The sequence below is a fragment of the Solibacillus sp. GQ1 genome (genome assembly GCF_059758555.1).
Genome location: NZ_JCAXEX010000003.1, coordinates 172867 through 230537 on the forward strand (window position 1 = coordinate 172867; position 57671 = coordinate 230537).

The 57671-nt window shown below is 39.7% G+C and carries 57 protein-coding genes (2 of these 57 only partly in view); 42 read left to right on the top strand and 15 right to left on the bottom strand.

Features of this window, described 5'->3' with window-relative positions; translation table 11 throughout:
- From AC6CH1_RS15090 to AC6CH1_RS15100, 3 genes are all read left to right on the top strand, one after another.
- A protein-coding gene (locus AC6CH1_RS15090; RefSeq protein WP_498318283.1) for a beta-propeller domain-containing protein crosses the window boundary here: on the top strand, window positions 1–911 show its final stretch. The gene continues 1222 nt to the left of window position 1, outside the view; the window shows 911 of its 2133 coding nt (coding positions 1223–2133); its start codon lies beyond the left edge, outside the window; it ends in the stop codon at window positions 909–911.
- A gap of 169 nt (window positions 912–1080) precedes the next feature.
- A complete protein-coding gene (locus AC6CH1_RS15095) occupies window positions 1081–1779 on the top strand; it encodes an ABC transporter ATP-binding protein (protein WP_251690608.1) in 699 nt (232 codons plus the stop codon).
- The gene (locus AC6CH1_RS15100) at window positions 1769–3097 is read left to right on the top strand and encodes an ABC transporter permease (RefSeq protein ID WP_498318285.1); all 1329 of its coding nucleotides are present in this window, start codon (window positions 1769–1771) and stop codon (window positions 3095–3097) included. Before AC6CH1_RS15095 ends, AC6CH1_RS15100 begins: the two co-directional genes overlap by 11 nt.
- 608 nt (window positions 3098–3705) lie before the next feature.
- Here the strand turns inward: AC6CH1_RS15100 and AC6CH1_RS15105 are convergent.
- Window positions 3706–4908 (bottom strand): ROK family transcriptional regulator, encoded by a 1203-nt coding sequence (locus tag AC6CH1_RS15105; RefSeq protein WP_498318287.1) that lies wholly within the window; start codon window positions 4906–4908, stop codon window positions 3706–3708.
- A 323-nt stretch (window positions 4909–5231) separates the two neighbouring features.
- On the opposite strand from AC6CH1_RS15105, the gene AC6CH1_RS15110 reads away from it, so the two are divergent.
- From AC6CH1_RS15110 to AC6CH1_RS15135, 6 genes are all read left to right on the top strand, one after another.
- Window positions 5232–6083, top strand: coding sequence for an AraC family transcriptional regulator (locus tag AC6CH1_RS15110; RefSeq protein WP_498318288.1), 852 nt, complete (start codon window positions 5232–5234; stop codon window positions 6081–6083).
- Window positions 6084–6105: 22 nt separating this feature from the next.
- Entirely contained in the window at window positions 6106–7266 is a 1161-nt protein-coding gene (locus tag AC6CH1_RS15115; protein ID WP_498318290.1) for a Gfo/Idh/MocA family protein, read from the top strand.
- 63 nt (window positions 7267–7329) lie between these two features.
- Complete coding sequence (locus AC6CH1_RS15120) at window positions 7330–8340, top strand: Gfo/Idh/MocA family protein (RefSeq protein WP_498318292.1); 1011 nt, start codon at window positions 7330–7332, stop codon at window positions 8338–8340.
- Window positions 8337–9212: a sugar phosphate isomerase/epimerase family protein gene (locus tag AC6CH1_RS15125; RefSeq protein ID WP_498318293.1), complete on the top strand. Its 876-nt coding sequence runs from the start codon at window positions 8337–8339 to the stop codon at window positions 9210–9212. The genes AC6CH1_RS15120 and AC6CH1_RS15125 overlap by 4 nt, the downstream gene beginning before the upstream one ends.
- A gap of 16 nt (window positions 9213–9228) precedes the next feature.
- Entirely contained in the window at window positions 9229–10302 is a 1074-nt protein-coding gene (locus AC6CH1_RS15130) for a Gfo/Idh/MocA family protein (protein WP_498318295.1), read from the top strand.
- Between the two features lie 264 nt (window positions 10303–10566).
- Window positions 10567–12099 carry an MFS transporter gene (locus AC6CH1_RS15135; RefSeq protein WP_498318297.1) on the top strand — a complete coding sequence of 511 codons (1533 nt, stop codon included), beginning with the start codon at window positions 10567–10569 and terminating at the stop codon, window positions 12097–12099.
- 190 nt (window positions 12100–12289) lie between these two features.
- Here AC6CH1_RS15135 and AC6CH1_RS15140 read toward each other — a convergent pair whose 3' ends face one another.
- The 3 genes from AC6CH1_RS15140 to pxpB form a co-directional block, all read right to left on the bottom strand.
- Window positions 12290–12544 (bottom strand): GlsB/YeaQ/YmgE family stress response membrane protein, encoded by a 255-nt coding sequence (locus AC6CH1_RS15140; protein ID WP_251690617.1) that lies wholly within the window; start codon window positions 12542–12544, stop codon window positions 12290–12292.
- Window positions 12545–12690: 146 nt separating this feature from the next.
- Window positions 12691–13620 carry a 5-oxoprolinase subunit C family protein gene (locus AC6CH1_RS15145; protein ID WP_498318298.1) on the bottom strand — a complete coding sequence of 310 codons (930 nt, stop codon included), beginning with the start codon at window positions 13618–13620 and terminating at the stop codon, window positions 12691–12693.
- Window positions 13614–14315: a 5-oxoprolinase subunit PxpB gene (pxpB, locus tag AC6CH1_RS15150; protein ID WP_498318299.1), complete on the bottom strand. Its 702-nt coding sequence runs from the start codon at window positions 14313–14315 to the stop codon at window positions 13614–13616. The genes AC6CH1_RS15145 and pxpB overlap by 7 nt, the downstream gene beginning before the upstream one ends.
- Window positions 14316–14404: 89 nt before the next feature.
- Between pxpB and pxpA the strand changes: the two genes are divergently transcribed.
- Window positions 14405–15172: a 5-oxoprolinase subunit PxpA gene (gene pxpA / locus AC6CH1_RS15155; RefSeq protein ID WP_498318301.1), complete on the top strand. Its 768-nt coding sequence runs from the start codon at window positions 14405–14407 to the stop codon at window positions 15170–15172.
- A gap of 178 nt (window positions 15173–15350) precedes the next feature.
- On the opposite strand, the gene AC6CH1_RS15160 is transcribed toward pxpA, so the two are convergent.
- The gene (locus tag AC6CH1_RS15160; protein ID WP_498318303.1) at window positions 15351–16742 is read right to left on the bottom strand and encodes a polysaccharide deacetylase family protein; all 1392 of its coding nucleotides are present in this window, start codon (window positions 16740–16742) and stop codon (window positions 15351–15353) included.
- 175 nt (window positions 16743–16917) lie between these two features.
- On the opposite strand from AC6CH1_RS15160, the gene AC6CH1_RS15165 reads away from it, so the two are divergent.
- The gene (locus tag AC6CH1_RS15165) at window positions 16918–17664 is read left to right on the top strand and encodes a threonine/serine exporter family protein (protein ID WP_251690622.1); all 747 of its coding nucleotides are present in this window, start codon (window positions 16918–16920) and stop codon (window positions 17662–17664) included.
- Window positions 17665–17729: 65 nt separating this feature from the next.
- Window positions 17730–18215 (top strand): threonine/serine exporter family protein, encoded by a 486-nt coding sequence (locus AC6CH1_RS15170; protein ID WP_079523805.1) that lies wholly within the window; start codon window positions 17730–17732, stop codon window positions 18213–18215.
- Window positions 18216–18249: 34 nt separating this feature from the next.
- Here AC6CH1_RS15170 and AC6CH1_RS15175 read toward each other — a convergent pair whose 3' ends face one another.
- Window positions 18250–20253 carry a sensor domain-containing protein gene (locus AC6CH1_RS15175; protein WP_498318305.1) on the bottom strand — a complete coding sequence of 668 codons (2004 nt, stop codon included), beginning with the start codon at window positions 20251–20253 and terminating at the stop codon, window positions 18250–18252.
- A 310-nt stretch (window positions 20254–20563) separates the two neighbouring features.
- On the opposite strand from AC6CH1_RS15175, the gene AC6CH1_RS15180 reads away from it, so the two are divergent.
- The 7 genes from AC6CH1_RS15180 to AC6CH1_RS15210 all read left to right on the top strand — a co-directional run bounded on the left by AC6CH1_RS15180 (window position 20564) and on the right by AC6CH1_RS15210 (window position 26562).
- Window positions 20564–21439, top strand: a complete 876-nt coding sequence (locus tag AC6CH1_RS15180) for a GNAT family N-acetyltransferase (protein WP_498318307.1) — start codon at window positions 20564–20566, stop codon at window positions 21437–21439.
- Between the two features lie 171 nt (window positions 21440–21610).
- Entirely contained in the window at window positions 21611–22195 is a 585-nt protein-coding gene (locus AC6CH1_RS15185; RefSeq protein WP_498318308.1) for a glycosidase, read from the top strand.
- Window positions 22196–22313: 118 nt separating this feature from the next.
- On the top strand, window positions 22314–23213 hold the full coding sequence (locus AC6CH1_RS15190) for an ABC transporter ATP-binding protein (protein ID WP_427711959.1): 900 nt from the start codon (window positions 22314–22316) through the stop codon (window positions 23211–23213).
- Window positions 23206–24408, top strand: a complete 1203-nt coding sequence (locus AC6CH1_RS15195) for an ABC transporter permease (protein WP_498318310.1) — start codon at window positions 23206–23208, stop codon at window positions 24406–24408. Before AC6CH1_RS15190 ends, AC6CH1_RS15195 begins: the two co-directional genes overlap by 8 nt.
- A 130-nt stretch (window positions 24409–24538) precedes the next feature.
- Window positions 24539–25081: a hypothetical protein gene (locus tag AC6CH1_RS15200; protein WP_498318312.1), complete on the top strand. Its 543-nt coding sequence runs from the start codon at window positions 24539–24541 to the stop codon at window positions 25079–25081.
- Between the two features lie 12 nt (window positions 25082–25093).
- A complete protein-coding gene (locus AC6CH1_RS15205) occupies window positions 25094–25837 on the top strand; it encodes a sensor histidine kinase (protein WP_498318313.1) in 744 nt (247 codons plus the stop codon).
- A 5-nt stretch (window positions 25838–25842) separates the two neighbouring features.
- Window positions 25843–26562 carry a LytR/AlgR family response regulator transcription factor gene (locus AC6CH1_RS15210; protein WP_498318315.1) on the top strand — a complete coding sequence of 240 codons (720 nt, stop codon included), beginning with the start codon at window positions 25843–25845 and terminating at the stop codon, window positions 26560–26562.
- An 83-nt stretch (window positions 26563–26645) separates the two neighbouring features.
- Here AC6CH1_RS15210 and helD read toward each other — a convergent pair whose 3' ends face one another.
- Both helD and AC6CH1_RS15220 read right to left on the bottom strand, forming a co-directional pair.
- The gene (gene helD / locus AC6CH1_RS15215; protein ID WP_498318316.1) at window positions 26646–28868 is read right to left on the bottom strand and encodes an RNA polymerase recycling motor HelD; all 2223 of its coding nucleotides are present in this window, start codon (window positions 28866–28868) and stop codon (window positions 26646–26648) included.
- A gap of 20 nt (window positions 28869–28888) precedes the next feature.
- Window positions 28889–29911, bottom strand: coding sequence for a DUF2804 domain-containing protein (locus AC6CH1_RS15220; RefSeq protein ID WP_251690626.1), 1023 nt, complete (start codon window positions 29909–29911; stop codon window positions 28889–28891).
- A gap of 140 nt (window positions 29912–30051) precedes the next feature.
- On the opposite strand from AC6CH1_RS15220, the gene AC6CH1_RS15225 reads away from it, so the two are divergent.
- The 9 genes from AC6CH1_RS15225 (at window position 30052) to AC6CH1_RS15265 (ending at window position 37243) form a co-directional block, all read left to right on the top strand.
- A complete protein-coding gene (locus tag AC6CH1_RS15225; protein ID WP_427711967.1) occupies window positions 30052–30549 on the top strand; it encodes an amidase domain-containing protein in 498 nt (165 codons plus the stop codon).
- 186 nt (window positions 30550–30735) lie between these two features.
- The gene (locus tag AC6CH1_RS15230) at window positions 30736–31299 is read left to right on the top strand and encodes a nitroreductase family protein (protein ID WP_498318317.1); all 564 of its coding nucleotides are present in this window, start codon (window positions 30736–30738) and stop codon (window positions 31297–31299) included.
- Between the two features lie 174 nt (window positions 31300–31473).
- The gene (locus AC6CH1_RS15235; RefSeq protein ID WP_498318318.1) at window positions 31474–32001 is read left to right on the top strand and encodes a hypothetical protein; all 528 of its coding nucleotides are present in this window, start codon (window positions 31474–31476) and stop codon (window positions 31999–32001) included.
- Window positions 32002–32128: 127 nt separating this feature from the next.
- Window positions 32129–32308, top strand: a complete 180-nt coding sequence (locus AC6CH1_RS15240) for a hypothetical protein (RefSeq protein WP_498318320.1) — start codon at window positions 32129–32131, stop codon at window positions 32306–32308.
- A gap of 18 nt (window positions 32309–32326) precedes the next feature.
- A complete protein-coding gene (locus tag AC6CH1_RS15245) occupies window positions 32327–32953 on the top strand; it encodes a YflT domain-containing protein (RefSeq protein ID WP_498318322.1) in 627 nt (208 codons plus the stop codon).
- A 297-nt stretch (window positions 32954–33250) separates the two neighbouring features.
- Window positions 33251–33949, top strand: coding sequence for a CoA transferase subunit A (locus AC6CH1_RS15250; RefSeq protein WP_498318323.1), 699 nt, complete (start codon window positions 33251–33253; stop codon window positions 33947–33949).
- Window positions 33949–34581, top strand: coding sequence for a 3-oxoacid CoA-transferase subunit B (locus tag AC6CH1_RS15255; RefSeq protein ID WP_435368084.1), 633 nt, complete (start codon window positions 33949–33951; stop codon window positions 34579–34581). Before AC6CH1_RS15250 ends, AC6CH1_RS15255 begins: the two co-directional genes overlap by 1 nt.
- 273 nt (window positions 34582–34854) lie before the next feature.
- The gene (locus tag AC6CH1_RS15260) at window positions 34855–35880 is read left to right on the top strand and encodes a M14 family zinc carboxypeptidase (protein WP_251690633.1); all 1026 of its coding nucleotides are present in this window, start codon (window positions 34855–34857) and stop codon (window positions 35878–35880) included.
- 52 nt (window positions 35881–35932) lie between these two features.
- Window positions 35933–37243, top strand: coding sequence for a M14 family zinc carboxypeptidase (locus tag AC6CH1_RS15265; protein ID WP_498318324.1), 1311 nt, complete (start codon window positions 35933–35935; stop codon window positions 37241–37243).
- Between the two features lie 127 nt (window positions 37244–37370).
- Here AC6CH1_RS15265 and AC6CH1_RS15270 read toward each other — a convergent pair whose 3' ends face one another.
- On the bottom strand, window positions 37371–37772 hold the full coding sequence (locus AC6CH1_RS15270; RefSeq protein ID WP_498318326.1) for a DoxX family protein: 402 nt from the start codon (window positions 37770–37772) through the stop codon (window positions 37371–37373).
- A 457-nt stretch (window positions 37773–38229) separates the two neighbouring features.
- Between AC6CH1_RS15270 and AC6CH1_RS15275 the strand changes: the two genes are divergently transcribed.
- The 4 genes from AC6CH1_RS15275 (at window position 38230) to AC6CH1_RS15290 (ending at window position 40890) form a co-directional block, all read left to right on the top strand.
- The gene (locus tag AC6CH1_RS15275; protein ID WP_498318327.1) at window positions 38230–38793 is read left to right on the top strand and encodes a sigma-70 family RNA polymerase sigma factor; all 564 of its coding nucleotides are present in this window, start codon (window positions 38230–38232) and stop codon (window positions 38791–38793) included.
- On the top strand, window positions 38790–39809 hold the full coding sequence (locus AC6CH1_RS15280) for a DUF4179 domain-containing protein (protein WP_498318328.1): 1020 nt from the start codon (window positions 38790–38792) through the stop codon (window positions 39807–39809). The genes AC6CH1_RS15275 and AC6CH1_RS15280 overlap by 4 nt, the downstream gene beginning before the upstream one ends.
- Window positions 39810–40047: 238 nt before the next feature.
- The gene (locus AC6CH1_RS15285) at window positions 40048–40200 is read left to right on the top strand and encodes a hypothetical protein (RefSeq protein WP_498318330.1); all 153 of its coding nucleotides are present in this window, start codon (window positions 40048–40050) and stop codon (window positions 40198–40200) included.
- A 114-nt stretch (window positions 40201–40314) separates the two neighbouring features.
- Window positions 40315–40890, top strand: a complete 576-nt coding sequence (locus tag AC6CH1_RS15290) for an SF0329 family protein (protein ID WP_498318353.1) — start codon at window positions 40315–40317, stop codon at window positions 40888–40890.
- A 26-nt stretch (window positions 40891–40916) separates the two neighbouring features.
- Here the strand turns inward: AC6CH1_RS15290 and AC6CH1_RS15295 are convergent, their stop codons facing one another.
- The 3 genes from AC6CH1_RS15295 to AC6CH1_RS15305 all read right to left on the bottom strand — a co-directional run bounded on the left by AC6CH1_RS15295 (window position 40917) and on the right by AC6CH1_RS15305 (window position 43879).
- Window positions 40917–41114 carry a YwbE family protein gene (locus AC6CH1_RS15295; protein ID WP_251690640.1) on the bottom strand — a complete coding sequence of 66 codons (198 nt, stop codon included), beginning with the start codon at window positions 41112–41114 and terminating at the stop codon, window positions 40917–40919.
- A 70-nt stretch (window positions 41115–41184) separates the two neighbouring features.
- Window positions 41185–42102 carry a dipeptidase gene (locus AC6CH1_RS15300; protein ID WP_498318332.1) on the bottom strand — a complete coding sequence of 306 codons (918 nt, stop codon included), beginning with the start codon at window positions 42100–42102 and terminating at the stop codon, window positions 41185–41187.
- A 73-nt stretch (window positions 42103–42175) separates the two neighbouring features.
- A complete protein-coding gene (locus AC6CH1_RS15305; RefSeq protein ID WP_427711984.1) occupies window positions 42176–43879 on the bottom strand; it encodes an ABC transporter ATP-binding protein in 1704 nt (567 codons plus the stop codon).
- Between the two features lie 264 nt (window positions 43880–44143).
- Between AC6CH1_RS15305 and AC6CH1_RS15310 the strand changes: the two genes are divergently transcribed.
- Complete coding sequence (locus AC6CH1_RS15310) at window positions 44144–45055, top strand: HNH endonuclease (protein WP_498318335.1); 912 nt, start codon at window positions 44144–44146, stop codon at window positions 45053–45055.
- A 52-nt stretch (window positions 45056–45107) separates the two neighbouring features.
- Here the strand turns inward: AC6CH1_RS15310 and AC6CH1_RS15315 are convergent, their stop codons facing one another.
- From AC6CH1_RS15315 to AC6CH1_RS15325, 3 genes are all read right to left on the bottom strand, one after another.
- Window positions 45108–47978: a DEAD/DEAH box helicase gene (locus tag AC6CH1_RS15315; protein ID WP_498318337.1), complete on the bottom strand. Its 2871-nt coding sequence runs from the start codon at window positions 47976–47978 to the stop codon at window positions 45108–45110.
- Window positions 47979–47999: 21 nt separating this feature from the next.
- Window positions 48000–48389, bottom strand: a complete 390-nt coding sequence (locus AC6CH1_RS15320) for a (deoxy)nucleoside triphosphate pyrophosphohydrolase (RefSeq protein WP_498318338.1) — start codon at window positions 48387–48389, stop codon at window positions 48000–48002.
- A gap of 90 nt (window positions 48390–48479) precedes the next feature.
- Entirely contained in the window at window positions 48480–49250 is a 771-nt protein-coding gene (locus AC6CH1_RS15325) for an IclR family transcriptional regulator (protein WP_498318339.1), read from the bottom strand.
- 181 nt (window positions 49251–49431) lie between these two features.
- Between AC6CH1_RS15325 and AC6CH1_RS15330 the strand changes: the two genes are divergently transcribed.
- From AC6CH1_RS15330 to AC6CH1_RS15370, 9 genes are all read left to right on the top strand, one after another.
- Entirely contained in the window at window positions 49432–50412 is a 981-nt protein-coding gene (locus AC6CH1_RS15330; RefSeq protein WP_498318340.1) for a catechol 2,3-dioxygenase, read from the top strand.
- A 12-nt stretch (window positions 50413–50424) separates the two neighbouring features.
- The gene (locus tag AC6CH1_RS15335; protein ID WP_498318342.1) at window positions 50425–51333 is read left to right on the top strand and encodes an acetaldehyde dehydrogenase (acetylating); all 909 of its coding nucleotides are present in this window, start codon (window positions 50425–50427) and stop codon (window positions 51331–51333) included.
- Complete coding sequence (gene dmpG, locus AC6CH1_RS15340; RefSeq protein ID WP_251690653.1) at window positions 51330–52340, top strand: 4-hydroxy-2-oxovalerate aldolase; 1011 nt, start codon at window positions 51330–51332, stop codon at window positions 52338–52340. The genes AC6CH1_RS15335 and dmpG overlap by 4 nt, the downstream gene beginning before the upstream one ends.
- Window positions 52341–52344: 4 nt before the next feature.
- Window positions 52345–53121 (top strand): 2-keto-4-pentenoate hydratase, encoded by a 777-nt coding sequence (locus AC6CH1_RS15345; protein WP_498318344.1) that lies wholly within the window; start codon window positions 52345–52347, stop codon window positions 53119–53121.
- Window positions 53122–53131: 10 nt separating this feature from the next.
- Window positions 53132–53944 (top strand): 2-keto-4-pentenoate hydratase, encoded by an 813-nt coding sequence (locus tag AC6CH1_RS15350; protein ID WP_498318346.1) that lies wholly within the window; start codon window positions 53132–53134, stop codon window positions 53942–53944.
- Window positions 53926–54132, top strand: a complete 207-nt coding sequence (locus AC6CH1_RS15355; RefSeq protein WP_251690656.1) for a tautomerase family protein — start codon at window positions 53926–53928, stop codon at window positions 54130–54132. The genes AC6CH1_RS15350 and AC6CH1_RS15355 overlap by 19 nt, the downstream gene beginning before the upstream one ends.
- Window positions 54119–55591, top strand: coding sequence for an aldehyde dehydrogenase (locus AC6CH1_RS15360; RefSeq protein ID WP_251690657.1), 1473 nt, complete (start codon window positions 54119–54121; stop codon window positions 55589–55591). The genes AC6CH1_RS15355 and AC6CH1_RS15360 overlap by 14 nt, the downstream gene beginning before the upstream one ends.
- A 173-nt stretch (window positions 55592–55764) precedes the next feature.
- On the top strand, window positions 55765–57054 hold the full coding sequence (locus AC6CH1_RS15365; protein WP_498318347.1) for a PucR family transcriptional regulator: 1290 nt from the start codon (window positions 55765–55767) through the stop codon (window positions 57052–57054).
- 171 nt (window positions 57055–57225) lie between these two features.
- Window positions 57226–57671 carry the 5' portion of a 4-hydroxyphenylacetate 3-hydroxylase family protein gene (locus tag AC6CH1_RS15370; protein ID WP_427712015.1) on the top strand. The gene runs 1057 nt beyond the window's last position, so 446 of the gene's 1503 nt are visible here — the first part of the coding sequence; the start codon lies at window positions 57226–57228; its stop codon lies beyond the right edge, outside the window.

A 57671-nucleotide genomic window follows, 5' to 3' on the forward strand; every position in this document is an offset into this window, starting at 1 on the left:
CGGTGAGCCAAAACGATGAAACGAATATTTATAAAATTTCTATTGATAAAACAGCGGTGAAAATGACAGCACAAGGTAAAGTTCCTGGTTCTGTATTAAATCAATTCTCAATGGATGAGCATGATGGGCATGTCCGTATCGCTACTACAGAAGGCAGTGCATGGGGAACAACAGCCAATTCGAAAAATAATCTCTTCATTTTGGATGGAAACTTAAAACAAGTAGGTGCGGTCAAGGGTTTGGCGAAGGGGGAACGCATTTACTCTGCTCGCTTTATGGGAGACAAAGCGTATTTAGTGACATTTAAGGAAACAGACCCGCTCTTTGTTATTGATACGAAAAATCCGACAGCGCCGAAAGTGTTAGGGGAGCTGAAAATTCCAGGCTTCAGTAATTACTTGCATCCAATTGGCGAAAATCACTTGTTAGGTATTGGTTACGATACGGAAGTGAAGATGGAGGAAGGTTCAAAAGAGCCGGTTGTCTATACGAAAGGAATGAAACTGAGCCTGTTTGATGTGACGGATTTCAATAACCCGAAAGAACAGCAGGCGGTTGTAATAGGAGGTCGCGGTACTTATTCACCTGTACAGTATGACCATAAAGCACTGTTCAGAGATTCGCGTCAAAACTATTACGGCTTCCCGGTTACGATTTACTCGCCAACAGATGAGGAAGACCAGCTGAAATATGAAGGAACAGGTGCTCATATTTACAAAGTAACACCTAAAGGAATTGAGCTTGCAGCGGATATGATCGAAAAGGCACGTCCTGGTGAACAATATGAAGATTCGTATAATGTTGTACAGCGTCTTCTTTATATTGATGATGAGCTATTTACAGTATCTCGTTCAAAAGTGACGAGCTTCAACGGTAAAACATTAGAAAAGCAAAAAATGGTAGGTTTCTAATAAAGATTCAACCACAAGCACAGGTGGAACAGTGCTTGTGGTTTTTTCATGTCCTGAAAAAACTTAAAGGGGGTATTCAGGATTTCTTAAGAATTTCTTAATATTTAGCCTTTCTAAATATTAAGATTTGCCCTTTACACTGAAGTTAAGTGAAAAGGAGTGAACGATGATGATTAAAGTAACGAACTTACAACATACATTTTCCATCGGTAAACGCGGAAAGGAAAGACAGGTTCCGGTACTGAGAGATGTATCATTTGATGTTAAGAAGGGGGAAATCGTGGCAGTCGTCGGGAAAAGCGGATCGGGTAAATCGACACTGCTTCAGATTTTGGCAGGCTTTATGAAGCCGGAACACGGTTCGATTGTAGTAAACGCACAGGAAATTGCGGCATTTAATGAAATTCAGAGTGCAAAATTCCGTTTAGAAAACTTCGGCTTTATTTTTCAAAACTTTCAGCTCATGCCAAGTCTGACGGCATTTGAAAATATTGAATTGCCTTTAAAACTGCAAGGGATGAACGTATCTGAGCGCAGAAAAAGGGTTGAAGTGATCATGAAAAAAGTCGGGTTAACTGAGGTGACGGACCATTATCCGAATGAACTATCAGGCGGGCAACAACAGCGGGTTAGTATTGCGCGTGCCCTTGTGACCAATGCACCGATTTTATTGGCCGATGAGCCGACAGGAAGCCTCGATTCAGAGACAGAGCAGGATATTTTAATGCTTATTCAGCAGCTGAACCGCGAATTGGATTTAACATTTATTATTATTACGCATGATGAGGAAGTAGCGATGATTGCGGACAAGCGCTTCCGCATGCATGACGGTCAATTAGTGAAAGAAGGGGAACACAATGCTATTTAAAGATCAGGTAAATTTTGTGATGCAGCATATTAAGAAAAATAAGCTGAGAGTATTTATGACAGTACTTGCCGCAACAATGGGCTGTGCGTTTTTAATTGTGCTTGCCTCAATCGGCTTTGGATTACAGGATTCAATTGAAGATGAGATTCTATCGAGTGAAACGGTGACCCAAATAGAAGTGCTTGGCAGCCAAGCACTGTTTACAGAAGAGGAAGTAGCAGATATTGAAGCGGTAGAAAATGTACAAACGGTGTTAAAAACAACAAGTGTGGATGCTAATGTAGCAGGCTATATGGGGGACCGTGATACGTTTACATCAATACGTTTAGTGGACTTTACTGATTATGCATCGGTAGCGAAACCGTTATCGGAAGGAAAATATCCTGAAAACGAAAGAGAAATTATTGTTGGTTATCATTTCGGCCAATCATTATTGAATGAAGCGGACCGCAAATTAATTGAGGAAAAATCAAAGGCAGCAGAAGCGGAAGGCACTTATTACGACGGTGCTGAAGAAGGGTACAAGGAGTCGCTTATCGGCAAGGAAGTGGAGATTGCTCTAAGTACACATGAACAGCCGGATGTACTGTCAGAGCGTATGACGTATACGATTGTCGGTGTTATGCCAAAGCCGTCATACGAATGGGCAACTGAAAACAGAATTTATATGATGGATGAGCAACGTGAAGTAATTGAAGATATGTATAGCCAAGTAATTGCTGATGTAGAGGTAGCTAGCGATTTTCAGCTGTTTTCTGAACGCTTCGATATTTATGCAAAAAGCTTGGAATATGTAAAGCCGATTTTAGAAGAGCTACGCGGAAAAGGCTACGGTGTGTATTCCGTTACTGAACAGCTGGATGAGTTAAATGTCTTTTTCCTAGTATTGAAAGCAGGACTTGTTTTTGTTGGAACAATCGCAGTACTGATCGCATCCATCGGAATTTTCAATACGATGACAATGGCGGTGACAGAACGTACGCGTGAGATTGGTGTATTAAAAGCAATTGGAGCCAGCCCAAAACTGATTCAACGACTGTTTTTAATGGAAAGTGCGTTTATCGGAGTTATTGGGACAGTTCTTGCAATTGCAATTTCATATATTGTAAGCTTTGCATCGAATGCGCTATTGCCGCTTATTTTAAAGGCAGCAACAGGAGAAGATGGATTCAACAATGTACAATTCTCAGCGATCCCATGGCAGCTCGTAGTGATTGCTGCTGCGATCAGTATCGGCGTGGCGATGATTTCAGGTTTGCGACCGGCACGTAAAGCAACGAAAATTGAAGTAATGCAGGCGTTAAGACAGGAATTATAAAAAAACTATATGCCGTTGTAAAATAAGTACATTAAGATTAATAAAATAAATAAATTTAATGGCCAAACATATTTTAGTTGATGAATATGTTTGGTCTTTTTAAATTCTCAGGAGATATGTTGTGGATAGGAAGCAGATTGATGAACAGTAGAAAGTGTTAGAGTAAACCCGTATAATACTTATTCAATGCAGGTCGGTTGCAACTCATTTGCAGGTGATGGCCAATGCACTAGCATCAAGAACACCTCTTTTTAAATGCTTACCCGAATATCTGCTATTACAACGCTCAGCAGTTCTTCCGTATAAAAGAGCAAGTTACGGTTTCATATAATGAAAAAAAGTTTCATAACCAACGAGAATAGGCTGGGACATAAAAGAAGTACTGTTGAATAAGAGGAAAAACCTTATTAAGAAACGGATATTTTATAAAATTGATTGGAATGAAGGGCGACTCCTAGGGAAACAGCACGACGCCTGAGACTACAGGCTCAGGCCGTGCTCGTGGAAAGCGTCCCGGAATGGAAATCAATTTTTAACGAACAGCAAAAAAATGCTATTTTTCTCAAAGAGAAAAATAGCATTTTTGGGCTATGTCCCAGCCGCTTCTTTTAGATGATCGTTCCCGCACAATCATCTGCAGGTAGATGATTTTTTGATAAATCTAAGCGCAGCTCGGGAACTTTCAGAAAGCTCTTGATGGCAAGGGCACATGCTCCCATCGCACATGCATCTTTGCCAAGATCCGAAAGCTTCAATTCACGGTACTGGCTGACCGAAGACTTCAACAGGCTTTTAATGCAATCGATGGCGCCGGGATACATTTTCAGCACCTGGCTATTGAGTACAATTGTTTCGGGGTTATAAAGATTGATAATATTATTCAATCCAATTGCCAGAAATTCAAAGAATTCATCAATTTTTCGGATTATAACCGGATCTTTAGCTGCAAGCCAGCTTTCCACATCTTTGTAACTGAGATTGCTCTTGTTTTTGAGAGTGGCGAGATCCTGCAGGAACCTTGCTTCTGAAGCATACATTTCCCAGCAGCCTTTATTGCCGCAAGTGCAGAGCTTACCGTCTGGAACAACAATCATATGGCCCATTTCGCCAGCAAATCCGTTATAGCCTTTCAAAAGTTCGCCTTCCATGATGATACCAAGTCCCATGCCAGAATACATAGAAATAGACAACAGGTTTTCGCTGTCCTGGGATTTAAAGACTTTTTCAGCAAAAGCCGATGCATTGGCATTGTTCTCGATTAGCACGGATACACCGGTTTCTTTTTCGAGATCGACTTTCAGGTCCTTGTCACGCCATTGGTGCTGAGGGACAAAAAAAGCTTTCTCGTTTTTTCCCACAGTGCCATGAACGCCGATGACTGCGCCGATTAAACCGTAGCGGCTGTCCGAACATTGAGCCTGAAATTTAATGATTTGCGTAGCCAATAGTTCCACAACGGTTTCGTAATTTGAAGTCTCTAACGGAATAATTTCAGTATGTACAGGATAGCCGAGTAAGTCGGAAAGAATATATGTGATATTCTTATGATCCAGATCGATGCCTAGTGCAAAACCATTTTGACGGTTTAATGACAGCATGACGGGACGTCTCCCTACATTATGGTGCTCCTGATGCATTTCATAAATCAGCTCTTCATCTAGCAGATCTGCTACCTGCACGGATATTGTGGCTTTGTTCAAGCCAACCTTTTTTGACAGGTCGGCTCTGGAAATCATGCCATGTTCGATGATTTGCTGCAGAATCAAACCTCTGTTTATCTGTTTTATATAAGATCCGTCTACCGTAACCATATCATTTTCCTCCATTGCTTAATCATTTTGCCCAAACCTTTTTGGCCGTGACTGCAGTCGAAGTTATCTATAACTAAAGGATACCACAAAGGCTTGCTAAGGTTAGGGCATCACCTATAAAAATTACATTTTCGAGCGAAATAATGGAGTTTCGAGTGCCGATCCGGTTTTTTAAAAGGAAGCACTGTACAAAATAGGGAAGCTTTGAAATAATTATCTGAATAATCTTTTAATAAAGCACTCTCAGATAATTTAATGAACAATGTAAGCACTTTCAGCTAATGAAATTATCTGAGAATCATATAAAATGGGGGTAGATTCATATGAAAGGTAAATTAGTAATTGAACAGCCGCTTATGGTGCATTACAAGATGGAAACATACTGGGATTATATCGATTACCATTCCCATCAAGAATATGAGATTTATTTTTTCCATGCCGGATCCTGCCGTTATTTGATTCATGACCAGATTTATGATCTTGAGCCAGGAGATATTCTGTTAATGGATGGCATGGCTCTACACAAACCGAATATATCGCCGGACAGCGAGTATGTCCGCAGCACAATCCATTTTTCACCGCAATGGATGGAAAAGGCTTTAGAGGCAGTGGACGGTTTGCATTTGCTGGACGTCTTCGAAAAATTGCATTACTGCCTGATCCGTACACAAGAGAACGAAGAATCAAAAGAGTTGGAAAAACTGGTACAGCGCCTTGAAGAAGTGCAACGGAATAATGACTTTACAGGTGTCGGAAAAGAAGCAAACACGAAAATCCTGCTTCTGCAGATTCTGGTTGCCGTCAATCAGCTTGGCCAAGTCCATTCCTTGAAAATTCCAAGCAAAAAAGCTGAAAAAGAAATGCATGCTGAGAATATCGCTTCTTTCATACAAGGAAATTTCCAGATGAAATTGTCGATTGAGTCGATTGCGAATGCATTGAACTTAAGCAAATCATATACTTCACATGTCTTCAAAGAGATGACCGGCTTCACAATCATGGAATATGTGATGGGTTGCCGTTTGAACCGAGTCAAACAATTGTTGGAAAACGAACCTGAGAAGACCTTAAAAAATATTGCGCATGAAAGCGGTTTCGAAAGCATTTCTCATTTTAGCCGTTATTTCCGTGAAAAAGTCGGGATGACAGCAAAAGCTTACCGAAATCGAAAATAAAATACGTGGGAGGAGAATGAATATGAAAAAAGTGAGATTAGGAATTATCGGTTTGGGAGCTCAAGGAGGCGCTTATGCAGGCTTTATCGCTGAGGGCAGAGTACCGAATATGGAAATCGGGGCAATCTGCGATATCGATTCGGCGAAAAAAGAACTGGCGGCTGAAAAATATCCGTCTGTGCCGTTCTATGAAGACTACATTGACATGATGGAGAGCGGCAATGTCGATGCTATCATCACTTGTGTCCCGCACTACCTGCATCCTGAAATGGGGATCCAGGCGCTGAAGAGAGACATTCATTCTTTATTGGAAAAACCAGCTGGCGTCTACACGAAACAAGTGAAGGAACTAAATGATTTTGCAGCAACTAAACCAGAGCTGACATTCGGCATCATGTTCAATCAGCGCGCCAATGAACTGTATCAGAAAGTCAAAGAAATCATAGATAACGATGAGATTGGAAGCATCCGCCGCACAAATTGGATTATCACGACTTGGTGGCGTCCTCAGGGCTATTATGATCAAAGCGCTTGGAGAGCAACTTGGGAAGGTGAAGGCGGCGGTGTACTTGTAAATCAGGCTCCGCATCAGCTAGATCTGATGCAATGGATCGCCGGTATGCCGAAAAAAGTCTATTCCAATGTCAAATACGGCTATCAACGAAACATCGCGGTGGAAGACGAAGTGACGGCAATGTTCGATTACGGCAATGGCGCAACAGGCGTCTTCATCACAGCAACTCACGACATCATGGGAACGGACCGTTTTGAAATCCACGGCGACAAAGGAAAAATCATTGTTGACGACAGCAAAAAAGTGACCATCAAACGTTTGAAACGTCCGGAAGCTGAAATGAGTGCGAGCATGGACATGCAGGATGTTATGAAAATTTTTATGGGGGGTGGCGCAGACGACATCTATGATGAAGAAGTGCTGGAATTCAAAGACGAATGGGGTGTACAGCACACAAGCGTACTCAAAAATTTTGCAGACAATGTCCTGGATGGTACACCACTTCTCGCACCAGGAAGCGACGGAATCTATGGAGTGGCATTAGCCAACGCAATTCATCTATCAAGCTGGCTCGGCAAAGAAGTTGAATTACCGGTAGATGAAAATATGTACTTCGCTGAATTATTGAAAAAAATAGAAGAAGAAAAGAGCTTGTTAATCCAAAAATAATAATAAAAACAACTCATCACCATTGCCGGTGTTGATTTGTTTTTTAAAGAGGGGGGAATCCATATGCTGAAAATAGGAGTCATCGGCTTGGGAGATATTTCAAAAATACATATTCCAGCCATTCAAAGCAACCCCTATGTCGAGCTTGCCGCAGTTTGTGATATCGACCCGGAGATGGAAGGCACAGTCGAAGGGCCAGTGTTTTACACCGACTACCATAAGATGTTAGAAAAAGAAACTCTAGACTGCGTCCATATTTGCCTGCCACATCATCTTCATTACACGGCAACAAAAGCATGTGTTGAAAAAGGTATCCATGTCTTTCAGGAAAAGCCGTTGGCGCTGGATGCGAATGAAGGCAAATTGTTGGTTGAATTGGAAGCGTTGAATCCAAATATCAAAATCGGGATTTCACTACAAAACCGGAGGAATGAGACAGTTATAAAGCTGCTGGAGATTTCAGCAAGCGGGGAATATGGAAAGATTCTAGGTATAAAAGGACTTGTCGCCTGGTTCCGTCCGAAAGAGTATTACGACATCAAGCCTTGGCGTGGCCAAATGAAGTATGCGGGTGGCGGGGTGATGATCAATCAGGCGCTTCACACGATAGATCTGATGCAATTGTTCGGTGGAGAAATTAAGACAATCAAAGGTTCCATCGATGAATTGCTGGATTATGGATTGGATGTAGAAGATACGGCAACGGCCAGCATCGAATTTATAAATGGAGCGAAGGGTCTATTATTTGCGACGAATGCCAATGCGGAGAATTCATCAGTGGAACTCGAATTGCTATTTGAAAAAGGTAAATTCACGATTAAAGATAGCATTTTGACCGAGACACTAGTGGACGGAACGAAACTGAAGTTAGAAGAAGATCGGAAATTGCCGGGCATGAAATTTTATTACGGCGCAAGCCATGTGAAATTGATCAATGAGTTCTATGAATGCATCCGGCACAATACCGATGGTTATATTAAAGCAAAAGATGCGCAAGTATCAATGGAAATGATTGATGCCATCCGTCAGTCAAGCATTAGCAGAAAACAGATTGCAATGGGGGTATATCAATGAAAAAAGGGAAAATCGGCGTACAAATGATGATGCTGAAAGATAAAGTCGAGGAAATCGGCGTTTACGAAACGATGAGAAAAATTAATGAACTGGGATATCGCGCAGTGGAAGTCTCGCAAATCCCAATGACTGAAAATAATGTCTCTGAGCTGAAAAGAGCCAGCCAGGATTTCAATATCGAAATAGCAGCTTTATCAGCTTCGCTGGACCCGATAATGCCAGGAATGCCAGGCGAAACATTGACAGATGACTTTAATAAAATTGTTCAGGATTGCAAAACACTGGACTGTAATTTCCTCCGCATCGGCATGCTGCCGCTGACGATTATGGGCGACAAAGAAAAAATCATGCAGTTTATCTCAAAAGCGGAAGACATGGCGCATAGCCTGGCAGAACAGGGAATCGAACTATACTATCACACGCATCATGTCGAGTTCCAAAAATTTGATGGTGAGTACCTTCTTGATTTGATTAAAAACAATACGTCCAAGCTTGGTTTCGAGTTGGATATTCATTGGATTCAGCGCGCTGGTGAAAATCCGGTTGATATTATCACTCAGTATAAAGACCGGATTTCTTTATTACATCTAAAGGACTACCGCATTGGCCAATTAGACTTGAATGAGGAAGATTTCAAGGATATGCCAAAGTTCTTCAATAAATTTACAAATTTAATTGAATTTGCGGAAGTCGGTGAAGGGAATATGAATATCCCGGCAGTCATTGATGCAGGGCTTGCAAGCGGCGCAAAGTATTTCCTAGTGGAACAGGATGATACGTACGGTCGCGACCCGTTCGAATGTCTGGAAATTTCAGCGCAGAATTTACGTAAACTCGGATATGCCGACTGGTTCGAGGCAACGGTTAAATGACAGGAGGTCGAAATAAATGAGTAAAGACGGAATGACATATGCGCCGAAAGGAAAACCGAATCCTGTAGTGAAGGAAGGTGAATTTTCGATTGCGGCTGCCGCTCTTGATCATGGCCATATCTATGGAATGGTCAACGGCTTACTGGAGGCAGGCGCGACATTGAAATGGGTTTATGATCCGGACTCAAAAAAAGTGGAAGAATTCGTCGAGAAATTCCCACAAGTGGCAATAGCAGAATCGCTCGATCAGATACTGGACGATCATGAAGTGAAACTGGTCGCCGCAGCTGCCATTCCTTCACAGCGCAGTGCACTTGGAAACCGGGTAATGGAATCCGGGAAAGATTATTTTACGGATAAAACACCATTCACCACGATGGCCCAATTGGAGGAGACGAAGCGTGTCGTTAAAAAGACCGGGAAGAAGTACATGGTTTATTTCAGCGAACGTCTTCATGTTGAAGGTGCGGTTTTTGCAGGACAGCTTATTAAGGACGGTGCAATCGGCCGAGTTATTCAAGTGACCGGTTTCGGACCACACCGTTTGAATGCAGAAAACCGTCCGGACTGGTTTTTTGATAAAGAGCAGTACGGCGGAATCCTTTGTGATATCGGCAGCCATCAGATTGAACAATTTTTATATTATGCTGGCTGTAAAGATGCGGAGGTTCTGCACAGTAAAGTCGGCAATTACAATAATCCGGACTATCCTGGGCTCGAGGATTACGGAGATGCCACGCTGCTTGGAGATAATGGTGCCACTCAAATTTTCAAAGTCGATTGGTTTACGCCGGACGGATTGCGGACATGGGGTGATGGCCGCACTTTCATCACCGGAACAGAAGGTACCATCGAAATTCGAAAATATCTGGATGTGGCGCGTGAAGAAACGGGTGATCACTTATATCTTGTTAACAAGGATGGCGAAAAGCATTACAGTCTTTCAGGGACTGTCGGCTATCCGTTTTTCGGGGAATTCATCAAAGACTGTATCAATCGCACTGAGAATGCTATGACGCAAGAGCATGCATTCAAGGCAGCTGAGCTTTGCCTAATCGCACAGGAACAGGCTGTCGTCGTCTCGCGGTAAGTAACAAAGCAATAAGGAAGCCGTTCCGCTAGCTGTTTTATGTACTGGAAAGTGAAACGGCTTTTAAATAAAGTTTTCTGAGTATTGAAAAATCTGATTGATTTTGTGCTTACTTTTAGTTTGTTGACTAAACAAATAGTGTTTTCCATATCAAACTTATAGTAAGCACAAAAATTTCAAGAAAATATTGAAAGCGCCTTCATCAAATGTTTGAATCGAAAAAGAAGCAACAAAAAATTCTTATGGTAGAAAAGAGGAGATTCAATGAAAGCTGCAGCACTCAACGAAGACCATACGTACCATAAAGCGAAAATTTGGCAGATTGGATTTTTCACACTGAATAACACGGCAACCAATTTGTATATGTTCATTTTAGCGTTTGTCACTTATTACGCTACAGGCATTGTTGGATTGACAGTTGTGGCTGTCAGCACCATTTTGACATTGATGCGCGTATTTGATGGGATAACAGATCCGATTATCGGCTTTATCATCGATAAGACAGAATCAAAATTCGGTAAATTCCGTCCGATGATGGTTATAGGGAATATCATTTTAGCGGGATCCATTTTGATTATGTACAATGTCACACATCTTTTGCCGGAGTCACTCCAATTGGTATTTTTTATCTTAGTCTATGCAATTTATGTCGTCGGGTATACGATGCAGACAGCTTGTACAAAAGCGGCTCAGACGGTGCTGACGAACGATCCGAAACAACGTCCGCTCTTTGCAGTATTTGACGGTGTCAACAACACGATATTGTTCACCGGTGGACAAGTATTTATAGCCTCCTACTTAGTAATCAAGCACGATGGATTTACAATGGCTTTATTCCATGAGTTGAATACTTATGCCATACTCGCCGGTTTTATATTTACAGTGCTGGCTGTCATAGGCATCGCGAGCAAAGATCAGAAAGAATTTTATGGCCTCGCAGATTTAACAGTACAAACGAAGTTTCGAGATTATTGGCCGATTTTAAAAGGAAATCGACCGTTGCAAATGCTTATCATTGCAGCTTCCAGTGATAAATTAACGTTAAGCGTCTTGCGCCATGCAGTTGTTGTAGTTATGTTATTTGGAATATTACTGGGGGATTACAGTTTAAGCGGAACGATCTCAATGATTATCATTGTACCGACGCTGCTCATCACTTTTGCGGGAGTATGGTATGCACGCAAAACGGATTTGAAAAAAGCTTTTGTCATATCAACTTGGATCGGTCTCTTAGCGTTTGGGATGCTGGTGGCTTTCCTCTTCACGATTGATCCAACAACAATTTCACTTAGCGATATGGGTCTTGCCACAATCGGTTTTATTGTCTTGTACACATTGGGAATGGGCTTCGGAGCGTTGCCATCTGCCTTAGTTAATCCGATGATTGCCGATATATCCGACTATGAAACATTTAAATCTGGCCGCTATGTGCCGGGGATGATCGGAACACTGTTCTCCTTCGTCGATAAATTGATTTCGTCGCTGGCTCCGGCTCTTGTTGGTTTTGCGGTAGCATTGATCGGATATAAAGAAACTTTCCCTGAAATTGGGGATACGTTAACAACTTCCCTATATGGAATGACTATCTTCCTGGCATTTGGAATTCCGGTTCTTGGGTGGATTGCTTCTTTAATCGCAATGAAGTTCTATCATTTGGATAGCAAGAAAATGGCTGAAATCCAGACTTCAATTGCTGAAGCTAAGGAAAAAGCTGAAGAAAAAAGAATGAGTGAACCATCTGCGGAACTAGTAGGTGAAAGTGAAGATATGCTGAACACTATTCTAAATCCGAAGTGAAAACTACTCAGTCCTATCTAGAATGGGAATATTGTTTTCAGAAAATTAAATTAATTAACTGTAAAAAATGGATATAAAGTAAGGACAAAGTAAAAGCGGTTCTCCCCAAATCAAATTGTGGAGGACCGCTTTTAGTTGCTTACATAGAGTTCACTTTACCGTTAAAATATAAACTAAACGATTATTTAGCTTACGAAGCTCTACGCATTGATTTCATAATAAAGCTTACAATGAACACAAGTATAATTGCACCAATGATAGCTGGGACGATATAGAAATCAGAAACTTTAGGTCCCCAACTTCCTAGAAGCATACCACCAATCCATGCACCAACAATACCTGCGATAATATTACCGATAATTCCACCTGGGACATCTTTACCTAAAATTGCTCCTGCTAGCCAACCGATAACCCCGCCAATTATTAAGAACCAAATAAAACTCATAATTTCCATCTCCTATTTTTTATTTTAACTATTTCGCGATAGTGTTTTATAACCTTTATTGACCTCTTTCAAACATTTATAAGAAAAAAAGTTGTGAAAATTTTAATGGAGATTGTGGATGGTACTCAAGAATTTTTGTGAAATGTCTAGTTTCTCAAAAGAGTTTCCAACAACCGCAGCTGTTGTTCCAGCTGGAAATAAGCCCGTTCTGCTTGCTCAAGTGTGACCAATTCGAAATGAAGAGGCTGTTTTGGGATGAGCTGTGCAACACGGTGCAAATCGGCCGTAATAATTTGTGCGATTTTCGGATAGCCGCCCGCTGTTTGTCGGTCCGCCATCAGCAAAATGGGCTGTCCGCTTGGAGGAAGCTGAATCGTCCCGATAGTAACGGCTTCAGAAAGCAAATTAAACGGTTTTTCCAATGAAATCGCGCTTTGCCCTTCCAGCCGGTAGCCCATGCGGTCGGCTTCAAGTGAAATTGTATAGTGCTGTTCGATGAAGTGTTGTTGCATTTGAGGGCTGAATTCATGCCACTCGGTCCCTTTTAATAGGCGAATAGGTTTCCGCTCATAAAATGGATCTACTTTGATTTGATATATATGATATGGAATGGTCGATTTTCCATAAGGAATCGAATCACTTGCTTGAAGCGGTCGTCCATGAAAACCACCTAAGCCAGCTTTTAAATAAGTGCTGCGGCTGCCGAGTATTTCATCAACAGAAAAGCCGCCCGCAATACATAAATAGCTTCTTGCACCTTTTCGCATGGCACCGCATTTTAATACATCTCCTCTATTGATGGGAATTACTTTATACATCGGAACCTGATTATCGTTAACTGTTGCGTGCATTTTCCCGCCTGCCAGTACAATCGCAGTCTTTTTCTCAAACTCATATGAACCACCAAGTAACGTCATTTCAATTGCTGCTTTATTTTGCTGTTTAAGCAGGGCATTGCCGATGCGGAAAGCGACAGCATCCATGGCACCACTTACAATAACACCGTATTGCTGGTAACCGATACGACCTGCATCTTGAACGGTGCTGAACAACCCGGGTTTAATAACGTTTAGCATGAAGTAACCTCCTTAACCACGACAAAGCGTATGCGGTCACCGGCTCGCAGTAATGTTGGCGGATTTTGTTCCGGTAAAAATAATCGTTTCGTCGTACGGCCGATTATTTGCCAGCCTCCTGGTGTTGAAAGTGGGTAAATGCCCGTTTGCTCACCTGCAATACCGACAGAACCGGCCGCAATCTCAAGTCTTGGTGTAGCACGGCGCGGTGTTGCAATGTGTTGATCCATTCCACCTAAAAACGGAAAACCCGGCGCAAAGCCGAGCATGTGGACGAGATATTCCTTGGATGTGTGGATTGCAATCACTTCTGCTGGTGTTAAGCCATTGATGTTTGCAACCTCCTTTAAATCAGGTCCGTATTCACCGCCGTATAGCACGGGAATCTCTATTAACCGACTTTCTTGGGGAACTTCCTTCTGTTGGTGCTCAAGCAAGGTTTTAATATATTGCTGAACCTTTTCAGCACTCGTTGTTGTTTGGGTCTGCTGCAAATATTTCTGCACTGTAAAAGGATCGTAATACACACAGAAGTTTGTATAGCTAGGCACAATTTCGATTAGCCCCGGGAATGGCTGCTCCTGTAAAATTGCAATAGCTTGCTGGATTTGCTGGTGGGTTTGTTCGTTGATCGTCATACTGAACTGAACGAACAGTGCCTTGTCGCTAAGTTGTTTGAATTGCAGTGCCGGCATGAAATGTCACCTCATTATTGGAATGAATCATTATGTATGGCATGATAATAGCATAACATTCAGATAATTCCAAAGTTGGGGGAGACATTATGTTTCGAGTAGATATTAACTGTGATTTAGGAGAAAGCTTTGGGCGCTATAAGCTGGGGGAGCAAGAGGAGATTCTTCGTTATGTTACGTCCGCCAATATCGCGTGCGGATTTCATGCAGGGGACCCGTCAGTCATGCGCGAAACGGTGGAGCTTGCGATTAAGAATAATGTGCAGATCGGTGCCCATCCAGGATTGCCTGATTTAAACGGTTTCGGGCGGCGGGAAATGAACATCTCATGGCAGGAAGCATATGATCTAATTGTTTATCAAATCGGTGCACTGCAAGGGTTTTTGACGGCAAAAGGCGTGATGATGCAGCATGTGAAGCCACATGGAGCACTTTATAATATGGCGGCGGTAAATGAGGAGCTTGCCGATGCCATCGCAAAGGCCGTTTATGATATATCACCGGAGCTTCTTTTATATGGTTTGGCATCAAGTCAATTAACTGCTGCCGGTGAAAAATACGGCTTACATACAGTCCGTGAAGTATTTGCGGACCGTACATATCAGGCGGATGGTACATTAACATCACGCACTATGCCAAATGCACTTATAACAGACGAAGCAGAGGCGATTGCACAAATTATTGAAATGGTGAAAGAGGGGACAGTAACCTCTGTTCAGCAAACGAAAGTAGCACTGCAGGCACATAGTATTTGTGTGCATGGAGACGGGGAGCATGCGGTGCAATTCGCAAAACGCGCACGTCAGGAACTGGAACAGCAGGGGGTAAAAGTTCAGGCATTTCGAGCGTTTGAGTGAGGCCTAATGGTAAGTGAGGATTAATTGACCTCAAGTGAGGATTAAGTGCAAGCATCTGAGGATTATCCCGATGAAAGTGAGGATTAATTACCCTCAATTGAGGAATAAGTACAGGCATCTGAGGATTAACGCAAAAAGAGCGGCGATTATAAACCACCACTCTTTTTTAAAGTTACTTTTAATGATACGGTAATATTTCAGAAACCGTTAAAAATTCATAGCCCTCCTTTTGTAAGTAGGCAAGGACAGGCTCCAGTCCATCTGCTGTAGATTGGTGGATATCATGCATTAACACGATTGCGTTATTATGCAATGCTTTTTTCACCATCGGGAACAGCTTTTCTGAATCGCGGTATTTCCAGTCGAGAGTATCAATCGTCCAGTTGACCGATTTACATGGTATTGCGTTACGAATCTCCTCATTAATCGCCCCATAAGGTGGGCGGAAAACAGTTGAATGTTCGCCAGTTGCATGAATAATCGCTTCCTCTGTGGAAATGTACTCCTTTTCAATTTCAGCAGGAGACATTTTCGTTAAAACAGGATGCGACCACGTATGATTACCGAGTTCATGACCGCAATCAAGCACTTCACGTACTAAGCCCGGATAATATTGCGCGCGGCTTCCAAGCATAAAGAATGTCGCCTTGGCATTATACTTTTCCAGAAGCGCTAAAATCTGTTTTGTTACTTCCGGGTGCGGACCGTCATCAAATGTAAGGGCAATCCGTTTTTTTGATGAGTCCTTATCAGTAGGAATGATCGTACTTTCGGATTGCATCACTATTTGGAAATCAGATGCTAAAAGCGGATTGATGAATGATAACGGAATTTCAATTACTGGTACACCTGCTTCCGTCTTTGCCACTTCACCTTCATTAAAGTAAATGAATAGGGAGTCATCTTTCAATGCAAAACGTTTAAATAAACGCCATTTTGGCTCGGTAGCGAATGCGAGCTCCTTTTCTAATACATCCTCTTTATAAGCTGGATTTTTAAGCAATTCCGATTGGATATGTGCTGCAAAAGTTTTTAGACTTTCTAAATCCTCATTTAAAAGATCACGAATATCAATCAAATCGCCTGTTTCATAATCAATTAGAAACGTTTGAATCGTTGTTTGTTTCTCTTCGGTATTTAAAATCATTTTATTTGTTAAAACAAAGGAGTAATAATGATCATGCTCGAATGTTTCAACAGTTATCGTTAGGTCGCCTGCTAACTTCTTTGAACCCTGCTGCAGGCGCATCATGCTTATGTAATATTGTTTTGATTGTTCTATATAAGTCGTTACCGTGTTATTAAAAGCTTCGTATTCCGTTAGCGGATATTGAACGGTATAGGGCAATCTCTTGTTATCAGAGCGATCTGTAACAATTTTTATTCCCGGGAATTTTGATGCTTCCTCCGTAATGGTATGCTCTTTAGCGGATGTTTTGTCGCTGGGCCGGAAAATCGGATCATCGCTTAAAAAAGTTAAAAAAACGATAATGGCACCTAAAAAGCCGATAGCACCAATAAGAGTTAAATCAATCCAAGGACCACGCCGTTTTCTGTAAGGGTTTGTCATGATGTATCGGGTTCCTTTCTAATTGGGATAATCTATTTCATATTGACCAGAATGAGGGTCATTGTAAACTTTAAGGAAATACGCAGTTCTGTCAGCATAATTTGCACGAAAAAAGACTGTTATTTTCCGATTGCTTCAAGTAATATGAGCTAAGAAGTGGAAGGGGGTCCCTTGAATGAATGCTGAAAATACTGAACTGGCGCTCGACTGCTTTTTGCTCGCTGGTCGTATTATGATTGAAAGCGGTGCTGAAACGTATCGAGTGGAAGATACGATGCTAAGGATGGCCCGTTCTCAAAATATGATGAATGCACAAAGCTATGTTACGCCAACAGGTATTATTTTCTCCCTAGGTAAAACACAGCCTACACAAATTACATCGATTCCAACACGAATTACAGATTTACATCGAATTGTGCTTGTAAACAATGTTTCACGTAAGCTTACATCTCAAATGATAACATTAGAGCAGGCGTATGACGAGTTAAAGAAGATAGAAAAAACAAATTATTTCCTTCCGATTTCCGTTCAAGTTTTGGCGGCATGTTTAGCGAGCAGTGCCTTCTTATTACTGTTTAATGGAACAATCTCGGATATCCCGGCAGCCTTTGTTGCAGGGGGTGTCGGTCTTTATATTGTGACGATTCTTCATAATATGACCCGCGTAAAATTTTTCTCAGAGTTTTTAGCATCGGTAGGAGTGGGTGCTGTTGCATATCTCGCAGTGCATTTTAATGTTGGTACGGAAATAGACAAAATAATTATCGGTTCGGTCATGCCACTAGTGCCGGGACTGCTCATTACGAATGCAGTCCGCGATTTAATGGCAGGGCATTTCACAGCAGGGATGGCAAAAGGTGCCGAAGCCTTTTTAACAGCGTTTGCGATTGGTTCAGGTATTGCGCTTGTGCTTTCGCTATAAGTTTTTGGATCAATTCGGAGTGCGATCATTCCAAGGTATGATCGATTGGAGGGGAGCGTTCGTTGGTGGAGCATGTTTTAGCTCAAATCGTTATTAGTTTTATTGCGACCGCATGTTTTGGTGTCATTTTTAATGCCCCGATCAAAACAATCCCGGCATGTGGTTTCGTCGGTGCTGTAGGGTGGGCAGTATATTATGTTCTGTTCGAAAGCGGACTGGATGATGTCCGCGCATCCTTTCTTGGAGCATTTGTCGTTTCATTAGTAGCATATTTCTTTGCACGCAAGTTTAGGATGCCGATGATCATATTTAGTGTTTCCGGAATTATTCCGCTTGTACCTGGAGGCATTGCATACAGTACGATGCGCAATGTGATGGAGCTCGACTATATTGCAGGTCTGGAAAATGGCATGCGGGCATTTATGATTTCCGGCGCGATTGCAATGGGACTTGTATTTGCGGAAGTAATGATGCAGATTATCCTGCGTATAATGAGAAAAGGTAGAACTTCGATTCAATCCTTTACAAAAGTGAAAAAGAGAAGCTCGTAAAGCACTGATCATCAGTTGCCTTACGAGCTTTTATTTATCCTAATAACGAAGAAATTTCTTCTGTAGAACTTGGTTTGCTTACAAAGTATCCTTGAATGACCTCACAGCCGATGCTTGTCAGGATCTGCATTTGTTCTTCTGTTTCCACACCTTCCGCAACAACCGTCAAATTCATTGATTTTCCTAGCTGTACCATACCGTTTACGAGCTGCTGGTTTTTTTCTGATTTCAGCGAGCGAATAAATGTCTGGTCAATTTTTAAAATTGAAATTGGCAGAAGTTGCATATAACGGAACGAGCCGTAACCTGTACCGAAATCGTCTAGCGCAAAGACGATGCCTTCATTTTCAAGTGTCCGCATTTGCTTAATAATTCCTGTTTCAGCTTCAGCTTCCAATGCAAACTTTTCGGTAATTTCGATTTGCAGTAAATTTGCCGGACATCCAGTACGTTCAAGTGTTTCCAAAATGGACTTGGCCATATTTTTATCACGGAACTCGCGCACGGAAGAGTTGATGCTAACTTTGATCGCATGGCCCGCATTTTTCCATAGGACCGCTTGTTCACATGCTTTTTCCAGCATAAAAGAACCGATATTATTAATGAGACCTGTCTCTTCCGCGATAGGAATCAGTTCATCCGGTGATACAGCGCCGATTTCTTCATCATCCCAACGGACTAATGCCTCGACAGCTGTGATTTTACCGCTTCTTAAATCAAGTTGAGGCTGGTAGAGAACATGCAGGTTTTTCTGATCTAATGCAAGCAGTAATCGCTTTTCAACAATTGATCTGCGGTTTAACGCAGCATGTGAAGATTTTGATAATGAAACGATGCTGTCACCGCCCGCACTGCGTACAGAAGCGATCGTAGCCAATGATGCCTTCATTAATTGAGAGAATGTCATTTGATCTTCCGGGAAGCGTGTAATCCCGCCGCTTAATGAAAGTGGGACTGCTACGTTACCGCTGTAGATTGGATTTTGCTGTAAATAATTCAGGAAACCTTGTGTAAACCATTCTGGTAATGGTGTAATTACGACAAATTCACTTTCATTAATACGAGCCATCGTACTATCTTGGAAATACATTTTCATGCGTTTTGTAAATTCTAAGATAAGGGAATTTCCGGCTACGCCATCATGTAAATCCTTAATTGTGTAAAACTTATCAATACTTAAGTAAACGAATGAAAAATGACGCTGTTCTTCAATCATTTCTCCGATAATTTGTTCCAGGCGGTGTACATTCATCATTCCTGTTTCTGTATCGATATATGCGATTTTCTCCAGTTGGAACTGAATCTTTTTCTCTTTTGTAATATTCCGTTCAATCAGCAAATACTCGTTCTTTTCAAATGTTTGGCCCATCATCGGAATCGCCGTTAAATGTACCCAGTAAAGCTGCTCATCCTTTGTCAATTTCTCAACTTCACCTTGCCAAACTTGCCCGTTTTGCAAGGTTTTCCAAATTTCAAGGACCGCTTTTTCGGATTCAGGATTTTGCGGGAATAATTGCCACAATGTTTTCCCGATGACCCGTTTTGGTGTCCAGCGGCTTGCTGTTAAAAATGGCTGATTTGTTTGAGTAATAAAGCCGTCCTGATCAAGTGTAACGGTCATGAATGATTGGTGGATCCCGTTTTTAAGGTCGACTAAATGCTGCTGTTCTTCATCCATTAAACGAACTTCTTCATTTGGAATACAAAGAACAGAGATCGCTTGCTCATTTGCTAAGACAGTCGGCTTCGTATAAAGTGTGCAAGTTTTGGAAGATTGACCTTTCAGTGAAAGAGGAATGTTGTGCAAACATAACGCTACTGAACTTGTTAAAATTGATTCAATGACATCGTCACCTACTTCTGAAAATAGCGTGTCGTGTATGGACTTTCCGATTAGTTCTTTTGTCTCTTGTGTTGGATAGTCTAATTGACGGAGATTTCCATGAACGAGTGTACCATTAGGTAAAAGTACAAAAGAAGGAAAAGGGGTATCTAGTAGTGGCTCAGTACTAGTATAATAGATTTGCTCTTTTGTCATAAGTTAAGTCTCCTTAATTAATTAATTCATATTGCAATTATAATTAAATAACATCGTTTAGTCATTTAAGATGAATTTTTATTTGTAAAAAATAATCATGCATAGGATTATTATACCTTATTATTGGGTAATAAGTAGTTAAATTTATGCACCTTTACTAGAAAAATTGTATCAAGAAGTTGTTTTGCTTTTAATGAAAATATTATTTATGGAAAGATAAATTTGAATGGATTCGTGCGCGAGTATTGCGTTACTTCGATAGCTTTACTAAAATAAAGAAATTATAGTAGTTAGAATTGGAGTAGAAAGAATGAATTTATCGGCAATAACAGTGTCGTTTCCTTTAGATGAAGAAACATATGAAGAAGTACAGAAATTATGTAAAACAGCGGCTGTTTGTGATGGCGTACTATTAAATCAAGTCATGAATTTACCTATAGCGAAAAGCTATGAAATACGGGGATTTTATGTTCTTGTATATGATGATGAAAAGAATTTGCTGGTCGGTGCGGGTACTGCAGTCGATTTGATGGGATTAAATACGTATGAATGGTCGATGATCGTTGCACCAATGTATCGTCAACTTGGAATTGGTACGGCGATATTGAACGTGCTAAAAGAAGGATTGGGGATGCGTGGAAGTGAAGGGGAGCTTGCATTAATCGTGGAAGGCTCGCATTACGGCAAAGAATTTCTTCAAAATAACGGGTATTTATACAGCTTTTCTGAAGCAACATTGGAAGCCCGTGCAGAAGTTCTGCAAAAAGAGGGACCTGTTACTTTACGCCCGTTTATGCAAAAGGACACGGAAGCACTTGTCTCGGTTTTCAGTGATGCTTTTGGCGATATTCGTGAAGAGTCATTGGAACTGATCGAGTTTAATACAACGACTGAAGGCCTAGTAATGTGGACAGCCGAAATTGATGGTGAAGTCGTAGGCACAGTGACGACCCGCAAAGAAGGAGAAGTACAGTGGATTACAGCATTTGCAGTTTCTCCGAAGAGACAACGCCAAGGGATCGGCACGCAAATATTAAATTTAGTGAAAGATTATGCGCTACGTTCGGGTGACAAGACAATTTTACTTGATGTGGAAGTCGAAAATATGGCAGCCCTTCATGTATACGAAAAAGCCGGCTTTATGAAGTCATCCCAGCTTGATTATTACATTTATATTGGATTGTAAGCCGTGTAGATTCAAGTGCTTACGAAGCAAACGTTCATGATTATATGAACGTTTTTTTTATGCAAAAAAAGTACGGTAATGATTGATTTATTGGTTTTGAAGATCCTTTAAACATTAATCACACAAACAAAATTATAGTGAAATCAGACAATTACCAAAAGGGGGGATATTTTGAAAGTATTGATTGTTTCAATGTCTACTTTGTTTATCGAAGCATTACAAATAGCGATTCGTGATAAGCGCCCGGCTTGGCAAGTAGATACTTATGCCATTCAAGCTCCTCTTTTTAATCAGGCATTACGGAAAAAGATTAAAGAACAGTGTATTGATGTAGTGGTAATTGAAACAACAAACCAGCATTTTGCGCTGATTATTGAAAGTTTAAAAAAAGTGAAGGGCCCCGAAGTAGACATTATGCTTCTTGTAGATTCAAGAATGGGGGAGATTTACCATCTATTAAAAGATGAAGAACGCTGGGCAAGTGTGACAAAAAATACAAGGTTGGACGAATTTGTACTACTGATGGAATCGTTTAAGAGTAATATATCAAATTTACTTGAGGTTTCTTTAAAAGAGATGGATAAAAAAATCCTGAGAGATTTAGCGGTTGGTCATACATTTGAGTTCATCCAGCATAAACGGGGGATGTCAGCAGAAGAAATTGATCAATCACTTTATCGGATTAATACCTATTTTAAAGTACCGAATTATATCGAGTCGATCAGTAAGGCATTTGAACAGAAAATCATTACGTAGTTAAACATAAAAGGAGGCAGTAAAATGAAAAATATTTTAAGAACTGTAGTTGGAGTTGTTATTGGAGTCGTCGTTATTTCTATTATAAAAATGTTCAGCTAAGAGAGGAACGGTGCAAATGACCTTTATAATAAAAAATTTAAATAAAAGCTTTGGCAATAAAAAAGCAGTGAACAATATTTCCATTCAATTAGAAGAAGGACAAATCCTTGGTATGTTAGGCAGAAATGGTGCAGGAAAAACAACAACCATACGTATGATGCTAGAGCTGATTCCTAAGGATAGTGGTCAAATTTTATGGAAAGGAAAGCCTTTCTCTAAGAAAAACCTAAAAATAGGTTACTTGCCAGAAGAACGTGGACTTTATGCCAAAATGAATGTTTTAGATCAAATTATTTACTTTGGCATGTTGGAAGGTATGAACAAAAAAGATGCTAAAAGAGAGGCACTAAAATGGTTGGAAAAACTTGAAATCTCTTATGCGGCCAAGAAGCGTACCGAACAATTATCGAAAGGGAACCAGCAAAAAGTACAATTAATTACGGCGATTATACATGACCCGAATTTTATCATTTTAGATGAGCCGTTCAGCGGATTAGACCCGGTTAATTCAGATATGTTGAAAAGCGTTGTAAAAGAATTGATTGCTAAAAAGAAAACGATTATTTTTTGCAGCCATCAAATGGAACAGGTTGAATCGTTCTGTAGCCAGATCTGCATTTTAAAAGACGGGAACCTGATAGTTTCTGACCAATTAGCGAATGTAAAGAATTCTTATGACTACCGCTACTTGGAGCTGGAAACAGCAGCCCCCAACTTGAGGGACTACTTAACGCAAAAACAATATGATTTCACACAGGAAAACAATCGTTACAAATTACGCATCCCGCGTACCGAAAAGATATACCAGCTTATTCAGGAATTTGGTGAGAAATTCGAACTGCAGGGGGTTTCATTAAAAGAGCCGAGCTTGCATGAAATCTTTATTGAACGGACAGGAGGGGATGTCATTGCGTAATTTCAGTATTGTATTCAGCACAGTTTTTAAAGAAGCGGTTAAAACAAAAGCATACTTATATATTACGGTTGGGCTCTTGGCATTGAGTGTACTGCTCTTTGCCTCCCCGGCGATTATCAATAGCTTCACGAAGGATAGTTCGGAAGAAACGTATAAAATCGTGAATCATACATCTTTAGAATTGTCCGAACAAGAGCTAGCTGGAGTCACTGGAAGCTGGCAGATTGTAGACGATGCAAGGATAGAGAGCTTAAAAGAAGAGATTAAAGCGGAAGAACTGACAGGCTTCTTCGTATTGGAAAATCAAGCGGACATGATGCATCTGAATATCTATATGCCAAAAGTGAATAATGAACTGCTAATCTCGTTAGAATCATATCTCGAACAAAAGAGAGTGGCGTCTATTGTGGCTGCCCAATCAATTGACCCGACTGTCGTTCAAGCGTTGAACGCGCCAATGCAGAGCAGTTTTGAATCATTATATGAAACAGAGCCGAATGCCTTACTTATTGTATATGGGTTGATCGCTATTATGTTTTTAGCCATTTCAACATACGGCAATAATGTTGCAACAGCAATTGCTTCTGAAAAATCTTCTCGTGTTATGGAAGTCATGATTACAAAGGTAGCACCAGTACCTATGATGTACGGCAAAATTTTGGGCATTGGTCTAGCAAGCTTAGCACAATTATTCATCTTTATCGGCGGCCTCTTATTATGGGCAAACTTGGGTATCTTTGAGATTCCTGCAGGGTCGTTTTTACAGACTGTAATAGAGACAATTACGTGGGGGACAGCCGCATATATCCTCATTTTCTTTATCGTTGGGTACTTCATCTATGCGACTTTATTTGCAATTGTTGGATCGATGGTAAGTCGTCCGGATGATTTATCAAGCGCAACAATGCCAATTGTAATTTTATTGATGGCGAGTTTGACAGTAGAAATATTATTTGTCATGGATTATCCGGAAGGCACTTTGACAAAAGTAACATCGTACATTCCATTTACAGCACCAATGAGTGTACTGATCCGTATTGTCTATAATACGATTGCCCCGGGAGAGATCGTTATTTCATTGGTGGTTATGATTTTATTTATTGGCTTATTTGCCGCTATAGCTGCGAAAATATATCCGAAAGGTATTCTAAAATCAGATAGTTTAACATTTAAACAATTAATTCAATTTAAATAATAGCTGTTCCAATATTTCATAACGTTTTAAGAGTTTTCTCAAACGCTAAAATAGCTTTTGGGAAGACTTTTTAATTTCATTAATTAGTATATAATGGATATACAGTAAATTTATAACGGAGTGTAAATGAGTGGACGGACTAACTATTGAAGTGATCATAATTTTTCTTGTTCAATATTTGATGCTACTATTTTTTAACACATATGTATTAGACTTGTCATGGTCAAAAAAGCAATTACTAACAATTGTATTAATTATATTTTTACCAACTTCTATATTGTTTCAATTTATTGGTGCTGTATCGATTTTATACTATTTAGCTATTTTGACATGGATGATTTATCGGAAAACCAAAGTAGTTATCCATATTTTCCATGCGTTAGCAGCCCTTATTTTTTTAGTTATTACGGATAATATTTCAAGTGTAGTGACTTTCCATCTGCTTGGTGGAATAGGCAATGAAAAACTGACTTTTTTCAGCCATATATCATTATTCATCCTATTGGGCATTCTTTTTGCTTTCTGTTATAAACGCATTGCAAATTTGATTAATCAATGGGTATTCCACCGTTATGTCTCCTATATTCTCGTGTTCCTTGGTGTTGTTGCAATAGTGTTTATGTATATCAATATTATGAAAATTGATCATGGGAATTTTAATGAGAGCGTCTAGGATAATTTGGTAATGTTTTTAATTTATCTAGCATTACTGACAATCAGTATTTTTACCATTGTCTTTCTAGCGTTTAAACAATTCAAAATGGAGCAACGAGAACACGAAATAAATAACTTCGAATCCTATGTTGCGTCACTTGAACAAATTAATCAGGATATGCGCAAGTTTAAACATGATTACGTCAATATTTTATCTTCTTTACGTACATTTATTGATGATAAAAACTATGATGGTCTCCATACATACTTTTACGACCACATATTAGAAGCGAGTCAACAGGAACAGTTAAATCAGCACTCGATGATGGTATTAAATAACCTGAAAATCAATAGTTTAAAAGGGTTATTAACGACAAAAATTTTACAAGCTCAAACCCACCAAGTTCCGTTTCATATTGAGGTTGTGGAAGAAATCACTGAAATCCCGGTAGATCCAATTATTTTAAACCGTATGGTAGGGATTTTGCTGGACAATGCAATCGAAGCAGCACGAGAAACTGAAGATGGAGAAGTACGTGCAGCCTTTATTCATATGAAAGATGCGATTTTATTAGTCGTAACTAACAAATTTGATGAATCAGAAAATATAAAAGTACATGAAATTTACCAAGAAGGCTTTTCAACAAAGGGAGAAAATCGAGGCCTAGGCTTGGCCAATTTACGTCAAATGAAAAACAATTTACAAAATGTTAGTTTAAACACAAAAATTAGCCCGCCTTATTTTATTCAGGAAATGGAGTTTAAAAAGGGGTAGATTAGATGAATATAGTTATTTGTGAAGATGATCGATTTCAATTGGACAGAACGAAAGTAATAATTGAGAACTTCGCCATGATGGAAGATAACGGTATGAAAGTAGTACTTGCAACTACTAATCCACATGATGTTTTATCCTTTTTAGAAAACGAAAAGGCAGATTGTTATTTTTTGGATATAGATTTAAAAGACGAAATTACTGGAATTACATTAGGAAGTAAAATTCGGGAAGAGGATCCTATTGCCAACCTAGTGTATATTACAACACATGCAGAAATGAGCTTTCTTACGTTTATTTATAAACTAGCAGCACTGGATTTTATTATTAAAGACAATTCGGATACGTTAAAGGAAAAGATACTATCCACTTTAAAAGAAGCTCATCGACGCTATTTAAAATTAGGCGAACAAGAAAGCGTTCAAAAACTGCAAATCAAAACTACGGGACGCACTTATAATATTGATTTCCAAAATATTTACTTTTTCGAAGCATCTTCGGATTCGCATAAAGTGATATTGCATTTGGAAAATGAATATATTGAATTTTACGGTCGTTTAAAAAATTATGAAGGGCTGCATCCCGATCTTTACCGCTGCCATAAATCTTTTATTGTGAATAAAAGTAAGATAACAAACATTGATTCAAAAGAAAGATCTATTACACTGAATAATGGTGAAATTTGCTATGCATCCGCAAGGCTGATTAAAGAGTTGGTAAGGTAAAGGCACTTATAAACGCAATATTAAAAGTAAAGCACCAATCGCATTGAATGACTGCGATTGGTGCTTTTAAGTTAATACCTCGTTCACTTCATTAAAAAAGCCTCTTTCGAAGGGCCAATCAAATAAAGCTCATGCATGGCACGGGTTAAGGCTACATATAGCAGTTTCCGGTCAAGAGGGTTGTCATCATACGGTGTGTCAAATGACGTAAGAATAACCGCATCAAACTCTAACCCTTTTGCCAAGTGACTTGGGATGACGAGAAGTTTTTGCTGATCAATTGCTGAATTCTCATCGAGTAACTGAGCAGGGACATCGGAGTTTTCAAGCTGTCCGATTAACTGAACGGCTTCATGTGTTGTCTTGCAAATAAGCGCAATGGAATGATGCTGATTGTCGCGGATTTTTACAAGCACGTCTTGAATAATATCGGGATCAAACTCTTCCGCGACGATAAATTCAGGCTCTTTTCCATGACGGACAACAGGTTCAACAAGAGGTAAATCCTCATCCATCTGCATCAGGATTTCATTGGCAACATCCATAATTTCAATTGTTGTTCGGTAGCTTTTTTGAAGTGTTGCATACGTTGCGCGCGGGAAAAGAGAAAGTACAGGCTGCCACTCTGTCAGGGACCGGTAGCTATGGATTCCTTGAGCGAGATCGCCAACCATTGTAAACATATCCGTTTCAAGGCCCGCTTTTAGTGCAGCAAGCTGAAAATAGCTGTAATCCTGTACTTCATCGATAAACACGACGCGCATTTTCCACTTCTCATCAATACCTTTGATCTTTGCCTGCAAAAAGTAAAGGGCAGCCAAATCCTCCAGTACCCAACGTTCTTTCTGATGTGCTTTTATAAAATGCGCCACTTCTTCCAACGGCCATTCAGGTGCAACTTCACCTAATAACTCACGATTCGTCAAAAGCTCACGGTACATCTGTTTCACTTTTACTTTCTGGAATTTTTTCATATAGACTGTTGCAACGGATTTTGCTTCCTGTCTAATTTTTGGAACGCGGGCATCCCGTTCATCAATCAGTTTTGTTACTGTACGACGGCGTTTCTCTGCGTCGCGCATGCCATTTAGCGCACGGCCAATTGCATCTTCATAGCGCGTATTCAATGTCGTGAGCACAGCTGCGGTTTTCCGCTTTACCTCTGTTTGAATAACCTTTTTAATACGTTCAAGCCGCTTTTCTACAGGCATATAATGAAATTCTACCAAAAACAGCTTTCGTAAATGCTCGCCTTTCATAATGCGGTATTTTTCAATGAATACATCATCAAACAATGCTGCAAATTGCTGTTCATAGTGCTCGATATAGCGGTTCATCATGAGCTCGTAAAATGGACTGCCTTTTGTTTTCGAAATCATGGCATACTCTTGCTGTACGGAAGGGTTTGCGATGAGCTGCTCGAGTTGTTCATTCGGATTTTGAAGTTTTAATTTTAGGTTCAGTGCATCAAGTACATATTGTGCATATGTTGTCTGGCAAATTTTATCGACGCCAAGCTCCGGTAATACATCAGCAATATAATCGATAAATAACCGGTTTGGTGCAAGAATCATCAACTGTTCTGGATTGAAATGCTCGCCCATCGTATAAAGGAAATACGAAATCCGGTGGAGGGCAATTGTTGTTTTACCTGAACCTGCCGCACCTTGTACAAGAATCGGCTGGCGCAGATGTGCACGAATAATTTCATTTTGTTCTTTTTGGATAGTGGAGACAATTTCCGTTAACCGGACATCGGCTTTTCCTTCGAGTGCTTCCTGGAGGAGCTCATCATTTGTTGTTAAATCGACGTCCCGATAATTGATCAGCTCGCCGTTTTCAATTTTATATTGGCGCTTGGCAAACAAATGACCGGAATGTGTTTCATCCCGGACATCATAAGAAATATCACCAAGTCGGCCATCGTAATAAACGTTTGCGACAGGGGAGCGCCAGTCAACGATAATCGGTTCATGGGTCTCACTATGGAAAAGTGAAGTCTTTCCGATATAAAGAAACTCCTCATTTTCGTTTTCACGTTGGAAATGGATTCGTGCAAAATACGGTTTTTGCCGAATCGCTTCCAACCCTTCTTTTTGATTACGGGCAAGCTCGAAAAAACGTGTATTCATTAAAATATTCAGGAAGCTGTCACTGGAGTCCAAATATTCCACATTGGCCATCGCAGTACGGATATTTTCCTGTGCCGTTTCAATATCTTTTTTCGAGCTATTTAAAATCTGGTCCATATAATGGATTGTTTCGTGCAGACGCTGTTGTTCCTGCTTAAAATCTTGAGCTGTCATTAAATTTTCCCCCTAAAGTGTTACCACTTTGCAACATGTTCTTCAATGCAGCCAAGCATTTGCTGGATATGCAGTGTTTTGCCATCGTCGAGCTGAATAAATCCATCGTAATAACCGACCATCTGATGAACAGAGGAAACGATAAGTTTCGCATTCGTTTCTGCTACACGTTCAAAAAATGGTGTGAAAGTTAGGTTGACGCGTCCGCTGAATTTCGTTTTGATCGTCCACGGATGCATGAAATTGGTGCGATCATAGTGAAACAGAACATCTTCATGAATTTTCATCATTTGACCGTCGATAAAAATGGCATTTTCGGTCATGCCTGTTCCATCTGTCCATTTACCGCCAAAATTTAAACCAATCCGCTGACCACGAACGCGCTGCGATGCCATGCCCCAGTTCCATGTTGCTTCCCGAGGCCATACACCACGTCCGTAATCGAGTACAGCAAAGCTTTCTTCCGGTGTAAACGTAAAGGTGCGGTTCCCGATTTTTACCGTTCCCGAAGTTGGCAACGTATGATGTTTCGCCGTGAATTGGAATGTCCGGCGATTCCATGGAATGACTACATTAAGGGAGTCATCGTCTTTCGGGTGTGCAATTGTGAGCTCTGCATGCAAAGGATCACCGTCAAAATCAGGCGCGGTTACTGTTAAATGGGTCTCGCGGTTGAAGTATGTAAGTTGAATGGACATTTCAGAATTTTTATATTGTATTGTTTCCAGCACTTGTGTCGGCATCTTTACTTTTGCCCCAAGCGGAATTAAAATTGTTTTTTCAAAGTAACGTTGTGTCTCATATTCGAGGAAATAAACAAAGCATACAGCCGCATAATCCATATGACTGATTGTCGCGGAAAATAAAATCTCCTCACCATATACACACCAGTAATTCCATTTTTTCTTGCGCATAAAATGCCCTGACAAATTACTGTCGATAATAGGTCTACGTGCAAAACCGATTGCTTCCGGATTTAAGTTACCTTTTTTATCGCAAAGGGCTATCGGAAGAAAAATTTCCCTTTCTGCATGTTGTGTCATCATAATTCCCCCTAACCGTTTCATAATTTCAATAAAATAATTGTATCAAAGATTTACAAAAACAGGGGATTTTTGCTCTACATTCACAACACTTTCATAATTACAAAGTACTCGACATACGCTGTGAAAAAAGGAGAAGATTGTTGCCTACTTATAATCGGATGGCTGCTGTGGCTTATGCAAATAGATGGTGGGACAGCTTTAATCCTGAATATCCGGTATTTCGGGATGACTGTACGAACTTTATTTCCCAATGTTTACGTGCTGGAGGGGCTCCAATGCGTGGGGCACCGAACCGTGGGCAAGGCTGGTGGATGATCGGACAACCGGAGCGCTGGAGTTATAGCTGGTCTGTTGCACATTCTCTTCGCTGGTATTTGGAAACGTCCACGCAAGGCTTACGCGCGACTAGGGTAAGCTCGCCAAGTGAACTGCAGCTTGGGGATCTAATTTTTTACGATTTTACAGGGGATGGTCGGATAGATCACAGTACAATTGTGACGCGAATTGAGCAGGGGGTTCCGTATGTTAATGCACATACATCGAACAGCAGCGACCGCATCTATACGTATGAAGATTCCACTGCCTATACTCCAAACATGCAGTATTACTATTACCATATTGAAGATGAGTTTTGAATGTCTTTATGGGAAGAGAGAGTGGTGAAATAAGCAGAGTTTTTCCGCTTGTTTAATACGTTACTTAACAGAATTGTGGTAACCTGCCTTATAATGAACCTTTTTAATAGAATTCCCTCAATGTAATATGTTAAATAGAGATCATTCATGCTAATGTAATAGTAGTAATTGAAGGAGGATTTGGCGATGACTTTATCAGTAAGAGACGCAGTATTACAACGCCGTTCGATTAAACTGTTTAACGGACAGCAAGTTGACAAAAAGGCAGTAATGGAAATTTTGGATGATGCAAAATGGGCACCGAATCACGGCAACCGTCAGCCATGGCGTATTGTAGTAGGTACAGAGGAACAACTGCCAAAAGTACATGAACTGCTTCGAGACCTTGCAGTTCCGAAATGGCAGGAGCTTTCAGAAGATGCGCTTGAGATACAAATGAAAAAATTTACATTGGCCGGTGCATACGCATTTGTGCTTGTAACAGAAGATGTTCGTCAAAAAGAAAGATTAGAAGACTATGCTGCGGCAGCTTGCTATTTACAAAATGTGCAACTACTAGCATGGGAAAAAGGCATCGGTACTTGCTGGAAAACACCAGGCTTCTTAGACAATCCGAAATTCCGCGAAGCATTAAACGCAAAGCCACATGAACGTGTCATTTCGATGTTCCAGTTTGGCTATTACGATAATGTGCCAAATGTAAGAGTACGTAAAGAGCTTTCTGAATTCGTAACGGAATTTGGTCAATAATAGGATTGAATGCATGGGGAAACAGTGATTTCCTTGTGCATTTTTTATATTTGTAAAAAGCAGAAGGGGGTGCCGCATAATGTTGGCAGCTCCTTTAATTATTCCCTGACGAATAATTTGGAAGGATTGACAGCAACCTAGTATACAATTCATCTAAGAAAGGATGAGATATACATGAAAAAAGTATTATTTCTGCTCGGGCTTCTATTATTAGCAGGGTGTTCGGAGGAAATAGTCGCGTATGAGGGGATGCCGCTAAAAATTGCTGTTTTAGGGGAGTTCCAAGATCAGTACAATACCAATATAGAAATTGTAGAAATTACATTCGAAGCAATTGAAGAAGTGGTTACGGATTCAACTTTACAATTTGATGCACTTTTTATTACGCCAACAGTATTTGGACAAGCTTCCCGGGATGAATATATTAAGATTTACGAGGAAGCACTCATTCCGATCGTTTATTATGATGCAGCGAAAGGGCATTTTGCTTTTACGAAGGAAAATATAACGTATGATACACTGCATTTTCAAAATCTTATAAACGGTTCACATTCAACGCTTTATTTACATAATGAAATTCCGGTAGGGAATAAATTGGCAGAGAGAAAAAGTGGTATCTATGTTTGTAATTTTTATTTAAACGGGAATCGTTATGATATTATGCTGAAAGAAATTTATGAAAAAATTGAAACACTAACTTGATATAAGAGAAAAAATCCCGTTCCAAAGTTTTATTAGCTGTGGAACGGGATTTCGCTATTTTTATATTGCCATTTCTTCTAATTTAGGTGCGCGTTTACGATGTGTGATTACGCCGGAAAGAACAGTCATGAAAAATACACTAGCAACAGTTACGATATACAAGGCACTAGATATTCGCGGTTTATCGAAAGCAGAATATCAGTACGGAACCAATTTTGAAACGGAATACCGCAGGAGTTTATCGTCTGCAAACTATTTTAAAATAAGTTTTGTATGGGTGAGATGGGGAAAAGGTACTTACGAATAATTTAATGGAGGGATGCAAATGTTTTTTGATGAGCCGAAACAGAAAATTGATGTTGCCTATACGAAACAGGAATTGCTAGAAAAACTCCAGGAATTACGTAGACCGGACAATGAATTGGAAGGTACACATATTTATGTTTTAACAAAGGATGTAGACGAATTTCACTCCATCGAACGTGATCAGCAAGTGTCACTTATTACAACAAATGGAGTCCGCAGTATAGTGAAAACAGCATTAACGAAAGAATCGCCGATTGAAGAAAAACTTCGCCGCCTCGGTTTACCGGAAAATAAGCGACTTGAATACGAAAAAATAATTGAAGATGGCGGTAAACTGCTCATAACAGGTACCGACCCATTTGATGAAGAAGTTTGGACAGGCCATACACTCGATGAATGGATTACAAACCGGTCCAATCCATCGAACCTCATTAACAAAGAGGTAATGGATGAACGACCTGTACCATTTGAGCCTGAGAAAAAATATGAAGCATTACCGAATACAAGTGTTGCAGGAGATTTTGGCCGCAGCGGTGATGTGGATGATCCGGATATTATTCCGTTACAAGACGATCAGCGCATTGTTCGCGACCCGAATACAAAAGAAATTGGAATTTATCAGGCACCGCATGAAAAACAAAATTAAAATGGAGAGTCAGACTGTTCTTTTGGGCGGTTTGGCTTTTTTGTGTGGGGGCGGGAGCAGGAATTTATTAGAACAATTGAAGGGGTTATTAGAACAACGATGGGGGATTTTCGAAAATGAAGCGAGGATATTAGAACAAAGCGTGGACTTAAAATAAAAATATATTAGAACATTTCGAAATTTATTAAAAAATACACGCACGACAAATTGCCAAACCGCCAATAGAAAAACAGATTTTTAAAGGGAATCTCGTCTTTTTGTAGAATATTTTGTATGGATGTGAAAGGGGATAAGGACATGGACAAAGTAGTAGCTTCTGTACAACAGGCGATTCAGGCAATAGACGATGGAGCTGTATTATTGGTGGGGGGCTTCGGGTTATGCGGTATTCCAGAAAATCTAATTCAGGCGGTAAAAGATAAAGGAACAAAAAATCTGACGGTTGTCAGCAATAACTGTGGTGTCGATGATTTCGGTCTTGGTGTTCTTTTGCAGGACAAGCAAATCAAAAAAGTCATCGCATCCTATGTAGGGGAAAATAAAACATTTGAACAGCAATTTTTAAACGGCGAGCTTGAAGTGGAACTGACACCACAAGGCACATTAGCGGAACGTATTCGCGCTGGGGGAGCGGGCATACCAGGATTTTACACGGCAACAGGGGTCGGGACGCCAATCGCAGAGGGGAAAGAGACGAAGGAATTCGACGGCAAAACATACTTGTTGGAACGCGCGATTACAGGGGACTTTGCACTTGTGAAAGCATGGAAGGCCGATCGCTCCGGAAATCTTGTATTCCGTAAAACATCGCGCAACTTTAACCCGCTATGTGCAACAGCAGGTAAAGTGACGATTGTCGAGGTGGAGCAGCTTGTTGAAACGGGCGAACTGGATCCGGACGAAATTCATCTGCCGGGCATTTATGTGCAGCATATCGTCCACAGCCCATCATTTGAAAAGCGCATTGAACGCCGTACTGTAAGGGGGGAAGCATGATGGACCAACGCATGAAAATTATCCAACGCGCAGTGAAGGAAATTCAGGACGGAACGTATGTGAACTTAGGTATCGGTATGCCAACTTTGATCGCAAATGAAATTCCGGAACATTATAATGTGATGCTGCAGTCGGAAAACGGGCTCCTTGGAATTGGGCCGTACCCGACAGATGCAGAAGTCGATGCCGATCTGATCAATGCAGGGAAGGAAACGGTCACAGCAAAAGTGGGCGCGACGTTTTTTGATAGCGCGGAAAGCTTTGCAATGATTCGTGGCGGACATATTGATTTGGCTATTCTCGGTGGAATGGAAGTTTCTGAAGAGGGGGACTTGGCCAACTGGATGATTCCTGGAAAAGTAGTGAAAGGAATGGGCGGGGCGATGGACTTAGTTGTCGGCGCAAAAAAGGTCATCGTCATTATGGAACATACGAACAAATACGGTGAGTCCAAAGTAAAACGTGAATGCTCATTGCCGTTGACAGGCAAAAGTGTCGTTCACCGGTTAATTACCGATATGGCGGTCTTTGATTTTCAAGATGGCAAGATGCAGCTAGTGGAGCTTCAGGATGGGATGACGCTAGAAGAAGTGCAGGAAAAAACAGAAGCTATATTTGAAGTGAAACTGTAAAATCATGCGCAAAAAGCAGCTCAGCTTTTTGCGCATTTTTAATTTCTATACAAAAGGGTTTAGTGACTTTTACTCTATAAAAACTTGAAAAGAACAGCGAAATAGTGAGTAAAATAATATACACCATTATTGGTAAATTAAAACAAATGTTCTATGTTTGATGCAATTAAATTGATAGATTCCCTCTATATACCAATATCGAATTGGTGGATATTCTTATAGTATGAATTATTATTTTAATAATTATGAAAATTAAAGTAATGGAGGGGTCTTATGAAAAAGAAAGCGTTAGCACTATCCTTAACTGGTATTTTGGCACTGGGAGCTGTTACACCAGCTTCATTAACTGCCTATGCTGTAGGTGAAGGACCGAACTATGGTGGAAATGAATCGATTCAAACGTCAATCCTATATACTTACGATGAAATGGTAAATTATCTTAAAAAGCAAGACGCGAAACAAGATGCTATGCAGCTTGAAGTAATCGGTCAGACTGTAAAAAAACGAGATATTTACATGGCGAAATATATTACAAATCCTAACAACCCGACAATCCTATTTTTGACACAACAGCACGGTAATGAACAATTAACTACAGAAGGTGCATTGGAATTTATCAAGCATCTTGGCACAGGTAAAACAAAGGGTGTTCTTGATAAGGTCAATATTCTTATTGTGCCAATGTTAAATGCAGATGGTGCAATGGGAGATGTCGACTTTTCTCTTGATGATTATATCGCTGACGGAGGCCGAAATCTAACTCGATACAATGCGGTAGGGGCAGACTTAAATCGTGATCATGTTGATAAAGTGCATCCGGAAACTCAGGCTCTTCATAAAAATGTCTTACAAAAGTATGATATTGACTACATGATAGACCTGCATCACCAAGGTACTCAGGCAAGACGAGACGGGAAATTAGTGTCAGGATCTATGCTTTATCCTACGAATGATAAAGTGAAGCCGGAAGTATTAGAGAAATCGAAAAAATTGGGAGCTGTTGTATTTAATGCTGTTGATTCTACTGGATGGGGCCATTTAGCCAAATATAATGGCGGCAATGGTGAGAATATCGGCCGTAATGGCGCCGCAGTTCAGTATGATATCGCGACGCTCCTTTTTGAAATGCGCGGAATGTCCGATCATTTTAATGAATCGGCAGTGATTGGTCAAAAAAGTAATGGTTACTTAATCAAACAAACGATTACAACACTTGATGCCGCTGTTCAAGCAATAGCAGACGGTTCAATTGAAAGTGCAGATATCAGTTTCTGGGATACGCTGGATACTCAAAGATAATGTTGACAGTGTAATCGGTAGTTAGAATAGGACAATATAATGGAGGGATTTTATGAAAAAGAAATTTTCAAACGCTATTTTACCAACTGCATTGGCTCTGACATTAGGTGTTTCTTCTGTTGCCTTTGCAACTCCGCAATCAACACCAAACGGACCTTACATCGAGGACAATCAAAATATATCACTATCAAGTTATATGTCAAATGAGGAATTAGCAAAGAAGCTTCAAAATCTTGAACGATCTGCAAATGGAAAGATGAAGCTTGAAATTGCCGGTTATTCAAATCTCTCGCCAGATGGCTATCAAACGGAAGCCGAAAAAGGTGAACCAATCTATTTAGCCAAATTTGGAGATAACGATCCGAATAAGAAACGTATTTTAATTACTGCTCAGATTCATGGAAATGAGCAAATTGGTGCCGAAGCTGCGATTGATATTATGCAGAAGCTTTCATCAAACGGGAAGGAAATTAAGGAAATTTTAGATAATGTATCAATCTGGATCATGCCGCGCATTAACCCAGAAGGAGCAGACAACCAGTATGAGGGTAGGTGGTATCCGACTCGCTATACACACCAGACTTGGCTGCCGGAAAACATTGGGTTGCCAACGAACACTGTTGCTCCATGGTACTACAATAAAGATGGTAGTGAGAGAGCACAGAATAATGAGGGTCGCGTAGTATACGGAATCCCGGGGTATGATCAGAACAGGGATTACAATCCGAATCTTGATTTTAGAGTAGAAAATCAAGAACTAGACAAAGTGGCTACGTTCTTAAACTCAAGAACAACAAATAACAGTAGATATGGCGGCTTCTATGTGACAGCAGAAGCACGCACAGTCACAAGAGTATTCCAAGAATTCCAACCGGATGTTTATGTAGATGTTCATCACCGCGGTTTCAATACAGTATCTGATGAGGATAATCGCTCGGTTCCGGTGCAATTTGCAGCAGTGGTAGCAGAGCCCTATACAGATCCATTTACTGGGAAGCAGTATGAAGTTGATGAAGATGTCCTTACACTTGCAAAACAAGTAAATGCTTTCTCGGCACTTTCACTTCAAAAAGGAAACTCACATTTTGGAGCTGTTCAAAAATATCCTAATGTAAATTTACCGGGCACGGCTCTTGGTGCGTTTGCATTAAACGATTCATCAATTATGCTGATTGAAATTAAAGGCCAGAGTCAAACTTTAGGGCAAAAGCAGTCTGGTATGTTGAAGGAAACGGTTACGCAGCCTTTAATGGCAGTTTTCAAAGGTCTGGCTGATGGCTCAATTTACGAAATTGATACAACCGTATATGATCGAATTCCAGAGTCCTCCAACCCAATCAGTGACCCTACTTCAAGGAATTGATAGGATTTGTATAGAAGAAATGCAAATGGTTTAGGACCATATTGTAAACACTTTTATCTTAAAGAAATGAAAAAGGAGCAAGAGAGTCTTGTTATGGACATCTTTTGCTCCTTTTCTATGTTTATTATTAATCCGCTTTGTTCATTAATTTAGTATCAAGTGATAATGGAGAACGATCAGCGAACATGAAATAAATACCTAGAGCTACGTATACAACCTCTAATTCATATCCAGCGTAAGTACCGTCACCAAATAATCCAAGTGATAGTTTAGCTGTGAAGATTGCACCGATCATAATCACTGCAAATAGAACGCCGACTACTCGAGTACCAAGTCCAAGAATTAATAATAAACCTCCGACTAATTCAATAATTGCTACTACAAATGCAAGACTACTCATTAAACCAAGTGACTCGAAGTAACCTGCTGTATTCTCGATCCCACCTTGAAACTTAACAAATCCGTGGTAAAAGAACATAAAACCAAACACTACTCGTACAAGTAATGATGCCCATTGTTGTTTCGTCATAAAAAATTCCCCCTAATAACTTTTTGTAAATTACTTATTAAAAGTAAGCTATATGGTGAAAAATAAAGTGATCTACAGTTATGTAGGTCACACCCTCATTGATTACTTTTCGTAACCTAGTGTAATAAAGTAATCTAAGGGTTTCAACAGTATTAGCGTAATTAAAAGGGAAATGGTCGTTTTCGACGGGAAATATGGTTATTTGATGGGAATATCAACTTCTTGTGTAATGTCAAAAATCAAATTTATGGGGTATCGGATGCCGACCTGATAGATCTGTAATTTCTAAAATAAAGTGACGCGTTTCTGCAAAAATACAGGAACGCGTTTTTTATTTGTAGATTATAATCAACTGAAAGAATTAACTTTACATAAATAAATATTTTGAGAATAAATAGGATTAGCTTTCGTTGTACGTTATGAAAAAGCTTTTTCAATAACATAGGGAGCGAAGTAAATGAATAGTTCATCAACCAACTTTATTAAGCGATTAAAAAAACGAAAAGAAGATGCACTCGAATATATTATTGATGCCTATATGCCACTTGTCAAAACGATTGCTACGAAAATCTTATGCAATATGAAAAGACAGGATATTGATGAGTGTATCAATGATGTTTTCTTAACAGTTTGGCAAAACGCACATCAATTTCAAGGAAATGCTGAAGATTTTAAGAAGTGGATTGGCATCATCACAAAATATAAAGCAATTGACCGATATCGCCAAACAGAAAAACAAATTGCTCGAGAACAATCCGATGTGCTGCTTGAACAAAAAACCAGCAGTCTACAGACGGATCGATTTATTTTACAACGTGAGGATAAAAATGAAATATTACTAGCTATTAGTCAATTAGCAGAAATTGACCGGGATATCTTTATCATGAAATATTATTTGGAGCTATCCAATAACGAAATCGCTGAAAATTTAAGTCTTTCCAAAGCTGCTGTTGATAATCGCTTATATCGAGGGAAAAAAATATTAGCTACCAATACAAAATTAAAGGAGCGATTTTTATGAGTCTGAAAAAATGGACAGAATTGGATATCGATCATCTCGATTTGGTCGAAGTGTCCGAGATGGAAAAAGCTCGTGTCAAACAACATGTATTAAAGAAACCTAAAAGAGCACCTATTTTGCGAAATATTGCGGTTGCATCCATCATCGTGCTAAGTGCAACGATCACAACTGGCTTCGCCTTTCCTACAATTGCATCGCAGATTCCGTTTATGGATAATATTATAAGTTACTTTACGGATGATGAACGTTCTACTAACTTTGAAAACTTTTCTACTGATGTGGGACTTATTGAAACGAGCAATGGTACGACGGTGATGATAGAAAATGCTGTTTATGATGGAACGAATATTACCGTATCCTACGCCATAGAAACTGAGCGACCATTTGGTGATGAAAGTAGTACACTTTCTCACCACTCATTTAATGTGGAAGATTCAATGGGGGGGAGTGGTTCACGTGAAATAAAGAGAATTACTGACACACGTTATGTTGGTATTGATACTATTACACCATTTTTCAAAGATGCTCAACACCCAGAAACGGTCCAGGTAAAATGGGAGCCAACAATAATAAGAGATAATGAAGGTGCAGAAATAGAAGGTGATTGGTCCTTTGCCTTTTCTCTAGAACGTTTAGAAGGAAACGTAGCACTTCTGAACGAAACCGTGCAAAATGAAGACGTACTATTCACGCTCCAATCAGTTGAATATACGCCAGTATCAACAATTATTTCCTATGAACAAGTGGTGACGGATGAATTGCTGAAATCTTGGGAAAGTGTGACACCTGTATTTAGAGTATCAGACGACCTTGGACATGTGTATTTAGATGAGCTTGGTGGTGGGGGTATGTCTCACGATAACGGTAAGACATTTAAGGGGACTACTGAATTTGGAACAATTCAAGAAGGTGCAAGCCAATTGATTATCCAGCCCATTGAAATTGCTAGTCTTAATTTTGGAAAAGGTCATATAGAAATAGAACTAGATCCTATTGTGATTGAATTGAATCAATAATTTGGAGCTAGCTATTTAAAGTTGATTTTTTTTAAGGGCGCTTTCTGAAATAAGAAAAGCGTCTTTTCATTTATTAGATAAACAGTTAGACATAGATGTTAGAATAAAAACTTAAAAACATACGATAGGGGCTATTTATGAAAATAGTAGAAGTATCGGCAAAGTAGTGATAGATGACTTTGAATTATACGGCCACGTTGAACATGAACACATATAGTAATTAGAAGGAAGATGAGTAATGGAAACGACAACACCTTGGTACTTAAAGAAAAAAACATTATATTTTTTCTGTATTGTAACCCCGCCAATCGGTTATCTTGTCTTATTAACGAACTTAAAGAAGTTTGAACAGACTCAAAAATCGAGTGTTTATCAATCGCAACTATTATGATGGCAATTTTCGTTGTTGAAATTCTTACCAGAAAATTTAAATACCTTGCTAGAAGTGGAGAACTTCGGAACCCCATTTGAAGCAATTACTAATTTTTAGAAAGGCTGATCGATTATTAAATGGAGTAAAACTAAATCAACACTTGAAGGTTTTATATGTGAAAAGTTACAAGGAAGAATTAAAATATATGCAACTGTCTACCGGAAATTTCATGATGACCCAAGCAGGGTATGGATTACATTTGATAAAAAAGAACTTATCAGTGCTTCGGATGTTACTTATCAAATAAGACATGAAGAAACATACCGGAAAATAAAAGAGGAAGAGAATTTAAAAGGAATTCCATTCAATCCGAATTGGGACGAGATGTTTCAATCTCCTGAGCGGCAAGCGCTGGTAAAAGCATCAGATAAATCAGAAGAAATGATGATTCACCAAAATATTTTCAGCAGTTATCACTTTTATGCGCCCTTTATGGAATATAGTTCATTGTCCATTGAAGAAGCGTTAACTTCCGAAAATATAATGATACAGGCATTTGCAATGTTTGATAGAAGGCTAGGCAAAAGAAGGTTGGAAAACTTGATTCTTACGAGCAAAAATACACACCCATTAATTTTGAGATTTTATAATATCCGATGTGATGTTGAAGGGATTGCAGTAACAGAAAATCCCCCGCCTAAAATGTAGGTAGGGGAATAGTTTTGCTTTGATACTTACTTTGGATAAGTCTGACAAACACGTCCAATTTGTCCATCAGCCAACCGCACTTTAATGCCGTGGGGATGGGAGCTGCTGTTTGTCAGTAAATCCTTTACGATACCGCGTGTTGTTTTGCCTGTACGCTGGTCTTTTTTTAGTACAATATCAACTTCCAAGCCAGGAAAGACATCGCTTCGATTTTTGCCGTTCATAGTAAAACGTCCTCTCATTCATAAGTTTCTTTAGTATAGCATGAAATGATAGAGGAACCGATACTACACACTACTTCGGCAAATGCTTCAAAAAATTCGCAGCCGCAAATCCACGCACGTCCTGTTCACTGTAATTCTTTAACAGCTCATTAACTAAGTTTTGTTGCATTCCAGAATGTTCAAGATGGGGAATCTTCGCATCGATTCCATCAAAATCAGATCCAAGCCCAATCAAATGCTTCCCTCCAAGTGAGCAAATATAGTCAATATGACGAATCAAGTCGGTCATGCTCGCTGTGCTTGTGCCGTTTATAAATTCAGGATAATACACAACATGAATCGGCGCATTTTTTTCTATCATTGCTTTTATTTGAGCATCATTCAAGTTTCGCTCATGATTGCAGACCGCCATTGCATTCGAATGAGAAGCGATCACATAATCGGCATGCTCGATTACATCCCAAAAGCTTCGTTCATGTAGATGGGTAACATCGGTGAAAAGGCGATGTTCATTATTCAGCTTGATGATTTCTTTGCCAAACGGTGTAACGCCAATCTGTGATGTACTATGTAAACCGTCTGCCGCTTCGTTTGAGTAATTCCATGTAAGCCCGATCGACAACACGCCAAGCTCACGGAACTGATGCCAAAAATCAATGTCGCCACCGAAAAAATCAACGCCTTCAATTGTTAAAAAAGCGCCTGTTTGTCCCGGCTGAAGCTTCTCAAAATCCGTCCATTTCTTCACATGCACAACTTGTTCGCTTAGCACTTCATTCTGAAAATGCGCAATTTGCCTAAAAGCCGCAGTCCGTTTTTCCTCCAATGTTAAAGTAGGGTAAACATAAACCGCAAACGCCTGTGCCATCACATTACCTGCGCGAAGTTTATCGGCATTTACATCAAGCAGACCATCGTTAAACCGGTGACCGTCCTGCTGCATACGCCACAATGCATCACAATGTAAATCAATTACTGGAATACTCATTAAAAAACCCCCTCCATTTTGGTGAAAAAAAGGTGAATGACCGCAATCATCCACCTCATCTTTCTTTTAATCTTTATGCATGATGAAGCCCTGCAAAAATACCGCCTTTTGCGACAAGCTCTTCATATGTGCCTTGCTCTTCAATGCCATTTGGTGTGACAACGAAAATATAGTCCGCATCGCGAATTGTCGCTAAACGGTGCGCAATGATCAATGTCGTCCGGTTTTTCGCCAAATCATTCAACGACTGCTGGATAATCCGCTCAGTCGCTGTATCTAAGGCAGATGTTGCCTCATCCAAAATTAAAATTGGCGGGTTTTTCAGGAACATTCGCGCAATTGCAAGACGCTGTTTTTGTCCGCCCGATAATTTCAGACCACGTTCACCGATTTCCGTCTCAAAGCCATCCGGTAAATTCTCGATAAATTCCAGCAAGTTCGCCTGCTCGGCCGCTGCTTTAATATCCTCGAAGCTCGCACCTAATTTACCATATTCGATATTTTCACGGATAGTACCTGTAAATAAAAATACATCCTGCTGTACTGTACCGATTTGCTTGCGGAGCGACTGCTGTGTTAAATCGCGGATATCATAACCGTCAATTGTAATCGCACCATCCGTAATATCGTAAAAGCGGGGGATTAGTGCACTGATCGTCGTTTTCCCTGAACCGGACGGGCCGACAAAGGCAACCGTTTTTCCTGCTTCCACCTTGAACGATAGATTGTTCAGAACTTGCTTGCTGTCCGCATATTTGAAGTCCACGTTTTTAAATTCGATATCGCCGTTTAATTGGTCCACATCAATTGCATTTGGGCGGTCGACAATCGTCGGCTCCTGGTCAAGCAGATCGCAGAAACGTTTAAAGCCGGCCATTCCTTTTGGATACATCTCAAGTAATGCACTGATCTTATCGATTGGTCTAATTAATACATTCGTAAATAAAATGAAGCTTGCAAACTCCCCGGCTGATAGATTGTCGTTAAATGAAAGCCAAGCGCCAACAACAAGCACGAGCAATGTCAATAGACGTGTTAAAAAGTAAATGCTTGAATGCGTACCAGCCATTACTTTATAGGCATAGATTTTCGCTTTACGGAAAAGAGCATTTTGGTCTTTGAAGCGGTTCGTTTCGAATTCTTCATTTGTAAATGATTTCACGACGCGAATACCGGAGAAGCTGTCTTCCACACGGCCATTGACGTTCGCAATTTCAGTGTACATAACGCTCCAGCCTTTTTTCATTCGTCTATTGCTCCAATACATAACTGCAATTAAAAACGGAACGAATATCAGAATAATCGTCGCAAGGGTCGCGTTAATGTTGAACATAATTGTAAACGCCCCGATGAAGGTCATCATTGCGATGAACAAATCTTCCGGACCATGATGCGCAAACTCCCCGATATCGAATAAGTCATTCGTAATACGACTCATTAAATGACCTGTTTTCATATTATCGAAAAACGTATAAGGCTGACGCTGCACATGATTGAACAGTTGCTGGCGCATATCGGTTTCGATATTGACCCCGAGTTTATGCCCCAAATAGTTCACGACAAAGTTCATGCCCGTACTTAAAATATACGTCAGTAAAAGAAGCGCACTGATTTTCGTAATCATGCCCCAATCGTTTGTCGGGAGCAGATCATCGATAAACCATTGCACAGCCATCGGGAACAGCAATTCCAAAACGGCCACAAATACCGCACACGAGAAGTCGATAATGAACAATCGCTTATGCGGCTTATAATACGTAAAAAATCTTGCTAGCATTTCTAGTCCTTTCTGTTAAACAACTCAAAACTGAGTGCAACTGGTTGTAATAGTAGTGAAAATGATTCTTACTCGGATTATAACATTTTTTGGGAGCTTTTCGAGAGTCGAAATTTTGGAGCAGAAAAATTTAAATTTAATTTCATGGAGAATTTGGAGACGATACTATGGAAGTGAGATTTATTTATAAGGCATGTTAGTTATGATAAGAAAAAAGAAATGGTAAACTAAAAGAAAGCAAAGAAGAGAAGCGAAGGTGTACGTATGAATTTTTATATCGTAATGCAAGGGCGTACATACGATGAGGCGAAGGAAAAGCAGGTCGTATGGTGCTCAATTTTAGATAATAGTGGACAAACACCACATTCTTGGGAGCGGATGAAGGAAGTAAAGAAGGGCGATGCGATTTTTCACTGTGTCAAAGGAGAAATCGTTGCGATCAGTACTGCTCAGGAAGATTGTGGGGAAGGCGTGAATCCTTTTGATCAATCAGGTGAAGTGGGGCATCAATTCCCGGCGGTGTACGAGGAACTACATTTTCCAGTTTCGATAAAAGAACATTTTGAAGAAATCGAGCCACTGCTCCCGGTCAAGTATTCACCGTTCCAACATAATGGTGACGGCAACCAAGGCTTTTTGTATCCTTGTAATGAAATGCTCGCAATCAAACTACTTGAGCTTATGAGTGATGCGAATATTTATGAGGAAAATGAGGAGCAGCTGGAATTTGCTATTGGTCTGATAGCGCAAAAGGAACGTAATACGCTGGCACCAGTATTAATCGAAACTGAAGCGGAAGCAAAGGTGAAAATCCGTAAAGGCCAGCAAAAATTTAGAAAGCAACTGATGCCGTTATGGGACAATCAATGTGCGCTATGCGGCATCTCGCTACCTGGATTATTACGCGCAAGTCATTCAAAACCTTGGAAAGATGCAACAAATGATGAACGACTTGATCCATACAACGGTATTCTACTATGTCATAACCATGATGCGTTATATGACCAAGGCTATATCGCGTTTGATGGAACGGGGAAAATCCATATATCCTCTGAAATTGAACAGATGGATTATGTGAAATACGGGATTCATGAGAAAATGCGCGTTGCAAGAGTAGAAGAGAATAAGAAATATTTCAAGTGGCATAAGCGGGAGATATTTAGAGGCAATGAATAATCAATAGAAAAAGCAAGGTGTGACCAAAACTTGGGCTACACCTTGCTTTATTTTATTCTTCTACTAAATAGTGGTAGATGTCGTATTGAATTGGTTGTTCGAGAACCATCTCCATTGTAACGACAGGATAATATTTTCCTTTATCTAAAATTCTTTCTGGCTTTGCAGAACTTGGATTCACAGCACATCGACCAAGGTAATAGAAATCTTTACCTTCACCATTGTCTTTTTTTACAAACAGATAAACGTTTGTCCCATTTTCAACAGAATGAATAAGGATTTGCATTTCCTTTGATTTATCAATATATCGATTTTTTGTTGAACACCATTTAAATGTATCGTCTGATAAAAATTCATCCATATAGTTTGTTTCAAGATCGTTCTCATCGTTTTTATGATAGTTTACGAAAATAGGGAAATCCCCATTTTTCGGACGACCACCATTTAATGTACCTTCCTCGTTCTTTTCCCAATCTAGTAAGCGACATACTTCACGGCGCGAGTACTTTTCATATAGTTTAAATGGCTCGTGATTATTGAATTGTTTATTTTTCATAAATGCACATTCAAGTAAATCAACGAAGTACTGTTTGAAATTTTTATCTCGAAGTGAAAGTTGCAATTCCTCATTAAACATATAGCATGAATTTGATTTAATAATTAAAGGTTTATTTCCGAATTTTTTGTTGTCAGCTTCTACGAAAAAGTTTAAAGAAAACACATTTTCGATGCCTTCAATTGTACCTTTATGAATATACGCATTTCGAGCTTGCAATGCTGTAATATAGCTTTGCTCTGAAATAGATTCTTCTTCTAAAAGAAGTTGCAACAATAAAATTTCATGAATTCTTTTCCCTGATAAAAAGTCCTTTCCAATGAATGATAAGACGGATTTTTCGTAATCGGTAATTGAAGGGATACCTTCTTTCATCTTCATTAAAAAGTCATAATAGGTAGGGGTGTAGCTAATAATGACTTCGGGATCTAAAGAATTTTGTTCAATAAAATCTTTAAGCAATGGAATACGTCCAATCCGATTTTTAAGCCCAGAATAGCTATCTCTTAACATTTTTAATGTGGATAAATTCGCGTTATTTATCGCATCAAAAATTTGCTTTTTCGCAATCTCTTCAAAGTTAATCGTTGAAACCCCTTGAATATAATCTGTATTAACCGTGTTGCGGCGAACATTATCTTTGTTCATCGACTTGTCACCGGATAGGGCGATCGGAATTAAGTAGTTATTTTTATAGTTGCCGATAAAATCAATGATCGTTACATATTCCTTCACAATATGTTTCCGTAATCCTCGACCAAGCTGCTGAATGAAAATGATACTAGATTGTGTTTGGCGAAGCATGACAATTTGGTTAATGAAAGGAATATCAATACCTTCGTTAAAAATATCTACCGTCAAAATATATTCCAGCTCACCATTTTCTAATTTAACAATCGCTTCTTCACGTTCTTCTTGAGAGTGATCTCCAGTCAATGCAGTCGTTTTATATCCGCGCATATTCAGTAAGTTGGATAGAGTATGGGCTTCTTCCTTCGTACTGCAAAACATTAATCCACGAACACGATCCCCAGAAAAGCCGTAATACGAAATTTTTTCAATAATATGATCGATTCGCTCCCGATGAATTAACTTTTGTAAGTCTGCTGTTTCATCGATGAGTTCACCATCAAGCTCATAGTCCGTCACACCAAAATAGTGGAAGGGGCAGAGCATATCTTCTTCTAATGCTGCTTGAAGGCGAATTTCATAGGCCACATTATAATCAAATAGTTCATAAATATTGAAGTTATCTGTACGTTCTGGTGTTGCTGTCATCCCTAATAAAAATTGAGGTTCAAAGTAATCCATAATCCTTAAATACGATTCGGCCCCTGCTCGGTGAACTTCATCAATTAAAATGTAGTCGAAATGATCTTTAGCGAATTGTTGTAAGTAAGGGTCACGTGAAATAGTCTGGACCGTTGCAAATAAATAACGTGCATTTAAATCTTTTGTGTTACCTGATAAAATCCCATAGTCTTGCGGATCACCTAGTAAAATATTGCGGAAATCTTGCATCGCCTTCTTCAAAATTTGCTCACGGTGAACAATAAATAGCATGCGTTTTGGTGCAGCATTTCGAACATCAAACGCAGATAAATAAGTTTTCCCTGTCCCAGTCGCTGAAATGATGAGTCCACGGTTTGCACCACTTTGGCGAAGGAGCTTTAACTGCTCAAGCGCGGCAGTTTGCATTTTATTAGGCTGTATTTTTAAACTCTCTTTTAATGGGTTCGTTACATATAAAGGTGGAGAGGCTACTTTATTATTGAATTCTGGCTTCTCATAATTGATTTGATAGTGTGCAATCCACTCTTCACTTAAAGGGATTGCACTATTCCATTGCTGTTCAAACTGATTTTTAAAATGGTTGATCACTTCACCATTTTCAAGGGATGTTAAATAAACATTCCATTCAAAGTTTGCTTTTAGTGCACTATCCGTTAAGTTAGAGCTTCCAACAATTAATGAATAATGCTGATCATGCTCGAAAATATAGCCTTTAGAGTGGAAGCCTTTCACATCAGTAACGCGAACTTCAACATTCGTTAATTTGAGCAATTCTTTAAACATTTTTGGCTGATTAAAGCTTAAAAAGGTAGACGTTAATATACGACCACGAATGCCTTTTTTCTCAAGGTCATATAGCATCGTTTTAATTGTCGCTAATCCACCTTCAGTAATAAATGCCACAGAAAAAGTGAACGTTTTACATGTCTTCATTTCTTGTAAAAGTGTCGAAAGGACATTTTCATGTGCTTTATTGGATAATAGCTTTGGCTTAAACTGTGAGGAGACGGCCTTTGTTTGATCGATAAACCCTTTATGTAAAGAGGCTTCAAGTTTTTTAACTAACTGCTCCATAAAAGCACCACCTTTAAATACTTATTTTAATAACTTTTCAACGGCTGGAATATCTGCTGGTGCAAAATCGAGTTCATTAAGTGATGCACGCTTTACCCACTTCGTATCTGAATGCTCTAAAGCAACCGGTGTTCCATTCACAATTTTAGCCATATATGTTTCAAGACGAACGATAAACGTACCGTAATCATAAGTTGTATCTTCAACTTTATCGCCTACAGCTATTTCACATGTAAATTCTTCTAAAATCTCGCGCTTTAACGCTTGCTGTGGTGTTTCATCTTTTTCGATCTTTCCGCCTGGAAACTCCCAATAGTTTGGTAATGACATTTGAGGACTCCGTTGTGCACAGTAAATTTCTTGTTTTTCATTTTCGATAATAGCTCCAACTACGTGTACTTGTTTTTTCATATAACATCCATCCTATCTATTAATCCTATCTATAATATAGCTGATGATGAAAAAGTTTGCTGCCAATAAAATTTAGCCCCCAAAAAATCCTCACTGAAAAGACAAATACCCAATCTTCTTCGTAATTTTGGCAGACTCTTCACGAAGTAATCTTATATAGTAATTTATTTTTTCATCTGTTAACCGATTGGTAGGGGCAACAATATTAATTGCTGCAATTACTTTACTCTGCTGGTTTTTGATGGGTACGGCAATGGATGTCATATTGGTGCGGTACTCGCCTCGTACAACGGCATATCCTTTTTCCTTCGTGTTTTGCAACTCTTTTTGCAACAGATTAGCATCTACTATCGTACGTGGGGTAAATCTCATAAAAGGTTGGTCAAGGATTCGTTTAATCGTATTAGTGCTGCTGTACGCCAATAATACGCGGCCGCTTGCAGTACAGTGCAAATAATTTGAGTGGCCGATATGTGATTCTACTTCGACCGTTTGCTGGTTTGATAATTTATTAAGATAAACAATGGCATCATTTTTCAAAATGGCTAAATGAGAAGTTTCCCCGGTTAACGTAATGAGTTTCATCATACTTTCTAACGTCACATCGTAAATATCCAAATGTTTTAAATAAATGGAGTTCAGTTCAATTAGTGATATGCCCAATTCGTACTTGGCATTATTTTTAGCTTTTGTTACAAAGCCCTCTGATTCCAATGTTTTTAAAAGTCTGTGTACACTGCTTTTACTAATCCCCAATTCATCTGCCAAGTCCAACACGCCTTTTTGATGATCGTTTATTTTAAAAGCCTTCAAAATTTTCAATGCGTTTTTAACGGAATGTAGCTCGCCATTATTCTTCATTTGTAACCCCCATTGAAATTCTATTTGATGTTTATATTATTCTCTAAAAAACATTTTTCACCTTTCCCGCATAGAGGGAATTTCTTGTTGTATATAACAAAATAACAGTTAATATTAATTTACAATCTATTTTGATTTTTCAGAAAATAGAGCGAAGAATAACATTCAAGGGGGATTAATCATGAATAATTATGTAGAGCCAATCTTTGATGTAGCACAAATCGCACATGTTGAGGTACTTTCTAACACGCCGGAGGAATCGATTAAATTTTACACAGAAATGTTAGGTATGGCCGTTGTAGATGTTATTGAAAATCAAACATTTTTACGTGCTTATGAAGAAAATTATAAATACTCCTTAATTATTACTGAATCTGATTATTCAGGTTTAGGACATGTAGCATGGCGCACAACATCTCCACAAGCATTAGAGCGTCGGGTTAAGGCGATTGAGGCGAGTGGGTATGGTATTGGTTGGCAAAACGAAAATTATGGACATGGACCTTCTTATGCATTTACAACTCCTGATGGTCATAACATGGAAGTCTTTTGGGAAGTAGAATACTTTGATTGTCCTGAAGAGAACAAGTCTAAGTTACTTTCTCGATTTAGTAAGCGTCCAAATCGTGGTGTCCCGGTACGTCGATTAGACCATATTAATTTATTCTCATCAAATCCTAAAGCTGATACAGAATTTTTAGTTGAAGTATTAGGCTTTAAACTTCGCGAACAAATTGTTGATGGAGAGTTTGTCGTAGGATCATGGATTAGTGCTTCTAACCTCGTTCATGAAATCGCTTTCATGGCTGAGCCTACAGGGGCTAAAGGAAAATTACATCATATTTGCTATTGGTATGGTATACCTCAAAACTTATACGAAGTTGGCGATTTGTTGAAAGACCATGGTTACTTTATTGAAATCCCACCGAATAAGCATGGGGTTAGCCAAGCATTTTGTATGTATGCCTATGAGCCAAGCGGGATGCGAGTTGAATTGTTTGGAGATGCAGGCTACTTGATCTTTGACCCGGATTGGAAAACGATTACTTGGCAAATGGCCGATGTTCCAGGTAACGGAGATACTTGGATAGGGGCGGCTTTCCCTGACTCGTTCTGGACATATGGTGTAGGTAAAATAGCTGAAAAAGTTACAAACGAATAGAGGGGTTAGCAGATGACTAAAGTTCCAGTAGCAATTTTAGGAAGCGGCAACATCGGTACAGACTTGATGATGAAAATCTTAAAAGCTGATGGACATTTAGATTTAGTTCTGGTGGCAGGTATTGATCCTGCCTCAGACGGTCTAAAGCGTGCCAAAGAAGCGGGGATAGCAACAACTGCAAAGGGGATTCACGGGATTATCGAACACGGTTCCGCACAAATAGTTTTTGATGCCACGAGTGCGTATTCGCATATTGAACACGCTAAAATCCTTAAAGAAAATGGCATTGTGGCGATCGATTTAACGCCTGCAGCAATCGGTCCGTATGTTATTCCAAGTATTAATATAGAAGAACATATCAATGAAATGAATATCAATATGGTGTCCTGCAGCGGGCAGGCTACAACGCCGCTTGTTTATGCAGTGAGCCAAATTGCGGAAGTGCTTTACAGTGAAATTATCGCTACGATTTCAAGCCCGTCCATTGGTTTAGGTACACGCCAAAACTTGGATGAATTTACAATTACAACTGCGAATGCAGCAAAATTAGTGGGCGGTGCACAATCAGCACGTGCTATGCCGGTCATCAACGCAGCAGAGCCGCCTATTTTAATGAATAATACGGTATATGCGCTACTGGAAGACGACATTGATCCAATTCAATTACAGAAATCTGTAGAAGATGTCGTGCAAAAGGTGAAGCAATATGTACCAGGTTACCGACTGAAAGGGCAACCGATTGTCGATGAACGCGAAACACCTTGGGGCAACCGTAAAGTGGTCATTATTATGAATGAGGTAGAAGGCGCGGGCGATTATTTCCCGAAATATGCCGGTAATCTCGATATTATGACAGCTGCGGCTTTACAAGTAGGAGAAAAAATTGCAGAAAATATGCTGAAGGGAGCTGCTTTAAAGTGACCAATATCATAATCGGGGACACTACATTACGTGATGGTTCACATGCAGTCAGCCATTCTTTTACCCCACAATTTGTTGGGAAAATCGTTACTGAATTAGCGGCAGCAAATGTTCCTTTGATCGAAGTGAGTCATGGTGCAGGACTTCAAGGCTCCACGATTCAGCAAGGCTTTTCTAAATACGATGAAATGAAGCTGATTGAGGCTGCTGTAAAAGTAAAAGGCCAATCTAAAATTGCTTCATTGTTCGTTCCAGGCATTGGAACACGTCCGGCCATTGTAGAAGCCGCCAATATTGGAATTGATGCACTCCGTATCGCAGTTCACTGTACAGAGGCGAATATCTCACAACAATATTTTGAAGAAGCGAAAAAGCAAAATCTAGGTGCTTACGGATTTTTGATGATGAGCCACAGTACGACACCGCAGCGTTTAGCGGAAGAAGCGAAGAAAATGGAAGAGTATGGTGCAGACGGTGTATATATCGTCGATTCTGCCGGTGCATTAGTGCCAAAAACAGTCATTGAACGGATACATGCATTAAAAGAGACACTGTCAATTCAGATAGGATTCCATGGTCATAATAATTTAGGGTTGGCAGTTGGCAACTCGTTAACAGCGATTGAACATGGTGCGACATTAATTGATGGGACACTTCGCGGATTAGGTGCAGGTGCGGGGAATGCACCATTGGAAGTCCTTATTGCAGCAATGGTGAAATCGAATATAGAAACACCAATCGTCCTTTCAACACTGATGAATGCTGCGGAAGAATTAGTGGCTCCAGAAATGCATTACTTGCCGTTTATTGACCGTGAAAATTTATCATCAGGATATGCCGGTGTGTACAATAGTTTCCTGTTACACGTAAGAAAAGCTGCAGAAAAATTCCAAGTAAATCCGGTAAGTATTATCGAAGAACTTGGGAAGCGAAATGCCGTTGCAGGACAGGAAGACTGGATTATCGATGTTGCAATGGAACTATCTACAAAGAAAGTTGAGGTCTGATAGTATGTCAAATGCACAAGGGTTTGCTTCAATGCTTTTGGAAGCTGAGCAGACGAAGGCACCAATTGAACCGTTCACACAGCTTGCGCCTACAATTTCTTTAGAGCAGGCTTATGAAATCCAACTTGCTTATGTAGAGCAAAAAAAACAGGCTGGCCATAAAGTCATCGGTAAAAAAATTGGCGCTACGAGTAAAGCAATTCAAAATATGTTCAACGTTAATCAGCCGGATTACGGTCATTTATTCGATTATATGTTGTACAAATCGGGTGATACGATCAACATTGATCAACTAATTCAGCCTAAAGTTGAATCAGAACTTGCCTTCGTTTTAAAAGAAGATATTAAGGGTCCTAATATAACACCTCTAGATGTCCTATTGGCGATTGATTATATTGTGCCGGCATTTGAAATAATCGACAGCCGTATTGCAGATTGGCGAATTAAATTTGAAGATACGGTATCAGATAACGGCTCGTCAGGCTTGGTCGTATTAGGAGAACAACGTCTTTCGATTTATGATATTGACTTAACAACAATCGGTTTAAATACGTATCAGAACGGCGAACTCATTGAAATGGGTACAGGAAGTAATGTTTTAGGCAGTCCGATTAACTCTGCGGTTTGGTTAGCGAACGCATTACAACAATTTAATGTCCCGCTACTTGCTGGCGAAGTGATTTTAACTGGCGCATTTACATCGGCGTTACCAATAAAAAAAGGTGATCATTTTAAGGCAGCCTTCGGACAAATTGGTTCGGTTGAAGTGAAGTTTGTATAGGGGGATTCATATGACGAGTATTACTAAATTATCGGTTGTAGATGAGTTGTATTGGGCTGAAAAAAATGCGCAAACACTTGAACAGTTTGCCAATAAAATAGATGGTTTCTCAGAGCGTGAAGCTTATGAAATTCAGCAGTTACTAGTAGATAAAAAAATAGAGCAAGAACAAACGGAACAAATCGGGTGGAAGTTGGGACTAACATCAAAAGCAAAACAGCAGATGATGGGGGTTCATGAACCGTCATATGGTGTGCTTTTAAAGAACATGTACTTAATCGAAGGTGGTAAACATGATTTAACACCATACATCCATCCAAAACTGGAACCAGAACTCGCTTTCGTTTTAAAGAAGCCGTTAAATGGTTCACCAACATTAGAAGAAGTAATCGATGCAATTGATTTTGTGTTGCCGGCATTTGAAATCATTGATAGTAGATTTGAACGCTTTAAGTTTACATTACTAGATGCAATTGCCGATAATTCATCTTCGAGTCGGTATATTTTGGGCAACCGTCCAATAAAACTGGATGCCGATTTTATTGATGCATTAGGGGTTATTTATTATAAAAATGGAGAAATCGTTGCTTCGACAACATCCGGTGCGGTGATGCAAAATCCGCTTATAAGCATTCAGTGGTTAGCGGAAAAGCTGCATGAGCGTAACTTGCATTTAAAACCGCGTGACTTAATTTTAAGCGGATCCATTAGTGAAGCAATCGAAATAAAACCGGGAGACTTTTTCCATGCAAGTTTCCAAAGCTTAGGAACGATTTCGGTTTCATTTACTGGAGGTGGGGGCGAATGCCATTCATCCAAGTAACAATTTTAGAGGGCCGTACACCCGAACAAAAGGAGCGCCTTATTGAACAATTAAGCAAAACAGCCAGCGATGTATTGGATGCGCCACTGGAAACCGTGCGCGTACATCTACAAGAAACGGCTGCAACACATTGGGGCATAGCAGGGAAATCCGTTGCCAAAAGGAGAGAGACAGATGCTAACAACTGAAAAAGAAGTGTTAACGGTTAATCATTTTATTAATGGACAATACAGACAATCTGCAACAAAGAAAACATTTGAAGTACATGATCCTTCCAACCAACGTTTAATTGCGATTGTTTCGGAAGCATCCGAAGAGGACGTTACAGAAGCTGCCAACAGTGCGCGTCAAGCTTTTGAACATAGTGAATGGCGTACAATGCCGTTAGCGGAGCGTTGTGCGAAAATTCGCAGGATGGCTGATATAATCGTTGAACGAAAAGAAGAAATTGCCCGCCTTGAAGCAATGGATGTAGGGAAGCCTTATCAGCATGCAGTCGGCTCCGATATCCCACGTGCTGCCCATAATTTGCGGTTCTTTGCAGATTTCGTAGAGAAGCAAGGGGATGAAGCGTATCCAATGGATGAAAACTTTATCAACTATACACGCTATGAGCCTGTTGGTGTAGCCGGTCTAATTACTCCTTGGAATGCACCATTTATGTTAACGACTTGGAAATTGGGTCCATGTCTGGCAGCGGGGAATACAGCTGTCATTAAGCCGGCTGAATTGACGCCATTATCGGTTTCACTTCTTGGAGAAATTGCACAACAGGCAGGCATTCCTGATGGTGTCGTAAACGTGATTCATGGAAGCGGAAAAACGGTTGGTACATGGGTAACGGAACAGCCTGAAATTGATTTGATTTCATTTACAGGATCGACTGTTACAGGTAAACAGATTATTAAAAATGGCGCGGATACATTGAAGAAAACATCATTTGAGCTTGGCGGGAAAGCAGCGAATATTATTTTCGAAGATGCGGATTTATCAAAAGCTGTACCGACATCGATTCAGGCAGCATTTTTAAATTCTGGGCAAGTTTGTTTAGCCGGTTCACGCATTTTAGTGCAGCGTACAATTTTAGACGAATTTTTGGATAAATTTAAAGCGGCAGCAGAGGCGCTAGTCGTTGGTGATCCGCAAGACCCGAAAACGACGACAGGGCCGTTAGTAAGTAAAGTTCAATACGATAAGGTGAATTATTATATTGAATTGGCCAAAGAAGAAGGGGCAAAACTGGTTACAGGTGACCAGCCGCTACAATTATCGGATGATCTGGAGAAGGGCTACTACATTGCCCCGACAATTTTCCTGCATCATGATCCGAATGCACGTACTTGCCAGGAAGAGATTTTTGGTCCGGTCGTAACGATTTTACCGTTCGATACGGAAGAAGAAGCTTTAACGATTGCGAACAATACGGATTATGGCTTAAACGGGGTCATTTGGACAGAAAATCTAAAGCGAGCACACCGTGTGTCACATGCCGTACGTGCTGGGACCATTTGGGTGAATTGCTGGTTTGTTCGTGATTTACGTGTTCCATTTGGCGGCTTCAAAAAGAGCGGTGTTGGTCGAGAAGGTGGACGTCATAGTATGGAATTCTTTACGGAAGCGAAGAATATTTGCATCTCCTTGAACTAAAATGCTTATCATCCTATTTGGAAACCAAATGGGGTGATAAGCTTTATTTAGATTGAAGGCAGAAATAGATTTAGAAATGGTTACTACTGGTGTGTATTGAAGCGCTAATTCCAAGAAATAGATAAATAGATGTTGAGTAGAGATTGAATTATATATTGAAAGGCGTGGATTTATTGTTAAATTTTGATTTGGAAAAAAAGCATACAACCTTTATACCAATGCAAAACCTGGAGCAACAAATCGATGTGAATAAGATGGCTAAGGAAAATCTGCAACTGAAAAATGTAATCGCAATCTACAATAAATTAAATGAAATGCTCGTACAAAAACAAAATTTAATTGAAATATTAAAGGAATGTAACCAAATGGTAGGAAGAGAGATTGCTTTATTTGATCTTGAAGGGGAACTTAGCTATTCATCCTGTCAATCGGTACTCCTGGAAAACTTTATTCTGGAATATAAAAAGAAATATACGAATTGGAAGTTTCGGGAGCAGCGCGAAATCAATTTGGACAGCGGGGAAATCCTTATTTCACCGATAACAGTCGATCAGGAAGTCTTCCAATATTGCGGATTTTTCTATCGTAAAGATGAAATCATTACAGAAGAAGAAAAACTGATACTCGAGCGAATCAGCACTATCTGCAGTATTGTTCTCATCAATAAAAAAGCGATGTTTGATGCAAATGAACGAATGAAAGCCGTGTTATTCGAAAAGCTTCTTATTGGAGAAATTACGGATTATAAAGAGTTGTTACGGGAATTGAAATTATTGAATATTTATGTGCAGGAAAGTTACCATATCGCTTATATTTCCTTTAACTACAAAGATAAATCAAGTGATGACAATTTACAGATGTTTGTAAAAGTGTATCGTGAAATCGTGAACTTCTTTAAAAATCTAAATCTGGAAGTACTAATTGTTCAACGAGGTCAAGGGGTTTTATGCTTTGTTCCGCTTGCTTTTGATGACCCACTATTGGACGGGGCGCCAGAAAAATTTCTGCATTCAATCGATAAGTATCAGGATTCGATTATTTGCCGTGTCGGTATAAGTTCAACAACCAATACATTGGAATGTCTCAATCAATCAATTAAAGAGGCAATCATTGCTGAAAGAATGGCCACTGCCAATGAAACGGTCAGTCATTTTGAGGATATCGGCATACTTGGGGCATTATTATATACGGAACATCATCAATTACTTAGAAGTATAGTAGAAAGAGATCTTCTGGAAATTCTCCCTCAAGAGGACTTGATGCATACTCTTTATTATTTTTTAGATAATGGCGGTAATTTGGAGAAGACAGCCAAGTTAACGAATTTATCTGTCGGAGGGGTCAGGTATCGTTTGCAAAATATAAAGGAGTTATTACAAATCGATTTACGTTGTCCTAAAATCCGATTTCAGCTTTTGTTAAATTTAAAAGTACTTAAAGTATTAAATCTCCCCGCAATTTAAATTAGTATTTATAGATCATTTAACGACTAAATCAGGTCGTTAAGTAATTTTTTTATTGTGAAACTAACATTAGCTGTTAGTGAAAACAAAAATTTTAGACAGGAACTGCAATATGTGAAAACGCTTTCCTCAATTACACTAATGCTAACAAATCAAAGGGGGTTATAAGTTATGTATACTGGTAAAAGTTACTTGGAAAGCCTAAATGATGGTCGTGTTGTTTATTTAAATGGTGAAAAGATTGATAATGTCGTAGAACATCCCGCCTATGAAAATTCTGCAAAATCATATTCACGTCTTTATGATTCATTGCATGATCCGGAAAAACAGTCAATATTAACAGGAATTAATGAGTATGGTGACCGTACACATAAATTTTTTATAACTCCAAAGAATGCGGACGATTTATTAGGAGCGCGTGATGCTATTGCAGAATGGTCTAAATTAAATTTTGGGTTTATGGGCCGCACACCTGATTACAAAGCTTCGTTCCTCGGACATTTAAATGCCTACTCAGACTACTATGTAGGTTTTGAAGATAATGCAAAAGCATGGTATCGAAAAGCATCGAAAGAGCTACCATTTGTCAATCATACGGTCATCAACCCACAAATGGA

What these genes read in the sequence shown, in the direction of transcription:
- AC6CH1_RS15095 (WP_251690608.1), top strand. Translation starts at nt 1,081, where the DNA reads ATGATTAAAGTAACGAACTTACAACATACATTTTCCATCGGTAAACGC.
- AC6CH1_RS15100 (WP_498318285.1), top strand. Translation starts at nt 1,769, where the DNA reads ATGCTATTTAAAGATCAGGTAAATTTTGTGATGCAGCATATTAAGAAA.
- AC6CH1_RS15105 (WP_498318287.1), bottom strand. Translation starts at nt 4,908, where the DNA reads ATGGTTACGGTAGACGGATCTTATATAAAACAGATAAACAGAGGTTTG.
- AC6CH1_RS15110 (WP_498318288.1), top strand. Translation starts at nt 5,232, where the DNA reads ATGAAAGGTAAATTAGTAATTGAACAGCCGCTTATGGTGCATTACAAG.
- AC6CH1_RS15115 (WP_498318290.1), top strand. Translation starts at nt 6,106, where the DNA reads ATGAAAAAAGTGAGATTAGGAATTATCGGTTTGGGAGCTCAAGGAGGC.
- AC6CH1_RS15120 (WP_498318292.1), top strand. Translation starts at nt 7,330, where the DNA reads ATGCTGAAAATAGGAGTCATCGGCTTGGGAGATATTTCAAAAATACAT.
- AC6CH1_RS15125 (WP_498318293.1), top strand. Translation starts at nt 8,337, where the DNA reads ATGAAAAAAGGGAAAATCGGCGTACAAATGATGATGCTGAAAGATAAA.
- AC6CH1_RS15130 (WP_498318295.1), top strand. Translation starts at nt 9,229, where the DNA reads ATGAGTAAAGACGGAATGACATATGCGCCGAAAGGAAAACCGAATCCT.
- AC6CH1_RS15135 (WP_498318297.1), top strand. Translation starts at nt 10,567, where the DNA reads ATGAAAGCTGCAGCACTCAACGAAGACCATACGTACCATAAAGCGAAA.
- AC6CH1_RS15140 (WP_251690617.1), bottom strand. Translation starts at nt 12,544, where the DNA reads ATGAGTTTTATTTGGTTCTTAATAATTGGCGGGGTTATCGGTTGGCTA.
- AC6CH1_RS15145 (WP_498318298.1), bottom strand. Translation starts at nt 13,620, where the DNA reads ATGCTAAACGTTATTAAACCCGGGTTGTTCAGCACCGTTCAAGATGCA.
- pxpB (WP_498318299.1), bottom strand. Translation starts at nt 14,315, where the DNA reads ATGCCGGCACTGCAATTCAAACAACTTAGCGACAAGGCACTGTTCGTT.
- pxpA (WP_498318301.1), top strand. Translation starts at nt 14,405, where the DNA reads ATGTTTCGAGTAGATATTAACTGTGATTTAGGAGAAAGCTTTGGGCGC.
- AC6CH1_RS15160 (WP_498318303.1), bottom strand. Translation starts at nt 16,742, where the DNA reads ATGACAAACCCTTACAGAAAACGGCGTGGTCCTTGGATTGATTTAACT.
- AC6CH1_RS15165 (WP_251690622.1), top strand. Translation starts at nt 16,918, where the DNA reads ATGAATGCTGAAAATACTGAACTGGCGCTCGACTGCTTTTTGCTCGCT.
- AC6CH1_RS15175 (WP_498318305.1), bottom strand. Translation starts at nt 20,253, where the DNA reads ATGACAAAAGAGCAAATCTATTATACTAGTACTGAGCCACTACTAGAT.
- AC6CH1_RS15180 (WP_498318307.1), top strand. Translation starts at nt 20,564, where the DNA reads ATGAATTTATCGGCAATAACAGTGTCGTTTCCTTTAGATGAAGAAACA.
- AC6CH1_RS15190 (WP_427711959.1), top strand. Translation starts at nt 22,314, where the DNA reads ATGACCTTTATAATAAAAAATTTAAATAAAAGCTTTGGCAATAAAAAA.
- AC6CH1_RS15205 (WP_498318313.1), top strand. Translation starts at nt 25,094, where the DNA reads ATGTTTTTAATTTATCTAGCATTACTGACAATCAGTATTTTTACCATT.
- AC6CH1_RS15210 (WP_498318315.1), top strand. Translation starts at nt 25,843, where the DNA reads ATGAATATAGTTATTTGTGAAGATGATCGATTTCAATTGGACAGAACG.
- helD (WP_498318316.1), bottom strand. Translation starts at nt 28,868, where the DNA reads ATGACAGCTCAAGATTTTAAGCAGGAACAACAGCGTCTGCACGAAACA.
- AC6CH1_RS15220 (WP_251690626.1), bottom strand. Translation starts at nt 29,911, where the DNA reads ATGACACAACATGCAGAAAGGGAAATTTTTCTTCCGATAGCCCTTTGC.
- AC6CH1_RS15230 (WP_498318317.1), top strand. Translation starts at nt 30,736, where the DNA reads ATGACTTTATCAGTAAGAGACGCAGTATTACAACGCCGTTCGATTAAA.
- AC6CH1_RS15235 (WP_498318318.1), top strand. Translation starts at nt 31,474, where the DNA reads ATGAAAAAAGTATTATTTCTGCTCGGGCTTCTATTATTAGCAGGGTGT.
- AC6CH1_RS15240 (WP_498318320.1), top strand. Translation starts at nt 32,129, where the DNA reads ATGAAAAATACACTAGCAACAGTTACGATATACAAGGCACTAGATATT.
- AC6CH1_RS15245 (WP_498318322.1), top strand. Translation starts at nt 32,327, where the DNA reads ATGTTTTTTGATGAGCCGAAACAGAAAATTGATGTTGCCTATACGAAA.
- AC6CH1_RS15250 (WP_498318323.1), top strand. Translation starts at nt 33,251, where the DNA reads ATGGACAAAGTAGTAGCTTCTGTACAACAGGCGATTCAGGCAATAGAC.
- AC6CH1_RS15255 (WP_435368084.1), top strand. Translation starts at nt 33,949, where the DNA reads ATGGACCAACGCATGAAAATTATCCAACGCGCAGTGAAGGAAATTCAG.
- AC6CH1_RS15260 (WP_251690633.1), top strand. Translation starts at nt 34,855, where the DNA reads ATGAAAAAGAAAGCGTTAGCACTATCCTTAACTGGTATTTTGGCACTG.
- AC6CH1_RS15265 (WP_498318324.1), top strand. Translation starts at nt 35,933, where the DNA reads ATGAAAAAGAAATTTTCAAACGCTATTTTACCAACTGCATTGGCTCTG.
- AC6CH1_RS15270 (WP_498318326.1), bottom strand. Translation starts at nt 37,772, where the DNA reads ATGACGAAACAACAATGGGCATCATTACTTGTACGAGTAGTGTTTGGT.
- AC6CH1_RS15275 (WP_498318327.1), top strand. Translation starts at nt 38,230, where the DNA reads ATGAATAGTTCATCAACCAACTTTATTAAGCGATTAAAAAAACGAAAA.
- AC6CH1_RS15280 (WP_498318328.1), top strand. Translation starts at nt 38,790, where the DNA reads ATGAGTCTGAAAAAATGGACAGAATTGGATATCGATCATCTCGATTTG.
- AC6CH1_RS15285 (WP_498318330.1), top strand. Translation starts at nt 40,048, where the DNA reads ATGGAAACGACAACACCTTGGTACTTAAAGAAAAAAACATTATATTTT.
- AC6CH1_RS15295 (WP_251690640.1), bottom strand. Translation starts at nt 41,114, where the DNA reads ATGAACGGCAAAAATCGAAGCGATGTCTTTCCTGGCTTGGAAGTTGAT.
- AC6CH1_RS15300 (WP_498318332.1), bottom strand. Translation starts at nt 42,102, where the DNA reads ATGAGTATTCCAGTAATTGATTTACATTGTGATGCATTGTGGCGTATG.
- AC6CH1_RS15305 (WP_427711984.1), bottom strand. Translation starts at nt 43,879, where the DNA reads ATGCTAGCAAGATTTTTTACGTATTATAAGCCGCATAAGCGATTGTTC.
- AC6CH1_RS15310 (WP_498318335.1), top strand. Translation starts at nt 44,144, where the DNA reads ATGAATTTTTATATCGTAATGCAAGGGCGTACATACGATGAGGCGAAG.
- AC6CH1_RS15315 (WP_498318337.1), bottom strand. Translation starts at nt 47,978, where the DNA reads ATGGAGCAGTTAGTTAAAAAACTTGAAGCCTCTTTACATAAAGGGTTT.
- AC6CH1_RS15320 (WP_498318338.1), bottom strand. Translation starts at nt 48,389, where the DNA reads ATGAAAAAACAAGTACACGTAGTTGGAGCTATTATCGAAAATGAAAAA.
- AC6CH1_RS15325 (WP_498318339.1), bottom strand. Translation starts at nt 49,250, where the DNA reads ATGAAGAATAATGGCGAGCTACATTCCGTTAAAAACGCATTGAAAATT.
- AC6CH1_RS15330 (WP_498318340.1), top strand. Translation starts at nt 49,432, where the DNA reads ATGAATAATTATGTAGAGCCAATCTTTGATGTAGCACAAATCGCACAT.
- AC6CH1_RS15335 (WP_498318342.1), top strand. Translation starts at nt 50,425, where the DNA reads ATGACTAAAGTTCCAGTAGCAATTTTAGGAAGCGGCAACATCGGTACA.
- AC6CH1_RS15345 (WP_498318344.1), top strand. Translation starts at nt 52,345, where the DNA reads ATGTCAAATGCACAAGGGTTTGCTTCAATGCTTTTGGAAGCTGAGCAG.
- AC6CH1_RS15350 (WP_498318346.1), top strand. Translation starts at nt 53,132, where the DNA reads ATGACGAGTATTACTAAATTATCGGTTGTAGATGAGTTGTATTGGGCT.
- AC6CH1_RS15355 (WP_251690656.1), top strand. Translation starts at nt 53,926, where the DNA reads ATGCCATTCATCCAAGTAACAATTTTAGAGGGCCGTACACCCGAACAA.
- AC6CH1_RS15360 (WP_251690657.1), top strand. Translation starts at nt 54,119, where the DNA reads ATGCTAACAACTGAAAAAGAAGTGTTAACGGTTAATCATTTTATTAAT.